43 protein-coding genes and 1 tRNA gene are annotated in these 47,248 nt (G+C 55.8%); 25 read left to right on the top strand and 19 right to left on the bottom strand.

Features of this window, described 5'->3' with window-relative positions; translation table 11 throughout:
• Window positions 1–153: 153 nt before the first annotated feature.
• Window positions 154–1,155: an NADP-dependent oxidoreductase gene (locus tag EJ361_RS24945; RefSeq protein ID WP_126249300.1), complete on the bottom strand. Its 1,002-nt coding sequence runs from the start codon at window positions 1,153–1,155 to the stop codon at window positions 154–156.
• Window positions 1,156–1,260: 105 nt separating this feature from the next.
• On the opposite strand from EJ361_RS24945, the gene EJ361_RS24940 reads away from it, so the two are divergent.
• The 5 genes from EJ361_RS24940 to EJ361_RS24920 all read left to right on the top strand — a co-directional run bounded on the left by EJ361_RS24940 (window position 1,261) and on the right by EJ361_RS24920 (window position 9,562).
• Window positions 1,261–1,848: an RNA polymerase sigma factor gene (locus tag EJ361_RS24940; protein ID WP_126249299.1), complete on the top strand. Its 588-nt coding sequence runs from the start codon at window positions 1,261–1,263 to the stop codon at window positions 1,846–1,848.
• Between the two features lie 121 nt (window positions 1,849–1,969).
• On the top strand, window positions 1,970–3,007 hold the full coding sequence (locus EJ361_RS24935; RefSeq protein WP_126249298.1) for a FecR family protein: 1,038 nt from the start codon (window positions 1,970–1,972) through the stop codon (window positions 3,005–3,007).
• A gap of 66 nt (window positions 3,008–3,073) precedes the next feature.
• On the top strand, window positions 3,074–6,787 hold the full coding sequence (locus tag EJ361_RS24930; protein ID WP_205687111.1) for a SusC/RagA family TonB-linked outer membrane protein: 3,714 nt from the start codon (window positions 3,074–3,076) through the stop codon (window positions 6,785–6,787).
• Window positions 6,788–6,811: 24 nt separating this feature from the next.
• Window positions 6,812–8,491, top strand: coding sequence for a SusD/RagB family nutrient-binding outer membrane lipoprotein (locus EJ361_RS24925; protein ID WP_126249297.1), 1,680 nt, complete (start codon window positions 6,812–6,814; stop codon window positions 8,489–8,491).
• 108 nt (window positions 8,492–8,599) lie between these two features.
• Window positions 8,600–9,562, top strand: coding sequence for a YihY/virulence factor BrkB family protein (locus tag EJ361_RS24920; protein WP_126249296.1), 963 nt, complete (start codon window positions 8,600–8,602; stop codon window positions 9,560–9,562).
• Here EJ361_RS24920 and EJ361_RS24915 read toward each other — a convergent pair.
• Entirely contained in the window at window positions 9,549–10,295 is a 747-nt protein-coding gene (locus tag EJ361_RS24915) for a DeoR/GlpR family DNA-binding transcription regulator (RefSeq protein WP_126249295.1), read from the bottom strand. The two genes, EJ361_RS24920 and EJ361_RS24915, sit on opposite strands and share 14 nt — an antisense overlap.
• Before the next feature lie 95 nt (window positions 10,296–10,390).
• On the opposite strand from EJ361_RS24915, the gene EJ361_RS24910 reads away from it, so the two are divergent.
• The 4 genes from EJ361_RS24910 (at window position 10,391) to EJ361_RS24895 (ending at window position 14,286) form a co-directional block, all read left to right on the top strand.
• Complete coding sequence (locus EJ361_RS24910; protein ID WP_126249294.1) at window positions 10,391–10,948, top strand: 5' nucleotidase, NT5C type; 558 nt, start codon at window positions 10,391–10,393, stop codon at window positions 10,946–10,948.
• A 584-nt stretch (window positions 10,949–11,532) separates the two neighbouring features.
• Window positions 11,533–12,318 carry a COG1470 family protein gene (locus EJ361_RS24905; RefSeq protein ID WP_240646735.1) on the top strand — a complete coding sequence of 262 codons (786 nt, stop codon included), beginning with the start codon at window positions 11,533–11,535 and terminating at the stop codon, window positions 12,316–12,318.
• A gap of 5 nt (window positions 12,319–12,323) precedes the next feature.
• Window positions 12,324–13,280: an ABC transporter ATP-binding protein gene (locus EJ361_RS24900; RefSeq protein ID WP_126249292.1), complete on the top strand. Its 957-nt coding sequence runs from the start codon at window positions 12,324–12,326 to the stop codon at window positions 13,278–13,280.
• A 1-nt stretch (window position 13,281) separates the two neighbouring features.
• Window positions 13,282–14,286: an ABC transporter permease gene (locus EJ361_RS24895; protein ID WP_126249291.1), complete on the top strand. Its 1,005-nt coding sequence runs from the start codon at window positions 13,282–13,284 to the stop codon at window positions 14,284–14,286.
• Window positions 14,287–14,300: 14 nt separating this feature from the next.
• Here the strand turns inward: EJ361_RS24895 and EJ361_RS24890 are convergent, their stop codons facing one another.
• From EJ361_RS24890 to EJ361_RS24875, 4 genes are all read right to left on the bottom strand, one after another.
• Window positions 14,301–15,095 carry a 3-keto-disaccharide hydrolase gene (locus EJ361_RS24890; RefSeq protein ID WP_126249290.1) on the bottom strand — a complete coding sequence of 265 codons (795 nt, stop codon included), beginning with the start codon at window positions 15,093–15,095 and terminating at the stop codon, window positions 14,301–14,303.
• A 35-nt stretch (window positions 15,096–15,130) separates the two neighbouring features.
• Complete coding sequence (locus EJ361_RS24885) at window positions 15,131–16,375, bottom strand: DEAD/DEAH box helicase (RefSeq protein WP_126249303.1); 1,245 nt, start codon at window positions 16,373–16,375, stop codon at window positions 15,131–15,133.
• Between the two features lie 26 nt (window positions 16,376–16,401).
• Window positions 16,402–16,923 carry a class I SAM-dependent methyltransferase gene (locus EJ361_RS24880; RefSeq protein WP_126249289.1) on the bottom strand — a complete coding sequence of 174 codons (522 nt, stop codon included), beginning with the start codon at window positions 16,921–16,923 and terminating at the stop codon, window positions 16,402–16,404.
• Between the two features lie 206 nt (window positions 16,924–17,129).
• Window positions 17,130–18,716: an FMN-binding glutamate synthase family protein gene (locus tag EJ361_RS24875; protein ID WP_126249288.1), complete on the bottom strand. Its 1,587-nt coding sequence runs from the start codon at window positions 18,714–18,716 to the stop codon at window positions 17,130–17,132.
• A 344-nt stretch (window positions 18,717–19,060) separates the two neighbouring features.
• Between EJ361_RS24875 and EJ361_RS24870 the strand changes: the two genes are divergently transcribed.
• Together EJ361_RS24870 and EJ361_RS24865 are read left to right on the top strand one after the other, a co-directional pair.
• Window positions 19,061–19,594, top strand: a complete 534-nt coding sequence (locus tag EJ361_RS24870) for a hypothetical protein (protein WP_126249287.1) — start codon at window positions 19,061–19,063, stop codon at window positions 19,592–19,594.
• 12 nt (window positions 19,595–19,606) lie between these two features.
• Window positions 19,607–20,761, top strand: a complete 1,155-nt coding sequence (locus EJ361_RS24865) for an AGE family epimerase/isomerase (protein ID WP_164714418.1) — start codon at window positions 19,607–19,609, stop codon at window positions 20,759–20,761.
• Here EJ361_RS24865 and EJ361_RS24860 read toward each other — a convergent pair.
• From EJ361_RS24860 to EJ361_RS24850, 3 genes are read right to left on the bottom strand one after another with little or no spacing between them, the layout of a single operon-like run.
• The gene (locus EJ361_RS24860) at window positions 20,753–21,388 is read right to left on the bottom strand and encodes a response regulator (protein WP_205687110.1); all 636 of its coding nucleotides are present in this window, start codon (window positions 21,386–21,388) and stop codon (window positions 20,753–20,755) included. The genes EJ361_RS24865 and EJ361_RS24860 overlap by 9 nt on opposite strands.
• A 4-nt stretch (window positions 21,389–21,392) precedes the next feature.
• Window positions 21,393–23,246 carry a sensor histidine kinase gene (locus EJ361_RS24855; RefSeq protein ID WP_126249285.1) on the bottom strand — a complete coding sequence of 618 codons (1,854 nt, stop codon included), beginning with the start codon at window positions 23,244–23,246 and terminating at the stop codon, window positions 21,393–21,395.
• A 19-nt stretch (window positions 23,247–23,265) separates the two neighbouring features.
• On the bottom strand, window positions 23,266–23,898 hold the full coding sequence (locus EJ361_RS24850) for a MarR family winged helix-turn-helix transcriptional regulator (protein ID WP_126249284.1): 633 nt from the start codon (window positions 23,896–23,898) through the stop codon (window positions 23,266–23,268).
• A gap of 381 nt (window positions 23,899–24,279) precedes the next feature.
• Between EJ361_RS24850 and EJ361_RS24845 the strand changes: the two genes are divergently transcribed.
• Complete coding sequence (locus EJ361_RS24845; RefSeq protein WP_164714417.1) at window positions 24,280–26,631, top strand: ABC transporter permease; 2,352 nt, start codon at window positions 24,280–24,282, stop codon at window positions 26,629–26,631.
• A gap of 74 nt (window positions 26,632–26,705) precedes the next feature.
• On the opposite strand, the gene EJ361_RS24840 is transcribed toward EJ361_RS24845, so the two are convergent.
• Window positions 26,706–27,521, bottom strand: coding sequence for a universal stress protein (locus EJ361_RS24840; RefSeq protein WP_126249282.1), 816 nt, complete (start codon window positions 27,519–27,521; stop codon window positions 26,706–26,708).
• Window positions 27,522–27,799: 278 nt separating this feature from the next.
• On the opposite strand from EJ361_RS24840, the gene EJ361_RS24835 reads away from it, so the two are divergent.
• Window positions 27,800–28,855: a glycosyltransferase gene (locus EJ361_RS24835; protein WP_240646734.1), complete on the top strand. Its 1,056-nt coding sequence runs from the start codon at window positions 27,800–27,802 to the stop codon at window positions 28,853–28,855.
• Here EJ361_RS24835 and EJ361_RS24830 read toward each other — a convergent pair.
• The 5 genes from EJ361_RS24830 to EJ361_RS24810 all read right to left on the bottom strand — a co-directional run bounded on the left by EJ361_RS24830 (window position 28,840) and on the right by EJ361_RS24810 (window position 33,560).
• Window positions 28,840–29,640 carry a glycosyltransferase family 2 protein gene (locus tag EJ361_RS24830; protein ID WP_126249280.1) on the bottom strand — a complete coding sequence of 267 codons (801 nt, stop codon included), beginning with the start codon at window positions 29,638–29,640 and terminating at the stop codon, window positions 28,840–28,842. The genes EJ361_RS24835 and EJ361_RS24830 overlap by 16 nt on opposite strands.
• Before the next feature lie 179 nt (window positions 29,641–29,819).
• A complete protein-coding gene (locus EJ361_RS24825) occupies window positions 29,820–31,640 on the bottom strand; it encodes an ABC transporter ATP-binding protein (RefSeq protein ID WP_126249279.1) in 1,821 nt (606 codons plus the stop codon).
• Between the two features lie 74 nt (window positions 31,641–31,714).
• Window positions 31,715–32,089 carry a DUF3037 domain-containing protein gene (locus EJ361_RS24820; RefSeq protein WP_126249278.1) on the bottom strand — a complete coding sequence of 125 codons (375 nt, stop codon included), beginning with the start codon at window positions 32,087–32,089 and terminating at the stop codon, window positions 31,715–31,717.
• Window positions 32,067–32,861 carry a HipA family kinase gene (locus EJ361_RS24815; protein ID WP_240646733.1) on the bottom strand — a complete coding sequence of 265 codons (795 nt, stop codon included), beginning with the start codon at window positions 32,859–32,861 and terminating at the stop codon, window positions 32,067–32,069. The genes EJ361_RS24820 and EJ361_RS24815 overlap by 23 nt, the downstream gene beginning before the upstream one ends.
• A gap of 60 nt (window positions 32,862–32,921) precedes the next feature.
• Complete coding sequence (locus EJ361_RS24810; protein ID WP_126249277.1) at window positions 32,922–33,560, bottom strand: Type 1 glutamine amidotransferase-like domain-containing protein; 639 nt, start codon at window positions 33,558–33,560, stop codon at window positions 32,922–32,924.
• A 97-nt stretch (window positions 33,561–33,657) separates the two neighbouring features.
• Between EJ361_RS24810 and EJ361_RS24805 the strand changes: the two genes are divergently transcribed.
• The 7 genes from EJ361_RS24805 to EJ361_RS24780 all read left to right on the top strand — a co-directional run bounded on the left by EJ361_RS24805 (window position 33,658) and on the right by EJ361_RS24780 (window position 38,932).
• Window positions 33,658–34,455: a helix-turn-helix transcriptional regulator gene (locus EJ361_RS24805; protein WP_126249276.1), complete on the top strand. Its 798-nt coding sequence runs from the start codon at window positions 33,658–33,660 to the stop codon at window positions 34,453–34,455.
• Window positions 34,456–34,531: 76 nt separating this feature from the next.
• Window positions 34,532–35,170 carry an NAD(P)-dependent oxidoreductase gene (locus tag EJ361_RS24800; RefSeq protein WP_126249275.1) on the top strand — a complete coding sequence of 213 codons (639 nt, stop codon included), beginning with the start codon at window positions 34,532–34,534 and terminating at the stop codon, window positions 35,168–35,170.
• Window positions 35,133–35,660 carry an anthrone oxygenase family protein gene (locus EJ361_RS24795; RefSeq protein ID WP_126249274.1) on the top strand — a complete coding sequence of 176 codons (528 nt, stop codon included), beginning with the start codon at window positions 35,133–35,135 and terminating at the stop codon, window positions 35,658–35,660. The genes EJ361_RS24800 and EJ361_RS24795 overlap by 38 nt, the downstream gene beginning before the upstream one ends.
• A gap of 66 nt (window positions 35,661–35,726) precedes the next feature.
• The gene (locus tag EJ361_RS24790; protein WP_126249273.1) at window positions 35,727–37,061 is read left to right on the top strand and encodes a metal-dependent hydrolase family protein; all 1,335 of its coding nucleotides are present in this window, start codon (window positions 35,727–35,729) and stop codon (window positions 37,059–37,061) included.
• 99 nt (window positions 37,062–37,160) lie between these two features.
• Window positions 37,161–37,547 (top strand): DoxX family protein, encoded by a 387-nt coding sequence (locus EJ361_RS24785; protein ID WP_126249272.1) that lies wholly within the window; start codon window positions 37,161–37,163, stop codon window positions 37,545–37,547.
• Between the two features lie 74 nt (window positions 37,548–37,621).
• Entirely contained in the window at window positions 37,622–37,786 is a 165-nt protein-coding gene (locus tag EJ361_RS25710; RefSeq protein ID WP_164714416.1) for a hypothetical protein, read from the top strand.
• A gap of 108 nt (window positions 37,787–37,894) precedes the next feature.
• Window positions 37,895–38,932 (top strand): Gfo/Idh/MocA family protein, encoded by a 1,038-nt coding sequence (locus tag EJ361_RS24780; protein ID WP_126249271.1) that lies wholly within the window; start codon window positions 37,895–37,897, stop codon window positions 38,930–38,932.
• An 80-nt stretch (window positions 38,933–39,012) separates the two neighbouring features.
• Here EJ361_RS24780 and EJ361_RS24775 read toward each other — a convergent pair whose 3' ends face one another.
• Both EJ361_RS24775 and EJ361_RS24770 read right to left on the bottom strand, forming a co-directional pair.
• The gene (locus EJ361_RS24775; protein ID WP_126249270.1) at window positions 39,013–39,753 is read right to left on the bottom strand and encodes an SDR family oxidoreductase; all 741 of its coding nucleotides are present in this window, start codon (window positions 39,751–39,753) and stop codon (window positions 39,013–39,015) included.
• Window positions 39,754–39,881: 128 nt separating this feature from the next.
• The gene (locus EJ361_RS24770; RefSeq protein WP_126249269.1) at window positions 39,882–40,859 is read right to left on the bottom strand and encodes a 3-keto-disaccharide hydrolase; all 978 of its coding nucleotides are present in this window, start codon (window positions 40,857–40,859) and stop codon (window positions 39,882–39,884) included.
• A 258-nt stretch (window positions 40,860–41,117) separates the two neighbouring features.
• On the opposite strand from EJ361_RS24770, the gene EJ361_RS24765 reads away from it, so the two are divergent.
• The 3 genes from EJ361_RS24765 (at window position 41,118) to EJ361_RS24755 (ending at window position 44,790) form a co-directional block, all read left to right on the top strand.
• Window positions 41,118–42,086: a phosphatidylinositol-specific phospholipase C gene (locus EJ361_RS24765; protein ID WP_126249268.1), complete on the top strand. Its 969-nt coding sequence runs from the start codon at window positions 41,118–41,120 to the stop codon at window positions 42,084–42,086.
• 285 nt (window positions 42,087–42,371) lie between these two features.
• Window positions 42,372–43,043 (top strand): DUF4253 domain-containing protein, encoded by a 672-nt coding sequence (locus EJ361_RS24760; protein WP_126249267.1) that lies wholly within the window; start codon window positions 42,372–42,374, stop codon window positions 43,041–43,043.
• A gap of 160 nt (window positions 43,044–43,203) precedes the next feature.
• Window positions 43,204–44,790 (top strand): ABC-F family ATP-binding cassette domain-containing protein, encoded by a 1,587-nt coding sequence (locus EJ361_RS24755; protein WP_126249266.1) that lies wholly within the window; start codon window positions 43,204–43,206, stop codon window positions 44,788–44,790.
• Here the strand turns inward: EJ361_RS24755 and EJ361_RS24750 are convergent, their stop codons facing one another.
• Window positions 44,791–45,414: a hypothetical protein gene (locus EJ361_RS24750; protein WP_126249265.1), complete on the bottom strand. Its 624-nt coding sequence runs from the start codon at window positions 45,412–45,414 to the stop codon at window positions 44,791–44,793. It abuts the gene before it with no gap.
• Window positions 45,415–45,487: 73 nt separating this feature from the next.
• On the opposite strand from EJ361_RS24750, the gene EJ361_RS24745 reads away from it, so the two are divergent.
• Together EJ361_RS24745 and EJ361_RS24740 are read left to right on the top strand one after the other, a co-directional pair.
• The gene (locus tag EJ361_RS24745) at window positions 45,488–46,363 is read left to right on the top strand and encodes a DMT family transporter (RefSeq protein ID WP_262707089.1); all 876 of its coding nucleotides are present in this window, start codon (window positions 45,488–45,490) and stop codon (window positions 46,361–46,363) included.
• A gap of 87 nt (window positions 46,364–46,450) precedes the next feature.
• Window positions 46,451–46,524, top strand: a tRNA-Pro gene (locus tag EJ361_RS24740).
• 119 nt (window positions 46,525–46,643) lie between these two features.
• On the opposite strand, the gene EJ361_RS24735 is transcribed toward EJ361_RS24740, so the two are convergent.
• Window positions 46,644–47,248: ISAon1 family transposase (locus EJ361_RS24735; protein WP_126249263.1), on the bottom strand; the 605-nt coding region annotated here is incomplete at its 5' end.

Raw genomic sequence — 47,248 nt, 5'->3', positions numbered from 1 at the left:
GGACTCCTTCCCCTTTTCTATCGAAACAACTGTTAACTCTTTTTGACGAATACTGTATTTAATGCGTTTGTCCATAAAAATGCCCCCCTAAAGTGTCCAACTTTTGGGGGGCATTACACATACCGGGACGGCTTTTTTTTAATGCCCGGACCATCAGGCTTTTACGATCATTTTTCCTTTGTTTTTGCCGGAAAACAGGCCAAGCAGGGCTTCCGGGAGTTTCTCGAACCCTTCCGCCACGGTTTCCTCCGACTTGATTTTGCCTGCCTTCACGAGCGGCGCCAAAAACTCGATCCCTTCCCGGAATCGGGATGCGTAATTGCGGATGATGAACCCCTGCATGAGGATGCTCCGCGTCACCATGAGCCCCTGCCAGCGGGGGCCGGTCGGCGCTTCCGTGGCGTTATAGTAGGAGATCTGCCCGCAAAGCGGCACCCGCGCGAAGAAATTCAGCTGTCTCATCACCGCGTCAGACACTTCGCCGCCCACATTGTCGAAGTAAATATCCACGCCATTGGGGCAAAGGGTAGACAGGCGGTCGTCCAGCCCCGGCTCGTTGTAATTAATGGCGGCATCGAATCCGAAGTAATCCGTCAGCAGTTTCACTTTTTCTTCCGACCCGGCGATCCCCACCGCCCTGCAACCCAAATGCTTCGCGATTTGCCCCACTACGGAACCGACCGCCCCGGCAGCACCGGATACCACAACGGTTTCGCCGGCTTTGGGCTTGCCGATGTCCATCAGTCCGATGTAAGCCGTTAGGCCCGTCATCCCCAGCACACCGAGGTAATAACTGGGCGGCGCGATGTTGGCGTCGACTTTTTGAACGGCGGATGCGGGAACGGTCATTTCCGTGCGCCAGGGGAGATAAGGGCCGAGCACCACGTCTCCCGGCTGGAACCGGGGATCGCGGGAAACGGTCACTTCCGCCACCACGCCGCCTTCCAGCGCGTTGTTCACCTGGAACGGGGGTACGTAGGATTCCGCATCGTTCATCCGTCCGCGCATGTAAGGGTCCACGGAATAGAACATGCCTTTCAGCTGGAGCTCGCCTTCCTTCGCGTCGGGCAAAGGCACCTCGTCTATCCGGAAAATGGAAGCGTCGGGCAGCCCGGTGGGCCGTGCGGCGAACGTGATCTGTTTTACCTGTTTCATGTTGTAATAACCCTTGCGCGCGGGGTTTGGTTGCCGGTTGACGGGCGAAATCGGATTTTTTACGAATAATGCATACCTTGTCTGCACGAAAGCCGCCGTATCAGCATGTCGCTACAAGATAACACGCCTCCCGCACCGGACCCGGGCTGGGAGGCTTTCCGGAAAGGGGACAGGGATGCGTTTGCGCAGTTGTATGATGAACACGCCCCGCCATTGATCGTTTACGGGATCAGGGTGAGCGGCGACGAGGGGTTGGTGCGCGATGTGATCCAGGACCTTTTCGTTGAAATTTGGCGCTCCCGCGCGAACCTGCAGTCGCCCGGTTCGGTGAGGGGCTACCTGTTGAAAGCCCTCCGCTACAAACTCATGCGGAAAGCGGCCGTGCGCCTGCTGTACGCCGATTCGCTCCCCGAACAGGCAGACACTACCAACCCGGAATCCATCATCCTCGAGCACGAAAGCGAAATCATCCGCCGCCAGCTCATCCGCCGGGCTATCGATCGCTTGCCGAAGCGCCAGCAGGAAATGATCAACCTGCGGTTTTACCAGGGGCTGAGTACCGAAGAAGCCGCCAGCGTCATGTCCGTCAATTATCAATCCGCCGCCAACCTTCTCCACAGGGCCGTGTCGCAGCTCCGCGAAATGCTCGGGCCCGGTGCGCTGGCGCTCATCGTCATTTATCGCGCAGGCTGATAATTACGGCCGCAGCCCTGCAATTTTCCTCCCACCGAAAAAAAAATCAAAAAAAAACGCCTCCAGGTGAGTATCGCGGAGCGGGTTGGGTCACCTATTTAGGAACGAGCACACTCAGCATATGTCTAACCACCCATCCGACCTGGAAATTTTACTGCGAAACGACGACTTCGTGCAATGGACTTTACGCCCTTCGGCGGAAGGGGACGCGCGTTGGGAAGCCTGGATAGGGGTGGATGCGGAGCGCCGCGTCCTGGTAGATCGCTGCCGAAGCGCCGTATTGGCCGTTCATGCCGCGGAATCCGACATACCGGCCGATATGCTGGCCGGGGAAATATGGGAAAAGATGCAGGGCGCCCTCCGCCCGAAATTCCGCTGGATGCCTTACGCTGCGGCCGCTGCGGTAGTTTTGCTGCTGGCCGGCGCGGGATGGTGGTGGATGAACGGGCGGCCCGGAGGAGACGGGAATATGGCCATGGAAGCGCCCGCCGTTGTAAAGGGAGGAAATGGGGAAATTTCGGCGGCCAATAACGGGGCGGGACTGAAAACCGTATTAATGGTAGACGGTTCGCGGATTACGCTGAGCCCCGGCGCGAAGGTGCATTTCCAAAGCCTGCCGGGCCCGGATGCCCGGAACGTGCGGCTGGAAGGATCGGCTTTCTTCGAAGTATCCCCCGACCCGAAGCGGCCCTTCACCGTGTTCGCCGGCAAAGTGGTGACCCGCGTACTGGGTACCAGCTTCCGGATCAGCGGGGGACGCAGCATCACGGTGGCCGTGCGCTCGGGAAAAGTGTCCGTTTCACATGCGGGAGACAATAGCGCCTGGATTTTGCTGCCCAACGAACAGGCGGTTTATGACGCCGGACGCAACACGATGGCCAAGTCGGTTGTTATCAATAAAACCATCCTCGAAAATCCCGTTCCGCCAACGCCACGGTTCCGATTCGACGAAACTCCGGCCCCGGTGGTGATAGACGAGCTGTCCGGAACTTATGCCGTCAATATCCGTTACGACAGGCGGCTGTTCGAAAAATGCAGGATTACCGTGTCTCTCGAAGAAGGCACTTTTTACGATAAACTGGACGTGCTCTGCAAAGTGCTGGGCGCTACATACGAAATAGTGAACAATGAAGTACGGATTACTGGTCCTGGCTGCTGATCGCTCCCGCTCCACCGTACCCTGATCAAACGATTCCACATTTACTGTCAACCAAAAATCAAGCGTATGAACACCATCCGTTTCATGATGCGGGTAGCGCTGTTGAAGACCTTGCTGTGCATTTTCGTGACTTCCGCCATGGCAGCGGTCGCCGGCGCACAAGGCGTACTCGACAAAAAAATTTCCCTTACCGTAGCCAACAAGGAACTGAAAAATGTGCTCGGCAAGATCGAAGAGGCGGCTTCCGTCAAGTTCGCCTATGCTACCCGGACCATTCCGCTCACCAGCATCGTGAGCCTCTCCGTGAGCGACACGCGCCTCGGCGACGTGCTGCAATCGCTCCTGCAGCCCTATAACGTCAGTTACGAAGTTGTAGGCAACCAGATCATTATCCAGAAAGACGGGGTGAAAGTGGTCATCTCCCGCGACGCGCTTTTCAAGAAAGTGACGGGCCGCGTGAAGGCGGCCGACGGCACCAGCGTTCCCGGCGTAACGGTTACCGTGAAAGGTACTTCCAAAGGCGCGGTAACGAATGCCGACGGGTTTTTCGAGATCGACGCCGAAGAAGGCGCCGTGCTCGTGTTTACCGCCATCGGATTCGCCGCACAGGAAATTGTCGTAGGACCGGCGGGGAATTACGACGTAGTGCTCCAGGAATCCAAACGCGAACTGTCGGAAGTAGTCGTAACGGCCCTCGGCCAGCGGAAAGAGAAACGCGCGCTGGGGTATTCCGTTTCCGAAGTGAAAGGCGCAGACCTGGCGCAAACCAACGAAGTGAACCCCATCAACGCCCTGCAGGGCAAAGCCCCCGGCATCAATATCGACCAGGGCTCGGGCGGCCTTTTCGGCAACTCGCGCATCCTGCTGCGCGGCAACTCCACCCTGAGCCTCAATAACCAGCCCATTTTCGTGGTAGACGGCGTGATCGTGGAAAACGACGCGTTCGACGGGAAAGGGCGCGATTTCGGGAACGATCTCAAGAACCTCAACATGGAAGAGTTCGAAAGCGTTTCCGTGCTGAAAGGCTCCGCTGCCGCAGCGCTCTACGGCACCCGCGCCATCAACGGCGTGGTGCTCATCACCACCAAGAAAGGGCGGACGAAGAAAGGATGGGGCGTGTCCGTCAGCCAATCCCTCAACATCCAGGACCCTTACCGCGGACCGGACTTCCAGAATGAATACGGCGGCGGCACCGTGGGCGCTTTCTTCACCGATACCCGCGACCCCGGCTATCCCAACGGCACCAACTGGCAAACGAAAGTGTTCCCCACCAACAATGCGAACGAACCTTACATCGACCCGCAGAAAAACCGGGAACTGGAGAACTGGGGGCCAAAATTCGCCAACCAGCGCGTCCGTAACTACGACGGTACCTGGACGGAATACAAAGCCGTTCCCAATAATTACCTCGACGCATTCCAGACCGGTGTGGGCTACCTCACCAACGTGGCGCTCGACGGGGCTACCGACAAATCCTCGTTCCGGGTTTCCTATTCCCGCAACCAGGCCGAAGGCATCAACTTCCGCAACAAGATGAATAAAAACGCCTTCACCCTGCGCGCCACCCATAACCTGACCAGCTTCATCAGCCTCGACGCCGGTGCCGATTACACCAACATCCAGGCCGAGAACCCGCCGCAGCTGGGGCTCAATAACTTCATCTGGATCTTCCCCCGCAACTACGACACCAAATACTGGATGCAGCGCAGCAAATACACCAGTGCGCTCGGCGGGGTGCCTAAAGTATACGATCCCAACGAAACGAATTTCGTGCCCGGCGCCGATTACTGGTTCCGGATTTTCGAGAACAATTACCTGCAGGACGAACAGATGTTCCGCGGCCGCCTCGCGATCAACGCCACCATAACAAACTGGTTGAGATTGCAGCTGGAAGGGAACTTCAGCAATATCAGCATCAAGAACGAATCGAAAGAACTGGGGCAGGGATTCGATTTCAAGGGAGAAGACAATACCAGCGGCGGCAAATACGGCCTCGGCCTTACACAGAAACGCGCCTGGTTCATGAAATGGATGGGCGTTGTCACCAAACAGCTCACCAAAGACCTTTCCCTGAACGGTTACGTGGGCGGCGAAACACAACGCTACAACAACGTGTACTCCCTCAGCGAAACAGACGGGGGCCTCATCTTCCCCGGCAACTATTTCCTCGCCAACTCGAAGAAACCGCAGATTTCGACGGGCGGCGTGCGCACGCGTAAAACCATCAATTCCATCTATGCCAGCGCCGACCTCGCCTGGAAGGAACAACTGTACCTGCAGACCACCTGGCGCGGCGACTGGTCGTCGGCCCTCACGTATAGCGACGGTACCGGCTTCAACTTTTACAACTATCCGGCGGTGAGCCTTTCGTGGATTTTCTCCGAAACGTTCAAACTGCCCGAATTCATATCGTTCGGGAAACTGCGGGGCAACGTGGCATGGCTCGGCGGCGATATGGACCCCTTCGTCCTCAACCCCGGCTTCCAGCTGAGAGGTTTCTCACAGGCGAACGGCAACAACATCCCCATGCTCGCGTACATCCTCAATTCGCAGGGGCAATCGTATATGGTCGACAAAAGCCTCAAGCCCCGCCGCAAGCGCGCGCTGGAGGCAGGGGTCGATGTACGGTTCATGAAAGACAGGCTGGGCGTGGATTTGACAGTCTACAAAGACAATACCTTCAACCAGGGTATCCTCATCCCCGCAGCGGCCGAATCCGGCGTGAACAGCCAGCTCATCAATGCCGGCAACATTCAGAACAAAGGGATCGAAATCTCCTTGAATGCTACGCCCGTGCAAACGAAAAACTTCAACTGGAATACGACGCTCACCTTCACCCGGAACCGCAACAAGATCATCGAACTGTATGGCGACCGCGAATATTATGCGCTCGATGAAGAAGGGCTCGGTTCCAACGACCAGATCCCTTACGCGAAAGTGGGGGGCGCCTACGGTGTGATCCGTACCCGGATCCATTCCAAAAGCTACCAGGCCTACGACGCCAACGGCAAGCCCATCGCGCACCCGAATAACGGGAAAACGGTGCTGGCATGGCGCTCAGACGCCCGCGCGGCATTCCCGCAACGGAGCAATGAATGGATGGACGTGGGAGACATCAACCCCGATTTCCGTTCCAGCTTCGACAATACGTTCCGTTACAGGAATTTCTCCCTGAACGTGCTGTTCGACGCCAAGATCGGCGGCGATATGGTGATGCACTCCATGCGCTACGGCACCCACACCGGTATCTTCAAATCCTCACTGCAGGGCCGCGACGCGGAACATGGCGGTATTTCCTGGACGAGCAAATATCCCAACGACCTGGGCACGTACGACGACGGCATCATCCCCGACGGGGTGTTCGACAATGGCCAGACGATCGAGCAGCCCAACGGCACACAGGTGGATGTTTCCGGGATGACGTTCCGCGAAGCGTATGAAAAAGGGTACGTAGAACCCACGCACCTTCCGCAATACAGCTACCGTTACGGTTCGTTCTCCACCGCGGTGGGCGATTACTGGGTCGTGGAAAACTCCTGGATCGCGCTGCGGCAGATCGCGCTGAATTACACGCTGCCCGCAAGCTTCGCCGAACGGCTGCGCCTGAACAACCTGCAGGTGAGCATCATCGGCCGCGATCTCGGTTACCTGTACAATACGCTTCCGAACAATTTCAACCCGGCGGCCAACAACTCCAACAGAACGAGCGTGAACAAGGAAGAAGGCTTTGTGCCGCCCATGACCAGGAATTTCGTGTTCACCATCCGCGCCGGATTCTAGTTGTTCACCCTTCAAACGAAACACATGAAAAAGTTAACGATCCTTTCCATCATATCGGCCGCCGCGCTTTTTTCCGCTTCCTGCAAGAAGGATTTCGCGGATATCAACACCGATCCCAGCGTTGTGACCACGCCCGACATGGCCGCGCTCTTCGCCTATTCCTGCGAGAGCGTGGAAAATTACCAGGGCGCGGAATGGGTGTGGGAAAACCTGGAGCAGCTGCTGCGCTTCACCCAGCACCTTACCACAGACCCATATGAACTGTCCAACAACGTCAACAGCCGCTATCGCGTGCTGTATAACAACGTGCTGCCCAACCTCGTGGAAATCCGCCGGTACAGCAGCGGCCTGCCCGACCGGGACCGCTACCGCAACATCCGCGCGGCCACTTACGTGCTGGGCATCCTCCAGGCGCTGAAAACGACGGACATGAACGGCTCCCTGCCGTATACCCAGGCCATGCAGGCCCGCTATACCGGTGAGCTTCGCCCGGAATATGATAATCAGAAAGCGTTGTACGACACCTGGCTCCGGGAGCTTTCCCTCGCCATCGACTCCCTCGGCCAGCCCGGCGGCAACCAGATCGGGTTCGGGCAGTCTGACCTGTACTACGCCAACAACTGGCTGCACTGGGCCAAGCTTGCCAACACGCTGAAGCTCCGTATCGCCGTGCGGTACGAAAAGGCCGACGTCAACGTCACCAAACGCGTGTTCCGCGAAGTGATGACCAGCGCCGCAGGGCCCATCGATACGGACGAGTCGCAGTTCAAATACGACCGCCCCACCTGGAACCCCATCGGCAACGATATCGATTACCGCAGCCCGCGCTTCGGCACCTCGTCTATCATCAACTTCCTCAAATCTACCAACGATCCGCGTTTGCCCATTTATTTCACGCCGAACGACCTGGTAGGGGATTTCAAAGACACGCTGACCAAATACGGCAAAACATTGCCCGCATTTATTAACGTGAACGACCCGATGGTGCGCTGGCAGGGCGGTCCCGCAGACTGGACCACCGATCCCGTGAAAGCCACCTGGTACAAATCCACGTTCGATGCCGGCGGCAATAACAAGTGGCGGCTCATCGGTTTCATCAACAAGAAGTTCTTCGCGCCGCGATACGGGAGCAATACCACAGGCCGTATGCTCGATTATATGGTGACCCGCGCCGAAACCTGTTTCTATATCGCCGAACTCATCCAGAAAGGCCATGGAACAGGATTTGATACGAAAGGTTCTGCTGAAGACTGGTACAAGCGCGGCGTGGAATCGTCGCTCCGCACCATGAACGCCATTGCGGCAGCCGCAGAAAGCACTACGGGGCTTTCGGGCGACGGGAACGCGCAGGTGGCCGCGTATCTCAATCATCCCAACGTGAAATTCAACGGGGTGAACGATCTCGAACGGATTTACATCCAGGAGTACCTCAATTTCTACCGCCTCGCCAACGAAGCGTTCACGTTCTGCCGCCGCACGGGGTACCCGAAAAACAACTCGGCCTTTTACCCCCGCAATGCCTGGAACGAGCCTATTCCGCGCCGCTATGCGCTGGATGAGCCCGCCCTCGGCACGAATAACGAAAATTGGCTGAAAGCGCAGCAGGAACAGGGCTTTACGCCCAACGACAGAACCGCTACCACCCTGGCGGCTCAACGCCTATGGTTCGATAAGAACAGTCCTGCCTTCGGACAGGGGAATTAATACCGCCTTGTTTATTGTTGATATATACTCAATTCCAGAGACAGCCGTCCCTCTTCCGGGGGACGGCCTTTTTTTAACCCGTGGCCTTCTTTTTGTGTTATGGGCAGTATGGAAAAACCCTTCATCATCCGCTACGGCTGGGAGCTGCTCAAATGTTCGGGTAGCGATTTTATGGAAGACAAGGTATTGAAACTGAGCGCCTCGCTCGCGTATTCCACCGTCTTTTCCATTGCCCCGATGTTGATCATCATCCTGTTTTTCAGTGATATTTTCCTGGGACGGGAGGCGCTGGAAGGCAATCTCTACGGGCAGTTGCGCGACCTGGTGGGCGCCTCGGCGGCTTCGCAGATACAGGACGTGGTGGCCAATTCCTATCTTTCGCCCGACGTCGGCTGGTCTACCATCATCGGTTTTGCTACGCTGATCATAGGCGCCACGGGTGTTTTCACGGAAATCCAGGACTCGATCAACCTCATCTGGCGGTTAAAGACCAAGCCGCGGAAGGGCCGGGGACTGTTGAAAATCCTCCTCACACGGTTGCTTTCCTTCTCGCTTGTGGCCAGCCTGGGATTTGTACTGGTGGTATCGCTCGTGCTGCATGGCCTCATCGAGGTGCTGATGGACCGGCTCACCACGCTTTTCCCCGACGTAACGGTTGTGGCCGTGTACATTGTCAACCTACTATTCACTTTCATCGTAATTTCCGCGCTTTTTGCGGTTATTTTCAAGGTTTTGCCGGATGCGAAGGTGAAATGGCGGCATGTTTGGGTCGGCGCGATGGTGACCGCACTGTTGTTTATGATCGGGAAAAGCGGGATCGGGCTGTACCTGGGCTCGAGCAAGATCGGGACTACCTATGGGGCCGCGGGTTCGCTGGTGATCCTGTTGATTTGGGTGTACTATTCCTCCGCGATCCTGTATTTCGGCGCGGAATTCACCCGGCAATACGTGCAAAAGAAAGGCGAACGGATCTACCCGAACGATTATGCGGTGTGGGTGGAACAGGTGGAAATGGAAACCAAAGGCCAGATGATCGAAAAGAAAGGTACGGAAACCATCACACCACCTTGATGCCCTGCTCCCGGTAAGCTTCCAGGAATTCCAGTTCGGGATTATCGGTAATAATGGTATCCAGGTCGGTGATATTGCAAACTTTATAGGGTTCCGCCGTGCCCATTTTATCGCCGGTAGCCAGTGCTACCACGTGGCTGGCGCACTCTACCATCGTGGTTTTTACTTCGGCCTCTTCCATGTTCATGCCTGTTACGCCGAGGATGGGGTGGAGGCTGCAAACGCCGAGGAAACAAAGGTCGGCCCGGACACGGCGCAGCATGCGCATGGTTTCCTGTCCGCCGGCGGTTTGTGCATTTTTATTGACCCGCCCTCCGGTTAAAATGACCTGCGTTTTAGGATGCTCGATCAGTTGCGCCGCGATGGGGACGCTGTTGGTGATGACCGTCAATTGCAGTTCCGGCGGGAAGATCTTGACGAGCGAAAGGGTAGACGTGCCGCCGTCGAGGATCACCGTTTGCCCGTTGTGCAGGAGGTTCAGGGCTTTTTGGGCCATGAGCAGCTTATCGTCTGTATGAAAAAGCGTACGTTCCTTGAAAGAATAAGGGTTGGGGGAATGGGGAATAGCGCCGCCACGTACCTTGATGAGCAGCCCGCTTTGCGCCAGGGACTCCAGGTCGCGGCGGACCGTATCTTCCGACACCTGTAAATCCGTGCTCAGCTCCGTTTGCAGCACTTTCCGGTCGGCATTGAGCTTTTTCAGGATGTAATCCAGCCTTTCTTCTTTCAACATATTCCTGCGGTTTTATGCGAATTTATGCGATATATAGCAATAATTGGATTTTTAATTTGATTAAAGTTGCATAATTTTGCATCAAATAGCAGAATATGGCAAAGAAACGTATCGCAATCGACATGGATGGAGTAATGGCTGACCTGAACCAGCATTATTGCGACTGGTACTTCGAGCGCACGGGCGAGCGGGTGACCAAGGAGCAACTGCACGGGGTGCCGGAAACGACGGGCTTCCCGCAAGAAGGGATTGTGCATCATTTTCTCCATACCCCCGGTTTTTTCCGCACGGCGCCCGTGATGGAAGGCAGCCAGCGCGTGATCCTGGAACTGATGGATCATTTTGAAGTGTTCATCGTTTCGGCGGCGGTGGAATTCCCGCAGTCGCTCGTGGAGAAGATCGACTGGCTGAAGGAACATTTCCCCTTCATCAGCTGGAAAAACGTCGTGTTCTGCGGTCTTAAAACCATCGTACAAGCCGATTACATGATCGACGATTACGATAAAAACCTCCGCTACTTCGATGGCGAGCGCCTCCTGTTCACCGCTCCCCACAACGTCAATTACCAGGACTACAAGCGCTACGATACCTGGGACGAAGTGGCGAAGTTCTTCGCTGCGGAACGTGCGCCCAAAGCCCAACAACTCGCTTAAATAGAATGGACATATACCCGAAAAGGGTAAGGAAGTGGAGCCGGCAAATCATTGCCGGCTATTTTTTTGCGGGCGGCCGGTTGAAAAAAAAGCGTTTTAACTTTCTTATAACATTTCAATTTTTAATTTTCTGCATTGTCAAAATTTTTTAATCCTGGAAGCCGGGCGTGGTAAGGCACCTCCTTCCAGGTAAGACAGATTTCTACTTGAACTTGTTTCTGATCCATTCAATTTCATTTAGTATGACAAAAGAATTAAAGACCAGCGATTTCCGACAACACGAACTACACGACGCACCTGCAACCGCCATTTCACAAAAGGCCAGCCTGTTATTTTACCTATCTCCGCCACTCCGGGCTTGCACGCCTTTTTTTACCAACAGTTTTTCTCCGCCGGCAGGTAAGCTGACCTGACGCCGGCCCCGCCTGCAGACCGGCATGCCGGTACCGTTCCTGCTTCCAGGGCAGCGGGCGGCTGTATTATTGTCTCATCACAACCATCATTTTAATAGTCTTTTATCTATGTCAGTGCAACTTCGTTTTCTGCGGGCCCGTTGCATGGCCCTGCTTGGTTTTTCATTTTTAATGGCCTCGTTTTCGACAACTGCTTATGGACAGGCTGGCAAACCGAAAGGGAAATCCACGTTCACCGTCCGCCTGATGAACCTGGAATCCTCCACGAAAGAGCCGTTCCGGTATAGCGCATCGCTGAAAAATGGCAGCGGCAGAACGGAAATCTATGCGCTCGGTGCAATGGCGCCAGCCGGCTGGACGAGCATATTCCGTGTAGACGGCAGCCAGGTGGCGGGCCTGCGGCTTGATTCGGGACTGACGCAGGAAATTTCAGTGGAGCTGACGGCCGCTCCAGCCACCCAACCCGGTAAATACAAGGTGCCTGTCATGGCAGTTGGTGAAAACGATACGCTCCGGCTCGAACTGGAAGCCGTGGTGAAAGGGAACTATGGCCTGGAACTATCGACCCCGACAGGCCGCCTGAGCGACGATATCACCGAAGGGTCGAAAAAACGGATCGAAATGACGGTGAAAAATACCGGTTCGCTGCCGCTGGAAGGGGTGGAGCTTTCCGCCCAGGCGCCCGTAAACTGGAGCGCCACGTTCGAGCCGTCGAAGATCGAAAGGCTGGAACCGGGGCAGACCAAAACCCTGACCGCCATACTCAATGTGCCGGACAAAACCATTGCCGGCGATTACGTGACCAATTTCACAGCGAGGAACGATGCCGCCAACTCCACCGCCACTTTCCGTATGACGGTCAAAACCTCGCTGCTGTCTGGCTGGCTGGGAATCCTCGTGATCCTGCTATCGCTGGGAATCGTGTATTACCTCATTCGTAAATATGGAAGAAGATAAACAGTATGGAACATCCTGTTATTGAACTGGAAGGATTGACGAAACGGTACGGCCGGGTGAAGGCGGTAGACGACCTTTCGCTTTCGATCGGCAAGGGGGAGATATTCGGGCTGATCGGCCCGAACGGTGCGGGTAAAACCACCACGATCCTGATGATGCTGGGATTGTCCGAGCCTACGGGCGGCCGGGCAATGGTTTGCGGCATCGATGCCACGCGCAACCCTATCGCCGTGAAGCGCAAAGTGGGATATATGCCCGACAGCGTAGGTTTTTACGATAACATGACCGCGCTGGAAAACCTGCAGTTCATCGGCCGGCTGAACGGAATACCGGAGCAGGAGATCATCGAAAGGGCGCACCGTACGATGCAGCTGGTCGGGCTGTCTGACGCGATGCACAAAAAAACGGGTGCGTATTCCCGCGGGATGAAGCAGCGTTTGGGACTGGCAGACATTCTCATCCGCGAGCCCGAAGTCATGATCCTCGATGAGCCCACGCTCGGCATCGATCCCAGCGGCATCCAGGAATTCCTCGGCCTGGTACGCCGGCTTAGCCGGCAGCAGGGGCTAACGGTACTGTTATCGTCCCACCACCTGCACCACATGCAACAGATTTGCGACCGCGTCGGCATTTTTGTAGAAGGGAAATTGTTGATGGAGGGCGACATTTCGTCCATTTCGGGCAAATTGTTCGGACAGGAGCCGCTGCTGGTTACCGTAACCGTCCAGGAGCCGCTTTCCGGCTGGCCTTCCGTAGAAACGGCGCTGCGGGAGCTGACCGGAGTCCGGGATGTAACGATCGGGGAAAATTCGATCGGCGTCACCTGCGGTTCCGAAATAACTCCGGCGATCGTACGGTTGATGGTGGAAATGGGGATCGGCATCACCGGCGTTCACAGGAAAGCGTATGGATTGGATGATATCTACGCGCGGTTTTTCGAAAATCATAAAAAACAGGTATAAAATGGGAAATGTTTTCGCCTGGCCACTTTTTTCAACGCCAGGGCGGCTGAAAGAGCATGCTTCGCCTTTCCAGGTGATCGTAAGAAAGGAAGTCGGGGATTTCGTCCGCAGCTGGCGGTTTTACATCATGTTGGCGCTGATCCTGCTCACTTTTGTGGGGGCATTGTACATTTCGCTGGAGAATATCCGGCAGGCGGTAACCAACGTCAACGACCCGGACCATGCTTTCGTGTATCTCAAACTGCTGACGGCTACAGACAATACTTTACCGGCATTTCATGTGCTCATGAGCTTCCTGGGCCCGTTGCTGGGAATTTCGCTGGGGTTCGACGCCGTGAACGCCGAGCGCAACAACGGTACGCTCGCCCGGCTGATCGCGCAGCCGGTGTTCCGGGACAACCTGTTGCTGGCGAAGTTTTACGCGGCACTGCTCGTGGTTGGCGTCCTCTTTCTGACCCTCGTGTTGCTGATTACCGGCGGCGGGATGTTACTGACCGGAGTACGGCCGGAAGGGACGGAGTTGCTCCGCATGCTGGCTTTCGTTATCCTTAATATCGTGTACGTCGGTTTTTGGCTTTGCCTGTCGATCTGCCTTTCGGTGATCTTCCGGCATGCGGCCACATCCGCGCTCACGGCGATCGGTATCTGGCTGTTTTTTACCGTTTTTTACCAGATTGTCGTGAACATGGTCATGGGCGCGCTCGTGCCTGATCCGCGAGGGCTCTCGGAAGCGGGCGTCATTTCTTTCAATAATCTGTTTCTTTCGCTGTTGCGCGTGGCGCCCAGCCAGATGTACAGCGATGCGGCTACCACTTTGCTGATGCCTTCGATAAGAAGCCTCGGGCCGCTGACGATGGAGCAAATGGCCGGTGCCATTCCGGCGCCGCTTTCGTTCCGGGAAAGCCTGATGATCGTCTGGCCGCAGGTGACTGGCCTGATCGCCGCCACCACGGCATGTTTTGCCCTGTCCTATTATCTGTTCATGAGAAAGGAGATCAGGAGCTGATCCCGGCGGCCCCGCTATTTGTTCCCCGGTAGTTTTTTGATCCGGATATTCCGGAAATCGATCGGCTGGCCTTCGCTTTGGAGGGCAACGAACCCTGAAGTGAGGGCCTTCCCGTCGATCTTCTGTTTGGGATCGTACCGGTTGGCCACGCCGCCGCCGATGGAGGGCTTGCTGTATTGTAACACCGTATCGCCGTTGATGACGTGCTGGATGAGGGAATCGCCGTACACGATCAGTTCCGCCTTCACCCATTCATCTTTCCCGTAAGTTTTGGATTTGGAATCGATGCAATGCCGCGTGTCGAATTTGCCTTCATACACGATGTTGGTGCCCGGCGAGCACATATTGCCCGTAGGCCGCGGCTGCCCGTCTCCCAATCCCGCCAGGAACTGCATTTCCACCGAAATGGGCCAGTCCTGCTCCACGGGCATGGTACGCGGGTCCTGCGAATGGAACATCAATCCGCTGTTAAGGATGGTGTAGGAAGGCGCCGTTTTTTCCCAGGGATCGCGGAAGCGGTATTCCAGCTGCAGGTGGTAATGGGAAAACGGCGTTTTATAATACAGGTGGCCGTATTGCTCGTTGAAATTCCCGCCGTACTGGTCGTACCGCACCTGGATGATGCCGTCTTTCACCCGGAAAGTATTCCCGTAATTCTTGCCGACAGGGTGGTGGTGGATTTTGACGATCCAGTTTTTCAGGTTCTTGCCGTTGAACAGCGATATCCATTCGCCGTCGCCGGGCGCGGTCGCGGGGGAGGAAGCGGTAAGCGTGATGCAGGCCAGGAGGCCGATCCAGAGTTTTTTCATAATGTAAAGAGTAGATCGGCTTCCAAAATAAGCAATTACTTCTTTTTCTTTTTCCTTTTTGCGGCTTTCATCTCGGCTTCGTGTTGCTGGATCAACAATTCCACGTTTTCGTTGGGTACTTCTTCGGAAAATTTGATGGTAGCGTCGTAGTCCGATTTGGAAATGGTCATTTCCCTGACCGGTTTGCCGATATATTCCTGGATGGCGTCGAGCAGGGGTTTTTCTTCCTTGCTGCAGAAGCTGATGGCCTGGCCTTTCTGGACGCCGCGGCCCGTACGGCCGATGCGGTGCACGTAGCTTTCGGGGTCTTCCGGCAGGTCGTAATTCACGACGTAATCTACGTTGGGAATATCGATCCCGCGGGCGTTCACGTCGGTAGTAATAAGCAGTTTGACGTCGCCTTTCCGGAATTCGGCCATGACAGACAGGCGGTCGTCCTGCTCCTTGCCGCCGTGCATGGCGAGACTTTTGATGCCGACGCGCTCCATGGCTGCCACAACGCGTTCGGCGCGCACTTTGGTGCGTACGAACACGAGGATTTTGTTTTCGGGGAACTCGCGCACGAGGCGTTCGAGGAAAAAGCGTTTATCGTCCATATCCACCCAGGCTACGGCATGGCTCACGTTTTTGGACACGGGATCTTCGGGCGAGATCTGGATACGGATGGGATTGCGGACCACGGAGTAGGCGAGGTCCTTGATATGCTCGTCGATCGTAGCGGAAAAGAACAACGTCTGGTGATTGCGGGGGATGTGTTTGATAACGTCGCGGATATCGCGGATGAAACCGAGGTCGAGCATATGGTCGGCCTCGTCGAGGATCAGCATCTGGACGTGCGAAAGATCGAGGTGCCCCTGCGCGCGGAGGTCGAACATCCGGCCCGGCGTAGCGATGAGGATGTCCACACCCTTTTTCAGTTTTTTGACCTGCGCTTCCATGTCTACCCCGCCAACAACGCCGAGGATGTCCACCGGCGTATATTTCCCGAGTTGCTTGAATACGTCTGCGATCTGGATGGCGAGTTCGCGGGTGGGCACCATCACGAGGCACTTCACTTCGCCGCGGGTACGCTCCGAGCGGTGGCGCTGCTGCATGAGCTGGATCACGGGAATGGCGAATGCCGCCGTTTTACCCGTGCCGGTCTGGGCGATGGCCAGCACATCGTCTCCCTTCAGGATAGACGGGATGGCTTTATATTGAATATCAGTCGGCTTTTTGAAGCCCAGGTCTTCCAGGCTGCGCTTCAGCTCTTCGGAGATGCGGTATTGTTCGAATTTCATGCGGCCACAAAGGTAGGCAAATTCCCTCAGGGTGTTGGCGAAGGCTGTGAGATGACGCATACGCAGGGAGAGGGGGCCAGTTTCTTGAACAGCACGTCGCGCACCATGTACCCGCCCCTTTCCAGTTGGTCCGTGATCCGGTCCGCAAAACCCTGCACCACTTCCATCCCCGAAGCCGGTGGCGGCTGGTGGAAAACGTACAGCGCGCCCAAAGGCGCCAGGTACCGGCGGATCAGCGATAATTCCTTCTCCGCGTCGTGCAGGAAAATGTTCACGTTAAAGGCGAAAATCTTGTCGTACCGCTGGCCGCCCAACGCCGTTTCACCGAAAGATTGATGGATAAAATCGGCGTCCAGCCCTTCGTTTTTCCGCTGGGCCCTGTCGATCATGGCGCGGGAACTGTCTACCGCCGTAATGGAACCGGTTTTCAGCCGGGGAGCGATCAAAGACACGGCGATGCCATGACCGCAGCCGATTTCCAGGATATGGTCATCTGGGTCGATATGGAGCATTTCAACTGCCCAAATAAATCGGTCGTTCACTTTCATGCTGGTATGCGAATGTTGGAATATAAATATATTAAAATATTACATAATGTGCGCTGCAGTGTGATTGGGTTGATACTCAATGAATATACGAAAAATCCACCGGGCGGGTTGCTGAGTATGGATGCGGGAATGGTGGGAAGGGGTGAAAATCAAAAGGCCGACCCGGGGAGTTGGAGCGGCCTTTTAGAGGGGTGTAAACGGACTGTTTACGCCCATCGGTCTGCGAACGCCTGTTCGTAGTCCTGTTTATATTTTTCCGGGATGCGGTTTTCGCGCATGCAGTTGGGTTCCAGGCTGGGGAAGATATCTTCGAAGGTGCGCACTTCGTTCATGAACACGCGGCGGTAGATATGGGAGCGGGTGAGTTTTTTATAATCGTCGATCCCGGCGGCGCCGATCAGCTCCACAAATGTCTTGAGGGTATCTTCATGGTAATTGGCGACGCGTTGCTTTTTGTCGGACACCACGAGCCCTACAGACAGGGCGGGATCTTGTGTGGCCACGCCGGTCGGGCATTTGTTGGAATTGCATTGCAGCGCCTGGATGCAACCGAGGGCCATCATCATGGCGCGGGCGCTGTTGCAGGCATCTGCCCCGAGGGCTACGGCGCGTACGAGGTGCCAGCCGGAAAGTATCTTGCCGGAAGCGATGACCTTGATATGCTGGCGGATATTGAACCCGTTGAGCATGTTGTGTACGAACGCGAGCCCGTCGAGCAGGGGCGCGCCCACGTGGTTGCTGAATTCCTGGGGAGCCGCGCCGGTACCGCCTTCGCCGCCGTCTACGGTAATGAAGTCGGGGTAAATGTCCAGCTCGATCATGGCTTTACAGATGCCGATGAATTCACTTTTCCGGCCGATGCACAATTTGAAGCCGGTGGGTTTGCCGCCGGAGAGCTCGCGCATGCGGTGAATGAACAGCACGAGTTCTTTCGGGCTATTGAACGCCGTGTGGAAGGGGGGAGAATAAATGGTGGTGCCGGGTTTCACGTGGCGGATGGCCGCGATCTCCGGGGTGTTCTTTTTCGCCGGGAGGATGCCGCCGTGGCCGGGCTTGGCGCCCTGGCTCAGCTTCAGTTCGATCATTTTGATCTGGGGCTTCAGGGCGTTTTGCCGGAACACTTCGTCGGAGAATTTCCCTTCATCGTCGCGGCAGCCGAAATAACCCGTACCGATCTGCCAGATGATATCGCCTTCGTGTTTGAGGTGATATGGGCTGATGCCGCCCTCGCCCGTGTTGTGGGCGAAGCCGCCGATCTTCGCACCTGCATTGAGCGCCTCGATGGCGTTGCTGCTCAGCGAACCGAAGCTCATGGCCGACACGTTGAAGATGCTGGCGTTGTAAGGCTGTTTGCAGTCTTTGTTCCCGATCGTCACACGCGGGTTATGGGTCAGTTTATGAAAATCTTTCGGGGCGATGGAGTGGCTCATCCATTCATAACCTTCTTCATACACATCGAGCTGCGTACCGAAAGGCATGGTGTCCATTTCCTGTTTGGCGCGCTGGTAAATGGTGGAACGGTCGATCCGGTTGATGGGCCGGCCATCGATGTCGGACTCCACGAAATACTGGTACATTTTGGGGCGGAGTGTTTCCATCCAGTAACGCATCCGACCGAAGACAGGGTAGGTGCGCATAATGGAGTGCCTCGTCTGGATCATGTCGTTGATTCCCATCACTGTCAAACCGGCCAGGGCCGCCGTGGCCACGTACCACCAGGGGCTGGCGAACCAGCCCAGGAGGAAGGTGCCGGCGAGTGCGATGACCGCGCTGATAATAAATCCTTTCCGCATATTTTGGTGCTTTTTAAAACAACTGCAAAAATAGTGAAATTTAGTATTGGCGCATGTTTTGGAGGAATTCTCCTTTATTGCAAGCTTTTCGAAACACAATTCATTCTTTCTTCCTTTTCCTTGACTTTTGTCCAAAAAAGCACGGTAAAGTTAGAAGTTATCTTTTCCTTCGTTCCACACCGGTTTACAACAACACAGCCCTTTCCGTTGTTGTATTGATGTAGCCCGCCGTTGTCTTCAACATTTTGCGTATGGATGAATTTTTACCTCTCCATCATCGCCCCTGTCAGGAATCCCCATTTGGTAAAATGGCGCCGGCCGTTCCGGTGCTTAAAAACTGTGGTATGAGCAATTTGATGTTGACGACACTTTTGGGCGCACTCCTCAGCAGTGCTTCCCTTTTCGGGCAGGACACGGCCTCGGCCAACGTTCCGCTCACCGAAGACGTGGTACTCCGCCTCTTCGGCCGCACCCGCGAAGCGGTATTTACCGAAATGCTACGCGTGGGCCGCGGCGAACAGCCCGCTTTCCTCGAAACCTTCTACGCCTATGCGGAAGAAAAAATGCCCATCGCGCAGATGCGCGGCGTTTTGTTGCGTGACTACAATGAAAAGTATGAGCTGCTCGACGAGCCCCTGTTACACAATCTCACTAAAAACATCCTTAAAAACGACCGCGAATTCGTGGACCTGCAAACCCGCTACTATCGCCGCATGATCAAGGTGCTGGGCGCCAACCGCGCGGCGATGTTCTTTCAGCTCGACAACTATCTGGACCAAAGCGAGCGGCTCTACCTGCAAAACGGGCTGCCCTTCATCCGCGAGCTGGAAACGGGGCGCAGGCTCGCCGCCACCAGGCTGCAACCGCCCGGTCATTAATCAGCTATGGAAATGATGCAAACAACCCTCAGGCAATCACTCGAACGGGAAAGAGACAACATCCTTGGATTTTGGGACCGGGAAATGACGGACCACCGCTTCGGTGGATTTTATGGGAAGATGTCGGCCGACGGTAAGCCAGACCCCTTCGCCATCAAAGGCTCCGTGCCCATGGCGCGCATCCTGCAAAGCTTTTCCGCAGGCGCCCTGCAAACCGGGCGGGCAGAATGGCTCACCGCGGCGGAGCGCGCCCACAGCTGGTTCCGGCAGTATTGCATAGACCCTGAATTCGGCGGCGTAGTGTGGGACACCGATTACGCCGGCCGCTGCCAGGACCCCAAAAAGGAACCCCACGCCATGGGAGTGGCCCTGTACGCGCTTGCCACCTGGCAACAACTGCGCCCGTCCACCGAAAACCTCAACCTCGCCAAAGGCATTTACAGCCTGCTGCAACTGTATGCGCACGACCCCGTCCGCGGCGGCTACACCGGCGCCTGCACGCGCGACTGGCAGCCGGAAAAACCGGATATCAAGTCGGTATACGACCAACTGCACATCCTCGAAGGCTTCACGGCGCTCTTCGCAGTTTGGCAGGACGATACCCTCCGCCACCACCTGAACGATCTTCTCCAGCTTTTCCTCGACAAGATCATCGACCCCGTCACGCATCACCTTCACCTGTATTTCGACGCGGAATGGAAGTCCGAAGGCAACCTCGTTTCCTACGGGAAAGACATCCAGGCTGCCTGGCAACTCCAGCGCGCAGCCGAATCCCTGGGCGATGAATCCCTCATCCGGCGCACCCGCGAGGCCGCCCTGCAACTCACGGACGCCGCGCTCGAAGGCATGGATACCGACGGTGGCATGTGGTACAAGGCCGATCTGGAAACGAAACACATCGTGGAAGAGAAACGCTGGTGGCCGCAGGCCGAAGCAATGGTAGGGCTCGTAAACGCCTGGCAGGTAAGCGGGAACGAAAAATATCTCACACAGGCCGGAGACACCTGGCAGTTCATCGAAAATTACATCCTCGACCGCGAGCTCGGCGAATGGCGTTGGGGCGTTAACCGCGACAACACGCCCATCCCGGAAGAAAAGGCCGGCTTTTCGAAAGGGCCCTGTCATAACAGTCGCGCCTGTATGGAAATCGTGCGGATGTTACAATAAGCCGTGCGTTCTGGCGAAATTGAGGATGCCCGCGATGTTGCGGACTTCCAGCTTGCGCATGATATTCTTGCGGTGGGTGTTCACGGTGAATTCGCTGATAGACAGCCGGGAACCGATTTCCTTGCTCGTTAACTCGCTGCCCACCATCCGGATGATTTCAACTTCCCTTTTGGTCAGATGGTATTTTTTCATGAACTCGTCCAGGAAGTAGGATGGGAGCGGTTCTTCTTCCGCATCGACCTCCGCGAACCACTCGCCGCCGTCGGCGATGTGCCGGATCACCTGCTGCAATTCGCTGGCAGATGCGCTTTTGAGCAGGTATCCGTTGGCGCCCAGCCTGCGCACTTCGGCCACGAGCTGCGGCTGGTTATAGTTGGTCAGCACGAGGATGCGCACCCTGGGATAGAGCCGCCTGATTTTTTCGAGGGCGCGGATGCCGTCGAGGTGCGGCATGTTGAGGTCGAGGAGGATGACGTCTACCGGCATCGCCGCTAGTTTTTCGAGCAGTGCGCGCCCATCGTTAACGGGCTCCAGCAGGGTGTAACCGCCCGCTTCGCGGAGCAGCGACAGCATCCCGTCGATGAGGAGCTGATGGTCGTCGGCTATAAGAAGTCTCAGTTCGGACATACGTTCAATTCAATTTCGGCAGCGGCAACTCGATGTTGATCAGCGCGCCCGTCTGGTTTTGGTTTTCTATATGAATGACACCTTCGAGGTAGCTCACTTTGGAACGGATGCTGCGCAGCAGGCGCGGGTCCGACAAGTCGCCGGAAATGCCCTTGCCGTCGTCTTCCACCAGCAGGGCGCAATGATCGTCGTGCTCGATGAGCTGGATAAGCACATGCCCCGCTTCGGCGTGGCGCAGTACGTTTTGCAGGAGCTCCTGGATGATGCGGTATAGTATGTTTTTAAAATTCCGGGAATATTGCGCATCGTCCCCGAACCCGATGATCACCAGCTCGATGCGGATGCGGCCGGATGCGTTGGCGATGGCCGTTAAATCTGTCACGGCTTTCACCAGTCCGTATTTTTCCATGGCCACCGGTGTGAGCTGATGGCTGATGTTGCGCACGGTTTCACTGATTTCGCGGATGATGCCGCTGGCACGGTCTACCGGTTCGGCGCCGGAAATCGGGTTGCCCTTTGCCGCGTCCAGCTGGAGGGAGGCGAGCGCCAGGAGCGACCCGATTTCGTCGTGCAGCCTGTCCGCCAGTTCTTTCCTTTCATTTTCTTCCACCGTCACGATCGTATCGGTCAATTGCTTCTGCTGTTCGTGCATCGCCGCCAGCAAGGTTTCCTTTTCTTTCCGGTAGCGGGAAAACCGCGCGGCGAGGCCGAAGGTGATGATGATCATTTCCAGCACGATCCCTGCAAACAATCCGTAATGCGCGAAGAAAACGGGGAGTTTCACCTTGCCCAGGTGAAACAGGTCTTCCATCACCGCAAAAAACAGCAAAACCGACACGGCGGCGAGGTAGATCATCGATGGACGGTTCCCCCTTACCACTTTATAGATCAAACCCGCTACCATGAGCCCCATCGCCGCGAGCGAGAAGAACGGCAAAGCGCGCAATATCACCATGGTGGCCTGGGCATACCGCTGGTAATCGATGGGCCAAAGTGCAGCCACGAGCATGGCCAGCCAAACGCCCTGGGCAAACAGCAATGGCTGCCGCAAAAGGCTTCCGCGCTGCCCCAGGCCGGTAAATACTTTCAAAAACTGAACGGTGAAGATGAAATTGAACAGCACGAACACTACTCTGGAGCGACTGGGAAAATACGCCGAATCCGGCCACAGGTGCTGGAAGCCCAGTCCATTGTTCGACCAGATCCATCCCAGCGTGCTCAGTACATAGAGCGCATACCAGCCGTATACCGCGTCTTTCGTGTTCACATAGAGGAATGCACCGAAAAGTACGATGAGCAGCACAATTCCCGTTAAAATACCGTTTACCAGGGCGATACTTTCCTGTTCTGCGAGGAAAGGTGCACTGTCGGCCAGCCGCAGCGGCGCCTGCAAAGATTCGTGGTGCTTGTCGATTTTAAGGAAATACAATCCGGGCCCGTTGTTGAATTTGAACACGAACGAAGGATGGATGAGGGGCCGCTGTCGGAAAGGGAAATAATCGCCGGTGAGGGCCATGAGCCGCATGGACTGGTGGCCGGAGCCATACCACTCAAGCCGGTTGATGTGAGGATTGTCGAGCACGAGGAGCTTGTTGTCTGCAAAAGCCACGTCGGGCGCGGAAACCGCGATCCAGAAATGAGATGTGGTGTAGCCGGGGTTGAGGTACGCGGGCTCCAGGGGGCGGAAGCGCCCTTCGTTCCAGGCGTTCAGCACGGCTGCGGGCGAAAGCTGGCGGGAACTGTCTTCCAGCACCCGGAAAACGGACTGGCCGGCGGTGGACAGCCAGCAACAGAGTATACATACGATCGAGAGGAACGCCCCTTTGCTCATCCGGTACAGGAATGGTTGAGGCGACAAGATAACAATTGATCAGGGATCATGACGACTTTTTGTCGAGCAGATCGTCGAGCGTCTGGAGATCGTCCTGGAAAATCGGTTTGTGGAAGCAGTGGAGCCGTTCGAGCATTTCGAGGAGGTGGTATTGTTCGCTGGGGAGGAGATCGCCGAGGATAAGCCGCGAAATCTTGTCCATATCGCCGAAAAGCTCGCCCATCATTCGCTGACCGGCGCCGCTAACCTGGATGAGTTTGCTGCGTTTGTCTCCCGGGTCGGGCGTTTCTTCGATGAAGCCAAGTTTCACGAGCCGGTTGATGATTTCCATGCCCGTGGGTTTTTCCTGGATATTCTGCTGGATGAGGGCCGTTTTGTTCATGGGGCCGTATTGCAGGAGGGAGACCATGTAGCCGAACTCGTCCATCGACTGTATGGGCCTGTTTTCCAGGGCGCGCTTGAAATACAGTTTGGCGTACCGGTGCATATACACCAGCAACTTGCTGATCAGACCGGGTACGTGGTCGTCGCTGTAATGGTCCGTGGTCCTGACCGATTCTGGCGATTCGCCTTCCCGCAACCATCGCACGAAATCCTTGATGTCACCTTTCCCGTTGCCGCCCGATTGCTCATACGCCTCCGTCAGATCGATCAGTTGTTTGAGTAAACTGTAATTCAATTTGTAATGTTTCCAGCGTCAATTTAACAGATAAATTGCAATCGATTAGTAGATAAACATTTTATTATATCCAAAATTAGACTATTTTTAGACTAATGGATGCAAGCATTCATTATTTTGGCTGATTGCCGGACCTTTCCCGGAAACGGGTTTGGGGCGGTGAAAGGTCAATTCAGATGGAGTGTAGAGACCGCTTCACTCCTGGAGCGGTTAATTTTCCACTTTCCTGAAATTGAGGGGGAGCCGGTATGATGCGCAGTGTCCGAAAGCGGACGCCCCCTGTTCGCCATCGAACGTCCCTGAATTTCGGAATCCGCCATGGTGGCCGGTTTGATTGCCGGCACGGGTATTGTTCCCTTCGGTTCGATCAATATTTCGCTTATGTTCAGGCATTCCCTGTTGCTGATCTTCCGGAACTTCCGGAAATTCAGGACCACGTTCCTCATCAATCTCATCGGCCTTTCCAGCGGCCTGGCCTGCGCCATGCTGATCTGTTTATGGGTGACGGACGAGTGGCGGATGGATAAAAATTTCCCGCACGACGCGCGCATCCTGCATGTGCTCGGCAACCACCACCAGGAGGGCGGTATCAAAACCGCCCTGCATACGCCCGGTGTGCTGGCGGAAGGCCTGAAACAGGATTTCCCGGAAGTCCGGTACGCGGTTTCCACCCGGCCGCCGGGATCGATGCCCAAATTTACCATCGGCACGGGCAACGAAAGCTTTAAAGCACGCCATATGTTCGCCAGCGCGGATTATTTCAAGATATTCCCGTTCCCGCTGGCGGATGGTAATCCGGACAAGGTGCTGGCCGCAACGGATGCCATCCTTCTGTCTGAATCCATGGCCAGGAAAATGTTCCATACTACGGAAGGGCTCATCGGGAAGGCGGTCACCTGGCAACAGAAGCGGCAATTCACCATCACGGGAATTTTCAAAGATCTGCCGTCCAACGTTTCCGAACCGTTCGACTACATGCTTTCCTACGATATTTTCCTGAAAGAATTCAACGTGCATTGGGACAACCATAACGCGATGACGTTCGTAATGCTCCATCCCGGAACGGACGTTGCCGGGTTCAATAAAAAGATTGAAAATTATCTCAAAACGAAGGTCGAAACGTCTGCGGTGACGCTCAGTACGCAACAGCACTCGGAAAATTATCTTTATGGGAATTTCACGAACGGCGTGCAGGATGGAGGAAGGATCGAATATGTCCGGCTGTTTTCACTCATCGCGATATTTATTTTGCTGATCGCCAGCATCAATTTCATGAACCTTTCCACCGCCCGCGCCTCGCGCCGGATGAAGGAAGTGGGGGTGAAAAAAGCGATCGGCGCGGGACAGGGCTCCCTCATCTTCCAATACCTCGGCGAATCGGTGATGCTGTCGTTCATTTCATTGCTCGTGGCGATGGGGGCGGTATATCTGTTGCTGCCTTTTTTCAATACCGTAACGGCGAAGCAGCTGGTGCTTTTCGCAGACATGCGGCTGCTCGGGTTTTTTGTGTTGCTGACACTGGTGACGGGCTTGCTGGCAGGGAGTTACCCGGCGCTGTACCTTTCCGGGTTCCGGCCGGTGGCGATTTTGAAGGGCCATTTTACGTCGTCGCTGCGCGAATTATGGGTGCGCAAGGGATTGGTGGTTTTCCAGTTCTCGATTTCGATCGTATTGATCCTGGCGGTGATCGTCGTATTCATGCAATTGCGGTATGTACAAAATAAGAACATGGGGTACGACCGCGAAAACGTAATATATTTTTTCAAGGAAGGGCCGATGCGGCAAGAAAGCCGGCTTTTCATGCAGCGGTTACGCGAATTGCCCGGCGTGGTCAACGCCAGCAACGCCACCGGAAATGTGACGTCGCATTGGGGCACCACCACCGGAGTGGAATGGCCGGGGAAGGATAAAACAACGAATGTGGAATTCGGTTGCCAGTCGATCGACGTAGGTTTCATCGAAACGATGGGGTTGCAAATGGCGCAGGGCCGTTCTTTTTCCGCCAGTTTCCCGACAGACAGTTCCGGCGTGATCATCAACGAAGTGGCCGCGGCGCAGATGGGGCTTGCCGATCCCGTTGGAAAGGAAATTACTTTCTGGGGCGAGCAGGTAAGGATCATCGGTGTGGTGAAGAATTTCAATTTCAAGACGGTGCACAAAGCCGTAACGCCGTGGTTGTATTACTTCCGGCCAGAACAGGCCTCCGCTGTGGTGGCGCGCCTGGCGCCGGGCGACACAAAAGCCACGGTAGCGCGCATCGAAGCGTTGATCCGGGAAATGAACCCCGGCAGCGTGCCAGAAGTGACGTTCATGGACGCCGACTTCCAGAAGGTTTACGAATCGGAATTACGGGTCGGTGTGTTATCGAAATATTTCGCAGGCATCGCCATTATCATTTCCTGCCTCGGTTTATTCGGGCTGGCAGCGTTCACGGCGGAGCGCCGGATGAAAGAGATCAGTATCCGGAAAGTGCTGGGCGGGAGTGGCGCGCATATCATTTACCTGCTATCCGCGGATTTCACGAAACTGGTGCTGGTTGCGGTTTGTGTGGCGTTACCTATCGGCTACTGGATCGCCAGGAGCTGGCTGAATACCTTCGCCTACCGCATCGAACTGCAGTGGTGGTACTTTGTGCTGGCGGGTATTTTCGCGCTGGTGATCGCCTGGCTGACGGTCGGGAGCCAGGCGGTGAAAGCCGCGCGTACCAACCCGGTGCGGCATTTGAAAGATTGATTTTCCCCCTGATAGGAAAACGGCCCGCAAGCGATCATCGTTTGCGGGCCGTTCCATTTCGAAAAATGATCTCGTCAGCGGATCACGAGCACGGGAATCCCCGCGTTATATGCCAGCTGTTTGGTGGCGCTGCGGTGGAACAGTTCCGCGAAAAAGCCATATTCTCCCGGGATGGCGAGCAGCAGGTCTGCATTCGTTTCCCCGGCATATTGCTGGATGGCGGCCACCAGGTCGGTATGCTGGAGCTCGCGGTACTGCGCGGCCTCGATATGTAAAGCTTCGGTGAGCGCAGGCGGCGGTGTGTTGTCGGGCTCGTCTTTCGGGACATGCACCACTTCGATGTGCGCGTCGAGGGAACGGAGCAGGGATCGGATAGCTTCCGCCTGTTGGGCCTGCAGCACCTGTTTGCGGTCGTACGCGAAGAGGATGCGTTTCACTTTGCGCGGTTCCGCAGCGGTGGGGACGATGATGAGGGGAACGTGCGTGCTATGGGCCACATCGAGCGCATTGCTGCCGATGAAACGTTGGCCCAGGGGGCTTTTTCCGGTAATGCCCATCACGATGAAGGTGTACTGCGCGGCTTTCGTGGCGGCCTGCACGGCTTCCATGAACGGGAGGCCATCGATGTGGGCGTCCAGATGTACATATTCTACCAGTTCGGATTGTAGCGCCTGTTTCCATTGGGCCATTTCCTTTTCAACGCCGAGGATGTATTCCGGCGAATCGCCCGGGAGCACGGCCATGACGGTGGTGTTGGCGGCCGGAGGGAGCCCGTAGGCATGGAACAGGGTGATCGACGCCGGCTGTATCTGTCGGGCGAGGGAAATGGCGTACCGTGCTGCATGGAAGGCTGTGTCTGAAAAGTCTACCGGAACGAGGATTCTTTGCATGCTGATTCGTTTTCCAGAAATAACAAACTTATGTTCGGATTGTTATGGCGGAATGGCAACGCACGGGCATCCAGAACGTTACGTTTCAACCGAAAATAAATCTGCCGGCGAATTGTCTTTCTTCGGATAACATAGCGCGAAAAAAATCTATTTTTGCGACCCCCGGGGTGCAAATTTTTCCCGGTCTGTCATTCACTTTTTAAAAATCCTGTATGGGGGTCAGCATAGACGTTGTAATTCCATCTTTCCGGCTAATCGAACATTACCTGGTGCCAATAATGCAGCTCAAGAGGCCTGCAGGGGCGAGGGTGCGGTTCTATCTGCTGTCCGACAACCCGGAAGTGGCGGTTTCTCCGGCTATTGCTGATATGGTGAACGGGACGGACGTGTTCCTGGAAGTGAACCCGCAGAATATGGGTGCCGCTTATACGCGCAACCGCGGGATCGAATCGGGGGATGGCGACTGGGTATTGTTCCTTGACGACGATATTACCGTTCCCGCCGATCTCCTGGAAACATACGCCCGTGCTGCGGAGCAGGAGCCCCGGGCCACGGGGTTCATCGGCCTTGTCCGCCTCCCGGCGCCCGGAAAACCGTTCTCCGACGCCATCCTCGCCAGCGGTAGCATGGATATTTTTACCATCGCGGAACACCGGAAAGATTTTGCCTGGGGGGCCACGGCTAACATCATGGTGCGCCGTTCCGCTATCGGGAACATCCGGTTTTCGGAGGTGTACCCGAAATCGGGCGGGGGAGAAGACGTGGATTTTTTCCTGAAAGTGCGCGCCGCCAATCAATACGAAAATTACAAGACCCTCCCGGAAGCAGAAGTAAACCACCCCTGGTGGAAAAACGAAGCGCCCGATTTCAAGCGGCCGTTCCGCTATGGTACGGGCAATGCGCTGTTGCCGGAACAATTGCCGCAGCACGCGTCGCGGGAGTTGCCGAATACGGTGGAAACGGTGTTCCTGGCATTGGTGGCAGCTATCGTTGCGGCTGTGGCGGAACCCGGGCTGCTGGGGCCTATCGGGATTTTTATCGGGGGCGTGTTGGTAATAGAATGTATCGCCACAACGGTACAGTCCATCAAGCGGAAAGCAAAACCCGGGCTCATGGTATACTGGTATGTGGTGGTATTGCGCCTGAGCCACGATCTGGGACTGTTGTGGGGGAATCTGCGGAGAGGGAAAATCGAGGGGATCACCCGTCGTTTCAACGATAATGGCGGATTCCGGAAAAGCAACCATTTCCGGACCAATACCTACAAAATTGTGAAATGGATTTTATATCCGCTGCTGATCTGGCTGGCGGGGTCGGTCTATACTTCGGCATAGCCGTTCAGGCATGAAATGATGTTATACCGGATGGTTTCCATGTAGCGGTATTCATTGGCTTCCACTTCCGATTTGCTGTTGCATTTATGATGGAGGTGGTAGCAATTCGCGGCCAGTTTCAACCTGACCTTTTTGATACCTGCATTGATCAGCCTGGCGGCGAACTCATTGTCTTCCGAGCCCCAGCCGCTGAAAGTATTGTTATAGCCATTTACGGCGATAAAATCGTTTTTCCAGAATGCGAGGTTGCAACCCCGGGTTTTCGTGGCGTCCTGTTTTGACAGTTGGAAGAGCCAGGAGAGAAGGGGGATGCGGAGGGAATTGAAGCGGTTGCTGATGCCGGGGGAAAAGAAATAGATAGGATCGAAAGCGCCGTTGCCGAGAATATTGCCGGTGCGGTGTTCTTCTACCATGGTGCGGGCACCCTGGATGAAAATACCGCGGCGGGCGTGGCGGATATGGTCTTCCACGAACTTCGGGTGCAGCACGATATCGCCATCGATTTCGATGATATATTCGGATTCTGACAGTTTAACTGCCTTATTGAGGATGATGCTTTTACGGAAACCATCGTCTTCATGCCACGCATGACGGAATGGGATGCCCATCAACGCCGCATATTTGCGGATGATCAGCTCTGTTGCTGCGCCGGAGCCATCATCGGCAATGATGATCTCGTCGGGCAACCGGGTTTGGCGCATCACACTTTTCAATACGGCCTCCAGCGCCTTGGGCCAGTTGTAGGTAGATATCAGTAATCCTACTGTGAATGATTTATTTTCCATCCCAGGTCGATTAAATCGGGTTTTTAACAAAGACAGGCCTTCTGCTGACCTTTCTTTCGCTTATAGTCAGGTACTGTTCGCAATACAGGTATAACGGATAGCTTGGCAAAGATGTTACAATCGATTTTGCAAAAAACTTATATAAGTTACAAAAAAAGCGAATATATATAAAAATATTTTTAATTGCCTCCAAATGTTTGCATCTCGATCAGCTTCCTGTATAGCCCATTCTTCTCCAGTAGCTCAAAATGAGTGCCGGTTTCTACGATGCGGCCACCTTCGAGCACGATGATCATGTCTGCGCTCTGGATGGTGCTCAGCCTGTGGGCGATCACGAGGGAGGTGCGGTTCTTCATGAGGTTGTTGAGGGCATCCTGGACGAGGCGTTCCGATTCGGTGTCGAGGGCGGAAGTGGCTTCGTCGAGCAGCATGATGGGCGGGTTACGCAAAACAGCCCTGGCGATGCAGATACGCTGACGCTGGCCGCCGCTGAGCTTCACCCCGCGGTCGCCGATGCGGGTCTGGTACCCTTCTTCGGAAGCCATGATGAATTCGTGCGCATTGGCGATGCGGGCGGCCGCTTCCACCTGCTCCTGGGTTGCTTCAGGGTATGCAAACGCGATATTGTTGAAAATCGTATCGTTGAAGAGGATGGTTTCCTGGTTCACCGTGCCCATGAGCGAACGGAGGGAATCCATGGTATAATCCTGGATATTGTGCCCGTCGATCCGGATTTCCCCGCTCCAGGGCTGGGTAAACCGGGGGATGAGGTCCATCAGCGTGGATTTTCCCCCGCCCGAAGGCCCTACCAGGGCTACGGACATACCTCTTTTAATGGTAAAGTTCACATGATCGAGCACTTTCTTTTCCTGGTAACCGAACGTCACGTCGCGGAATTCGAGGGCTTCCCGGAAATCGCGGATCTGGATGGCATCGGGCTTGTCGACGATATTGGGTTTTTCGTCGATGAGCGACAGAACGCGCTCCCCGGCTGCGATGCCGGAGTGGATGCTGGAGAATGCCTGTCCGATCGCTTTTGCCGGCCGCATGATCTGGGAGAAAATGGCGATGTAGGCGATGAAATCGCCGGGGCTCAGTTCGTTGGACCCTTCTGCGATCAGTTTGCCGCCATACAGCAGGATGCCTGCCACCATGATCACGCCGAGGGATTCGGAGGTAGGGCTGGCCAGTTGCTGGCGCCGCGCCATGGAGCGCATGATACCGCTGTAACGCTGGTTTTCGTTGTCGAAGCGTTTACGGATAAAGGGAACGGCGTTGAACGCCTTGATTATTTTGATGCCGGAAAGCGCCTCGTCAAGATAACTGATCATCATGCCGTAGGAGGAATGGGATTCGGCAGCCTGCGCTTTCAGCCGCTTCACGATCCTGGAGATCAGCCAGCCGCCGATGGGGATCACGAGCATGGAAAACAACGTTAGTTTCACGGAGATCATGAACAGCATAACGAGGTAAGCGATGAGTTGCAGCGGTTCCTTGAACACCACCTGGAGGGTGCTGGTCACGGAAAACTGCACTACCTGCACGTCTGACGCAACTTTGGAGATGATGTCGCCCTTTCTTTCATTGTTGAAAAAAGCGATATCGAGGTTCATGACGTTGTTGAAAACGGTTTTGCGCAGGTTGAGGAGGGTGTGGATGCGGAGGTTTTCCATCGTCCTTTCCCCGAAATATTTGAACAGGTTGCTGATGATAACGGAAACAACGATAATGCCGCAGACATATTGAAGGGTGGTAATGAGACCCAGTTCGTTATTGAGGCGTACCGCGTGGTAATTCATGATCTTGAACAGGTCGAGACTACCTTCTGCGGGGGGAACGGGCGGTTTTGCGTCCTTGTCGAACAGCGCAGTGAGCAACGGTGCCACCAATGCAAGGTTCATGGTGCCAAAAATGACAGCCACGAGGGTGAAAAGAATATAAGGAATGGCGTACTTCTCAATCGGTTTGGCAAACGACAATAGCCGGAAATATGTCTTCATGTACTTTTGCTACTATAATAATAAAACGTGCAAAGCTACTCATTATTTGGCAATTAGGCCGCCCGGATATCGGGTTAGCACACCAGCTCGCGGTGCAGGCGTTCCAGCGTGTCTTCCGGCCCCGCGCAGAGGCCGGGGTGCACCCGGGAAGTTTGCAGGATGGTGCTTCGCTGGGCGGTGAGCCATCTGAACCTGCTGGCGGGGTCGAGCTGGCCGATGGGCCCTTCGCCCCGGCAGGTTTTTTCGAACCCATCCGCAAAAGCTTTCAGTTCGTCGAAATCAAGCTCCGGGCTAAGGGCTTTCAGCCTTTCTTCGTTGAGGGTGATGATGCAGCCCAGGAAACGTTTTTGCCGGCAATAGAGGATAACGCCCACATTCATGAACTCCTCCCGTTCCACTTTCGGCACCACGCGCACCACGGCATATTCATATAAGGGCAGTTCTGGCATGCAGTGCGGCATTTAAAAAGTTATCGGCATGTGCCATCCGGTTTTGCAGGAAGCGGAAATACACTTCGCGCACCGCCTCCGGCGATTCTCCGTGCGTCGTCAGCCAGCTGTCGGGCAACAGGTGCGTAATGGCCCGGAGGCGGTCGTCGGTCAGCAGCGGCCGCAGTAAGGCATCCGCCTCGTTGAGCTGCGAAGCGTAGGGCAGCAGTACATGATCTTTCACCTGTACGAACGGTTTGAGGGATTGTTCCTCCCAATTGTCCCACGAATGATGGAAATACAGGGACGCGCCATGATCGATGAGCCACAGCTCGCGGTTCCACCAAAGCATATTCGTATTCCGCGCAGTGCGGTCAACATTCGTCAACAGGCAATCCATCCATACGATCTTCGACGCCAGCATCGCATCCACTTCAGCGGCATTGGGGTCGAAGGTAACGGAGCCCGAGAGGTAATGTAGCCCGAGATTCAGTCCTACGCTGGCTTTCAGCAGGTCCTGGATTTCTTCGTCGCCCTCGGTCCGGCCGAAAGCCTCGTCGAGATGGGCGAAAACGAGTTCGGGCACCCGCAGGCCCAGGACCCTCGCAATTTCCCCGCCGATCAACTCGGCGATGAGCGATTTCACTCCTTGCCCGGCGCCCCGGAATTTCAGGACGTACAGAAACCCGTCGTCCGCCTCCGCGATGGCCGGCAGTGAGCCGCCTTCGCGCAGTGGCGTCACGTAACGGGTCACGTTAACGGTCCGCAGATCTATTGCATGAGTCATGATCATATCCTCCCACATGTAAACTGCGGAAAATTAACACTTTTAGGCGAAAACTTACGGGAAATCCTAGTCGATGATCCGCTGGCTGCAGCCGTCGATCACCAGGGCTTCGGTGTCGCCCAGCGGAAGGGTGCTGTATCCCGCGGCCTGGAGTTGCATATTGGCCAGGTGGGCGCCTTCGATGAAATCGGCATTGTCGATATGGGGAATAATGATGATCTGGGTGAGGTTCAGGCCTTCGAGTACGAGTTCCGGCGCGTCTTCGGCATTGTCCATCAGTTCAAAATGCTCGATGGTAGGCCCGGCCACGATGGCGCCGGCGCTCCATCCGCAGAACACCTTGCCGTCGCGCACCAGGCGGCGGATGATATGGTCTGCCCCGCTGGCTTTCAGGATCCAACGTAAATAATAGGTATTGCCGCCGCCCAGCCAGATAACGTCTTTGGAAGCCAGCCGGCGCGCCAGTTGTTCGGGGCGGCGCTGCCAGACGCGGAGATCGATGGGTTCCACCTGGTAGCCCCGGCGTTTGAAAGCATTACGGATGGAGCGCACCCAGGGTTCCGAATCCGGGATCACGTCGGCCGCGTTTTCGATGAAAGCGATCCGGATGTCGGCAGTATCCTTGCCTACCAGCTGGTTGAGCGCCATATATTGCCGCTCGTTGATAGACAGGGAATAAAGCAATAGTTTGGGCAGTTCGGGCATGATGTAAAACTACCGCCATTCCTGTTGTAAAACGGGTTGTATTATCGACAAATTAGCGGGGTATTTACGACATCATAAATTCGCTACATTTGTTCCGATGATTTACCGTCAGCTACCTCCGCCGCCGGGCCTCCGCCAGTTCGTCAGCTATTGCTGGACGCTGGAAAGCCATGCCGGGGAGGAATCGCAGGCTTTCCGCACGCTGGCCGACGCCAGTCCAGGCCTGATTTTCCAGCATCCGGAAAAGGGCGTGCTGTACCAGGAAAACAAACTGTTGCCGCCGGTGTTCCTCTACGGCCAATCCACCCGCCATGCCGCGCTCCGTCTGGAAGGGGTTTTCGGGATCAGCGGGATGGTGCTGCGGCCCGGCGCGCTCCGTTCGGTGTTCGGTTTGAATGCCGGTGAATTGACGGACGGATGCATCGACGCCCGCGAGCTGCAACCCGCGCTGGCAGGCTGGCTGGAAGATGCCCCCGGGGAGGCGCAGCTGCAGGGGCTTTCGGCCTTCGTGGCCGGACAGCTCGAGCGCAACCGCCGGCAGGAAGATGCCGCGATCGAAGCGGCGCTGCAGCGGATCCAGGGCGCACAGGGTACGTTATCCATAAAAGACCTTCGCGATGAACTGCGCATGACGGAACGGAGTTTCGAGCGCAGGTTCAAACAATACACCGGCATTTCGCCGAAACTGTTTACCCGCATTTCCCAATTCCAGGCTTCGCTGCAGCAAATGCGGGAGGGGCAGTTCGGGAAATTGTCCGATCTCGCTTACGGGAACGATTATGCCGACCAGTCGCATTTTATCCGCGCGTTCCAGGAGTTCGCGGGGTGCAGCCCGTTGCGATTCCAGGAGGCGGGGCCGGTCATCGATAACCTGTCTGCTCATTTCCCCCGTTAACCCGTTCCCGTATTTTGTCGGTTTTGTTCTATTTCTCCCTTCGCGGGCGGAGTAGCTTTGTTGAAAATTATCACCCATGCAACTCATCATTTTCGGGGCCAACGGCAAAACAGGCCGCCAACTTACTGAACAGGCCCTCGCAGCGGGGCATCGCGTTACCGCCTTCGTCCGCAACCCCGCCAGTCTCGATATCGAACATCCCCTGCTTACCAAACTCGCCGGCGATGCGCTCAACGAAGCGGCCGTCCGCGAAGCGGTGAAAGGGCACGATGCGGTGCTGTCCACGCTGGGCTCACCGGCTAACAAGATCGGGACCATCCGTTCCCAGGGCACGCTCAATATTGTGAAAGCCATGCAGGCAGCAGGTGTCCGCCGGTTCGTTTGCCAGACGTCGCTGGGATATGGAGACAGCGTGGCCACGCTTCGCCGTACGCCTTTCGTGTTCCGGTTCATCATTGTTCCGTTCATCCTGAAGAAAGGTTTTGCGGACCATGCGCTGCAGGAATCGCATGTGCGCAACAGCGGGCTGGATTGGGTCATCGTAAGGCCGGGGAACCTGACAGACGGGCCTTTGACGGAAAAGTACCGGCACGGTTTTGCGGCGAACGATCCGGGAATTCAGGTAAAAGTGTCGCGGGCAGACTTGGCGCATTTTATGTTACAGCAAATCAAATCTCATGCATATCTCAGACAAACACCCGGCATCTCTTACTGAAGGTTTTCCCGGACTGGTGCTGCTGGCGGCCACGATCACGACCTGCCTGTCGGCCGGTGTCTTTTACGCCTACGCGGTGTCCGTAGTTCCGGGGATCGGGCGGATCAAGGACGGGGCATATCTTTCCGCGATCCAGTCCATCAACCGCGCCATCCTGAACCCCTGGTTCCTGATCGTTTTCATGGCGCCGGTGTTGTTGCTGCCTTTCGGTTCGTGGCAACAGTTCTCGAAGCCCCCGGACGCGGCGTGGTGGGCGCTGGCGGCGGCTGCGGCGATTTATATCGTGGGCGTGTTCGGGGTAACGGTGGTATGCAACGTGCCGCTGAACGAGTGGCTCGACAAGCAGGACCTGGCCTCCGCGGGGGAGAGCGTGCTGAAAGCGTGGCGCCTCCGCTTCGAGGGGCCCTGGAACCGCTGGAACCTCGTGCGCACGGTAGCTTCGGTCATCTCCGCCATCCTTTCCGTCTGGGCTACGCTCAGGCTGAAATAATGAACCTTTCGGCGAAGTATCCGTTTTCTATCGGAACACGGCCCCGCGGCCTAAAAAACTATCGATATGAAATGGATACTCCTCGCCTGGGCAATCATCGCGCCGGGCATCACGCCAGGACAGGATCGCCCCCAACCCGTTACGCTCATCAGCAACGTCCGGATCTTCACCGGTAACGATGCCGCTCCCTTTAACGGGAATGTACTGGTGACGGGCAACGTCATCACCAAAATCTCGACCGGCCCCATTGCTACCGATCGCAGCATGAACACGACGATCATCGACGGAAACGGCCAATTCCTCATGCCCGGGCTCATCGACGCGCATTACCATTGCATGTTCGCCAACGTGACCCAATTGGCGGCGCTGGCGAAAGACTATGGTTTCGTGGTGCTCATGGCCGCTTCGAACGCACGCGACGCGCTCATGCGCGGATTCACAAGCGTGCGTGACATGGGCGGTCCCATTTTCGGATTAAAAGACGCCATCGACGCAGGTGTTACGCCCGGGCCGCGCATTTGGCCTTCCGGTGCATTTATCAGCCAAACCGGCGGCCATGGCGATTTTCGTATGCCCAATGAAGTGCCCAAGGCCGCTAACGAGCCTTTGAGTTATACCGAGCGCATCCACGCCGCGGCGATCGCTGACGGAGCAGACGCCGTGCTGCTGCGTTCGCGCGAGCAACTCATGGCAGGCGCCAGCCAGCTGAAGCTTATGGCCGGTGGCGGCGTCAGCTCGATGTACGACCCCCTCGATGTGGCGCAATATACGGAAGCGGAATTCCATGCGGCGGTGGAAGCAGCGGAGAACTGGGGAACGTATGTTACCGTTCACGCCTACACGCCGAAAGCTATTCAGGTGGCCATTAAAGCCGGTGTGAGATGCATCGAGCACGGTCAGCTGGCAGACGAGGCCACGGCGAAGCTGATCGCGGAAAAGGGGATATGGTGGTCTTTGCAGCCTTTCATCGATGATGAGGACAGCAATCCGCAAACGGGCGAGAACCGCGAAAAGCAGTTGGAAATGTATGGCGGGACAGACAACGCCTACGCATTGGCAAAGAAATATAAAGTGAAACTCGCCTGGGGGACCGATGCGCTTTTCAACGCCAAGAACGCGAAACGGCAGGGCGCGCGGTTGGTAGCGATGACGCGCTGGTTCAAGCCGTTGGAGATTTTGCAGATGGCCACGAAGAACAACGGCGAGCTGCTGGCGCTTTCCGGTAAGCGGAGCCCGTACAAAGGGAAGCTGGGCGTGCTGGAAGAGGGGGCTTTGGCCGATATGATCCTCGTGAACGGCGATCCCGTTCAGGATATCAAACTGCTGGCAGACCCGGACAGGAACCTCACGCTTATCATGAAAGACGGTGTCATCTATAAAAACCTGCTGGCGCAAAAGTAATCTGTCGCATTTTACCCCTTTTTTGGCTGAAACGTACGCGGTTCAACCGGCGGAAGCGTGTTAGTTTTGTGTCAGACAATCACGCAAAAAATCTGACCAATGAAACCTAACACGATCAAAATTACTTACTGGATCTCGACCGTAATATTCGCGCTGCTGATGCTGATGGACGGCTACGGCGGCATTTCCCGCCAGCAGGCCGGAGTGGAGATCATGCAGCACCTGGGATATCCCGTTTACTTCCTGAGCATAGTGGGGGTAGCGAAGATCCTTGGCGCGGTGGCCATTCTGCAAACCCGCTTCAAAGCCATCAAGGAATGGGCGTATGCCGGCTTCGCGTTCAATTTCCTCGGCGCCTTCGCCTCCCGCGCTTTCGTTGGCGATCCTACGTTTGAAGTAGTATTCCCCTTCGTAGCACTGGCCATTATGGCGGTACCCTATTATTTCTGGAAAAAGTACGAACAGATAAGATACGCTATTGCCTGAGCCGCAATGCGATCGCAATTGACACCTCCGCTGGCCTGCCGTGTGAAACGGGCCAGCGTTTTTTTATTCAGGATATGCAAAAGTTCCCCCTATCCCTCCCCAAATTATGGGCCACGGCGTTTACCGTTTTTATCGCGGCCTGCCAGTCGCCTACCCGTCCCCAAAACACCGCTGATCCGGTGGTGCAAAACGAAAACGAATATCCGCAGGAGATGGCGCGCGTCGTTCCCGCGAAATAAGATTTTCCTTACCGTTTGTAAAAAATATTAAAAAGTTAGCAGGATAAATATATTTTTATGGCTAATTGATCAACACGTTAGTAAAATCGTAAAAATATCTTTCCCTGTATGCAACATGGACATCCTCGCAGGACTTTCCTCAAAACGGCCGCCCTTTCCGGCCTTGGCCTCGCCTTTTCCGGTAAACTTTCCGCGCTCGAAACCCTTTCCCTCGCCGGAAAGCGCATCGGTGTGATCGGGCTGGACACCGAACACGGTCCCCATTTCGCCCGGATCCTCAACGCCCCCGACGCGGGCGACAAATTCGGCGGTATGCGCGTAACCGTAGCCTATCCCCACGGCAGCCGGAAAATCAAGTCCAGCATGGACATGATCCCCCGGAATACGACCAACATCGAAGCGCAGGGCGTGAAAGTGGTGGATTCCATCGCCACGCTCCTCAAGGAATGCGACATCGTCATGCTCGAAACCAACGACGGTACCGAGCACCTGGCGCAGGCGCTGGAAGTTTTCCCGTCTGGCAAGCCTGTATTCATCGACAAGCCCATCGCCGCTTCGCTCACGGAAGTGCTCACCATTTACCGCGCCGCCCGTCATTACAAGGTGCCCATCTTTTCCTCCAGCACCCTCCGCTATATCGAAAGCGTGCAGGAAGTGCGCAACGGGAAAATCGGCAAGGTGAAAGGGGCCGATATTTTTACGCCCACGCCCACCGAGCCGTCGCATCCGGACCTGTACTGGTACGGCATTCATGGTGTTGAAATGCTGTTTACGATGCTGGGGCCCGACTGTCTCCGCGTTACCCACCACCAGGCGGGCGATTCAGATGTTGTGGTCGGAGAATGGGAGGGAGGCCGCATGGGCACGCTGCGCGGTTTCAAGAACGACATGTGGAATTTCGGCGGACACGCATTCGGCGACAAAGGCCACATGGCCCTGGGCGATTTCACGGGCTACGCGCCCCTCATGCCCCCGATCATCGAATTCTTCCAGAAAGGGGTTGCGCCCGCTCCCGAAGCGGAAACCATCGGCATCTACGCCTTCATGGACGCTGCGCAGGAAAGCCGCCTGAAAAAAGGTGCGCCCGTCAGCATCGCTTCCATCATGAAAAAAGCGACAGAGCGCAGCCTGAAAATCAAGATATAAGCTTTTCGTAATAACCACCATATCCTGTGCGGGGCGACGTAGCTGTTTCTAACGTAAACAGGTATACGTTGCCCCGGTTTTTACGCCATACCCCCATTGGCACCGATGTTCTGGGCCGAGATCCATTTGGCATCGTCGCTGGCAAGGAAACAGGCCACGCGCGAAATATCTTCCGGACCGGCGATGCGGTTGAAGGCGGAAAGGCCCGCCAGTCTTGCGATCGTTTCATCCGACTTGCCGTTCGTGAACAGTTCGGTGTTGGTCGGCCCCGGCGAAAGGGTATTGACGTTGATGCCCCGGGCGCCCACTTCCTTCGCAAATACCCGCGTGTATTGCTCTACAGCCGCTTTGGTAGCCACATAGGTCGCAAAGCCGGGGATCATGATGCGGTTGACCGACGTCGAGAAGTTGATGATCGACCCGTTGTCTGCCAATCGTGTTGCCGCTTCGCGGAGCGTATTGAAAGCGCCTTTCACGTTGATGTCGAACATCCGGGAGAAATCCTCGTCTGTCGTGTCTTTCACCAGTTTAGTGATCATGATCCCCGCGTTGTTGATGAGCACATCGATCCGCTCGAAATGTGCGATGGCGGTATCGAACAGCCGGCGTACCTGGTCTGCCCGGCTCACGTCAGCCTGCACGGCGATGGCCTCGCCGCCGGCGGACCGGATATCTTCCACTACCAATTCGGCGCCGGCTTTGCTGCCGGCATAATTGACGATCACTTTGGCGCCCGCTGCGGCCAGGTCGCGGGCGATGGTGGCGCCGATACCCCTGGAGGCGCCGGTCACCAGGACCACTTTTCCGGATAAGTTTTGCATACCCCAAAAGTCGGAAATCGGGGGTGTTGGCAATTGCACGGCGGAAAGGGGAAGTTGCGAAATTCAAATGGAAACGAAAAAGCCCGTCCAGGCGATACCGGGACGGGCTTCGGAGATAACCGGGAAATTTATTTCGCGGGAGTGATGATGACTTTGCGGAATTCGATCGGTCCATGGTCGCCCTGGAAATAGATCGGCCCGGCTTCGCCTTCGTTGCTGTCGAGCGCGCCGCCGGTAATGCCGGGGATTTCCTGGTTGGTAACCACGGTTTTGCCGTTAACGACGATGGTTACGTGGCGGCCAACGAGGGTGATGTCGTAGGTCTGCCATTGATCGGGGCCGAGCGCGTTGATCACGCTGGGAGCGATGAAGCCGTACACGCCGCTGAAGTATACGGGAGACGGGTGGGCGCCCTGCGGGCTGTCTTCGATCTGCACTTCGTAACGGCCTCTGAGGTACACGCCGCTGTTGCTGCCTTTTTTGTAGCGGAATTCGACGTGCAGTTTGAAGTCGTTGAATTTTTGTTCGGAGATGAGGTTTGCGCCGGATTTCGGGCTGGTGAGCACGCCGTTGCGCACTTCCCACTGGTTCTCGGCACCTACGGCTTTCCAGCCGGTGAGGTCTTTACCGTTGAACAGCTGGATGGGCTTGCCCCAGGAGGGAGCGGCTTTGCGTACCAGTTCGGGGGCTTTTACGCCCGTGAAGGGGAAGGAATTGCCATCGGGGTAGGTGATGGTGCCTTTGATGCCGGTGGAAGTGATCTCGCCGTTCACGGTGAGGTCGCCCTTACCGCTTTCCCATTGCGGGGGAATGGTGAAGGTGAATTTGCCGTTCCCGAACTTTACTTGGGCAACAGGGCGCGAGCTGCCGGAGGCGGCCACGAAATAGCCTACGAGGGTGCGAAAGCCCGAGAGTTTCACTTCGAGCCAGGAAGGCGCCTGCTGGCCGTTCTGATCGATGGTGATATCCCACCGGCCGATAAGGGCCTTCTGTGCTTCTTCCGGTTTGGCGGACACCGCGTTGACATGGTCCTGGGCGGCCACCGTGCCGGCGGTACCCATGATCGTTGCCAGGCCAATGCCCAGAGCAAGGAATTTTTTATGCATACTGTGTTGGATTTTACCGCTTGAATGATGGTTTCCTGCCGCCTATTTAACGGCCGGGAAGACGCAGCCCGCCAAGTTAGATAATATTTGTTTTTCGCGCAAGCCGCATTTTGCTCCCGGCAATGTGAACCCTGTCTTAATTTCTTTAGCTAAAACGATATAGTTGCACTTTAGCTGGGAAATACGGCTTATTTTCAGGATACAGCACCAGGCCCGACAGCAGCGATAGGATAATCCTTCTCAAAACCCAAATACGTTATGAGCATCAAAACCCTTTTGCACGCCGCCGTTACCGCGGCCTTCGTCATTTTCATCGCCGCCTGCGGCAAGGACCCCCAGCCTGCCGGGCCCCTTCTCCGGCCCGAAACCCGCGCCAATTCTGTCGGCATCCTCGCCGTCATGAACAGCTGGATGACCGGTATGGCAGACAACACCAATATCGCCCGCATCTCCATCCCCGGTACCCACGATTCCGGCGCCAGGTTCGAGCCCATCGGCGGGACCGCCAAATGCCAGCACCTCACCATCGGCGAACAACTGGAGGCCGGCGTCCGCTTCCTCGACATCCGCTGCCGCCACATCGGCGACGCATTCGCCATCCATCACGGTAGTATTTACCAGAACCTCAACTTCAACGATGTGCTGACGGCCTGCCTTTCGTTCCTCGACAATCACCCCGGCGAAACGATCGTCATGTGCGTGAAAGAGGAATACGACCCCAGCAACAACACGCGCAGCTTCGAGCAAACGTTCGACAGCTATGTGGCCGCCAATCCTTCGCGCTGGTACCTCGGCGCTTCCGTCCCCAATCTCGGCACGGTGCGCAATAAGATCGTGCTGCTGCGCCGCTTCGGCGCTTCATCGCCCCCCAAGGGCATCGACGCCACCAACTGGGCCGATAACACCACCTTCACGAGCACTACGCCCGATGCCACCCTGCGTGTGCAAGACCAGTACGTGGTGCCCGACAACAATGCCAAATGGACCGGTATCACCAACTTGTTCAACGAAGCGAATGCCAGCACCGGCAACACGCTGTACATCAATTTCACAAGCGGCTACAAATCCCTCATATTCGGCATTCCCAGCATCACAACGGTTTCCAATAACATCAACCCGCGCATCAATACGTATTTCACCACGAATACGTATGGGCGTTACGGTATCATCCCCATGGATTTCGTGGATGCAACGAGAGCGCAGCTGATCGTGGAATCCAACTTCTGATACCGGCGTCGGGCGCTGGCAAATAGCTGAAAGAAGGCTCCCGGGCATCGTGCCGGGAGCCTTTTTCGTGGGATGTCGCCGGAAAGGCGTAATTTGTCCCTGAATCCGATTAGCTGAAGCATCCCTGACCGATTAAACGTGCCCTGCGAGGACCCGCCTGCGAACCGCGGAAACCAGTCAACAGAAAGATTTAAAAGTATATGATCAGGGCCGTGCTGCCCGGACCCGGCAGCGTCAGTAATGCAAAGAAGTGATCAAATGGGTAGGCGATGATAGCCACCTGCAATGCGTAACCGTAAAATGGGTATCAACGATTTTTTTCGTCGGCTTTTCGGCGCTCCATCCGCCATGTCTGTACTGCCGGCCAATGATCTCGAACTGGCGAACGCCGTCCGGTTCGGGCCGTCCGTCATGCAAACCATCCGCAGGTTCACCCGTGCGGAGCTTTACCGGCTGGAGACAATGCGTACCGTTTCCGGCCCGGGGAACACCGTCATGACCGAGCAGTACCGGCCCGATGCGTTGCTGTTCAAAGCGGAACAACAGGACGCCGGGCCGATTATTCAGTCGTTGCGGGCCGCGCTCGCAGGACAAGGTTACCTCGTCTTCCTTTCCGAACAGAATTTCGGGCATTTGCCCGACGAGATCGGTATCCTGAAATCGGGAGATACTTTCGATATCCTGCGATGTAAAGGCACGGATGCAATCAACTACGGGATCGATAACGAATCGCTGGTAGCCGCCATGAAAAAGTGGCATGCAGACACGCCGGTCGAAATCGTGGGCGCGGGGCACGACTGGCTGGAGGCGCGATTCCTCTCGCGGCCGGATTGGGATGCGATGGCGGAAAAGATATATGAATTCTGTCCGGATGCGGTAGACCAGGGGACCGGTAGCGTTGCCGCGCTGGCAGCGGAAATGCGGGAAACGGGCAGGTTGTATTTGTGGTGGGATTGACGATGGGGGATTGCATATTCCGGGATTTTCGTATTTTTGCGGCACATTAAACTTCATTTTATACCAACATGTGAGATTCACTTTCTTTTAGCCATTAACCCGTAACTGCGTGGCCAATTCCATCGGCCGCCGTTATCCTTCACCGTTAAAGAAAGAAATCATGTTGGCGTTTCAAGACGTTACCTACGCGCATCCCAATAAAGACGTTTTGTTTTCCGGGCTTCATTGTACCGTGAACCGTGGAGATAAAATCGCATTGATCGGCCCTAACGGCGCCGGGAAGTCCACTTTGCTCCGCCTGATGGCCGGAGAATGGCTGCCCCTGTCGGGCTCCATCCGGCGGGAGGGACCTCCGTATTACATTCCACAGCACTTCGGCCAGTTCGACCATCTCACGGTGGGAGCCGCGCTCCGCGCGGGCGACCGCCTGCATGCCCTGCACGAAATCCTGGCAGGGACAGTAACCGACGAATTAATGGCGGCGCTGAACGACGACTGGTCCATCGAGGAACGGTGCCGGGAAGCCCTCGCGCATTGGGGCCTCGGGAACATCGGGCTGGATGTGAAACTGGAGGGGCTTAGCGGTGGACAAAAAACACGCGTTTTCCTCGCCGGGATCGCCGTCAACCAACCCTCTTTTTTGTTGCTCGACGAGCCCGGCAACCACCTGGACGCTGCGGGCCGCGCGCTGCTGCGCGATCTGATCGGCGGATGGCGGCAAACCCTCGTGCTCGTGAGTCACGATGCTTCCCTGCTGCGCCTGCTGCCGGTCGTTTACGAACTGGGGAAAAAAGGGATAACCGTGTATGGCGGCGATTTCGATTTCTACAAAGCGCAGAAAGCACTGGAACAGGATGCGCTGCACCAGGACCTCCGCAGCCGTGAAAAAGCCCTGCGCAAAGCGAAGGAAACCGAGCGCGAGGCCATGGAGCGCAAACAGAAGCTGGATGCGCGCGGCCGGAAAAAGCAGGAGAAATCCAACGTTCCCACCATCACCCTCAACACCCTTCGCAACAACGCCGAAAAAAGTACGGCCAGCCTGAAAAAGGCGCATGCCGAAAAAATGGGAAGCATTTCGGAGGAAGTGAACCGCCTGCGCAGGGAGCTGCCGGATATCGATAAAATGAAACTGAACGTAGACGATTCCGCCCTGCACAAAGGGAAAATTCTCGTCAACGCGCAACACCTGAACGTACGGTTCGGGGAAAAACGCCTCTGGGCTGAAGGGTACGGTTTCCAGGTGAGGAGCGGCGACAGGCTGGCCATCCGCGGTGGCAACGGCTCCGGGAAAACCACGATGATCCGGTTGCTGCTGGGGCAGTTATCGCCTTCGGAAGGAGAGATGGTGCGCGCCGGTTTCCGGGCGGTGTACATCGATCAGGATTATTCGTACCTCGACGGGAGCCTGACCGTTTACGAACAGGCGCAAAAGCACAATCCCGGCGCGCTGGAAGAGCATGAAGTGAAAACCCGGCTGAACCGGTTCCTTTTCGGGCCGGAAGACTGGAACAAACCATCGGCCGCGCTCAGCGGCGGGGAAAGGATGCGGCTGCTGCTGTGCGTGCTCAATATCGGCACCAAAGCGCCGGACATGATCGTGCTGGACGAGCCTACCAATAATCTCGACATGCAGAACGTGGAGATCCTCACCGCGGCGATGAACGGGTACGATGGTACGCTGATCGTTGTGTCTCACGACGATGCATTCCTGGAAGCATTGGGTATAGCTGGAGAAATCGCGTTGTGATCAGGAACGGAAGTTCCAGTTGACGATCGGCATTTTCCGTTTTTCGTTCACGTTCCACAGTCCGAACTGCAACCCGCGGGTGTTTTTGCTCGACGTCATAAACCCGATCTGGATGCCGCGGACCTGCTCCGAAACGGCATTGAGCGACAGTTGTATCCCGCTCATGTTTTTGCTGATGGAAACTATGCCGAGCAGCATGCCATTATGTTTTTCAACGACGTTGACCGCTGAAAAGGAAAGTCCGTTCACACGGGTATTGACCTGGCCGATAAGGCCCAAAGAAATGCCGTTCACCCGGTAAGTCACCGAGCCGAGGGCGGAGAGATTGATGCCATTGACTTTTTCGGGCAGGCTGTCGCGGGGGATGGGTTTGGAACTGGCATAGGCCGTGTCCCAGGGTGCGTGGGGGATGAAGGCGATGAAGAGCCCGGGGCCGGGTGCTTCCAGCCGGAGGCCGTTGGTGGTCGTATTGACGGTTTCGTAAATCGGGAACCAGCCCAGCCCTACGCCGTAGATGTTTACGTTGGATTGATGGAAGGTCCACAGCGGGAGCCGGAGCTTTTTGTGCTGGGCCTGCGATGGTAGAAAGCGCAGGATGAACAGGGATAAAAGAAGGGTGCGCATAAGGTTTGGAGATCGTAATCCTTCCTAAAATACCGGTTTTTTTTCTCATTCCGTTTTCTAGTTTTACCCCGTTGTGCAAAACCGTCGTATTCAACTCATTTTCGCGGGCGTCATGTTCGCATTTCTCTGGGCATCCGCTGCTGCGGCCACCAAACTGGGGTTAGGGGCGGTGCAGCCATTCGTGCTGTTTGTGCCGCGTTTTTTCCTGGCCGCTTTTATCATGTTGTTCGTTTCGCACGTGCTCCTGAAGAAACGGCTGCCCCGCGGGCGGGAATGGAAGCAGGTGGCGATTTACGGATTGTTCAACGTTTCGCTGTACCTGGGCATTTATGTGCTGGGGATGACGGAGGTGTCTGCCGGACTGGGCGCGCTGGCAACGGCCACCAATCCCGTATTCATCAGTCTGATGAGCACGTTCTGGCTGCGCAAGCCCCTGCAACCGGTGACGGTGCTGAGCCTGGTGCTTTGCCTGGGAGGGATCGGGGTGGCGGCCTGGCCCTTGCTGGCGGATAGCTACGCAACACCCCTGGGGCTGGGGCTGGTGATGGGGAGTATGGTTACCTATTCAATTGGGTCGCTTTATTTTTCCGCGTCGAAGTGGGGCGATCTTCACTTATTTACCATCAATGGCTGGCAGACGCTTTTCGGCGGTATTTTCCTGTTGCCGGCTATGATCGGCTGGTACGATCCGGTGGGGAATGATTTCAGTGTGGTCTGGCTGCTGTCCACGCTTTGGCTGGTAGGCCCGGTATCGATTGCGGCGGTGCTGTTGTGGCTGTTTTTGCTGAAAGATAATCCCGTGAATGCTTCGTTCTGGCTGTTTCTCTGCCCGGTTTTCGGATTTGCCATATCGGCGGCGCTCATGCATGAGCCGCTGAGTGTGTATACCTTCGCCGGTGTAATGCTCGTGGTGGCGGGGCTGTATCTGGTACAGCGGAAGCGGAGATAGGCAGAAGCGCTGCCTGCGCGCGATCCGGAGGAATTGTAAAATTCATTTTGAAATTAAATTTCCATAACGTAGTTTTGCGACCCCGTACGGGATGTAGCGCAGCCCGGTAGCGCGCGTCGTTCGGGACGACGAGGCCGCAGGTTCGAATCCTGTCATCCCGACTTTTTTACTCGTAAATAAGAAAACCCGCTCCAAGAGCGGGTTTTCTTATTCGAACAATATTGCATTGTTTTACCCTCTCCAACCCCGGATCAAGTCAAATTCCTGGGGGATTTTAGATTTAAGCATACAATTTAGCCAGTCTGAAAAGGAAGAATTGAATATCTCTTACCCCTCTCATACTGTTTCTAAACGCTTTAACCTTCGCATTGAATGATTCTGCAGCAGCATTGGTAGCCCTGTTATTGAAGAAGTTCAGTATGCCCAAATAATGGTTCTGTATCGTCCTGGCAAGGGTTCTGAAGGAATCAAGCCCTGCTTCTTCCACATCATTATACCACAACGCCAGCTTCTTGAATGCCTGCTCCTTGCAGGTGGACAACCGATAAACTTCTCCCAGCCGCAAAGACAGTTGATACGCTTTTTGAATAACAGGATAGCGGCTAAACAGGAGTTCGCCTCTTTGCTGTTGTTCCCTTGTCCAGAGCCGGTGGTGTTTGAACAGCAGATACCTGCTGCGGGCCAGCAACTGCTTAAGCGTATCTCCATTAGGTAAAACCTCGGGATGATAGGCCTGTTGGTGCTTGCGGGCCTGTTCATAGGCCGTATTTTCCTGCTCGAGCGCTTCCCACCGGTAATGGATCCGGGTCTCCTGTACAGCATCAAAAGCTAATTGTTGCACATGAAAACGATCGGTTACCCGGTGGGCATTGGGGAAACATCTTT

The sequence above is a fragment of the Chitinophaga rhizosphaerae genome, assembly GCF_003958645.1.
Classification (GTDB): Bacteria; Bacteroidota; Bacteroidia; order Chitinophagales; family Chitinophagaceae; genus Chitinophaga; species Chitinophaga rhizosphaerae.
Note: the sequence above shows the minus strand (reverse complement) of the source record. Positions and strands in the feature narration are given on the sequence as shown.

Bases quoted from the DNA above. Each gene is read 5' to 3' on its own strand.
- EJ361_RS24760 (WP_126249267.1), top strand. From the start codon at position 42,372: ATGCGTAACCGTAAAATGGGTATCAACGATTTTTTTCGTCGGCTTTTC.
- EJ361_RS24775 (WP_126249270.1), bottom strand. From the start codon at position 39,753: ATGCAAAACTTATCCGGAAAAGTGGTCCTGGTGACCGGCGCCTCCAGG.
- EJ361_RS24790 (WP_126249273.1), top strand. From the start codon at position 35,727: ATGAAATGGATACTCCTCGCCTGGGCAATCATCGCGCCGGGCATCACG.
- EJ361_RS24800 (WP_126249275.1), top strand. From the start codon at position 34,532: ATGCAACTCATCATTTTCGGGGCCAACGGCAAAACAGGCCGCCAACTT.
- EJ361_RS24865 (WP_164714418.1), top strand. From the start codon at position 19,607: ATGATGCAAACAACCCTCAGGCAATCACTCGAACGGGAAAGAGACAAC.
- EJ361_RS24910 (WP_126249294.1), top strand. From the start codon at position 10,391: ATGGCAAAGAAACGTATCGCAATCGACATGGATGGAGTAATGGCTGAC.
- EJ361_RS24770 (WP_126249269.1), bottom strand. From the start codon at position 40,859: ATGCATAAAAAATTCCTTGCTCTGGGCATTGGCCTGGCAACGATCATG.
- EJ361_RS24930 (WP_205687111.1), top strand. From the start codon at position 3,074: ATGAACACCATCCGTTTCATGATGCGGGTAGCGCTGTTGAAGACCTTG.
- EJ361_RS24780 (WP_126249271.1), top strand. From the start codon at position 37,895: ATGCAACATGGACATCCTCGCAGGACTTTCCTCAAAACGGCCGCCCTT.
- EJ361_RS24915 (WP_126249295.1), bottom strand. From the start codon at position 10,295: ATGTTGAAAGAAGAAAGGCTGGATTACATCCTGAAAAAGCTCAATGCC.
- EJ361_RS24885 (WP_126249303.1), bottom strand. From the start codon at position 16,375: ATGAAATTCGAACAATACCGCATCTCCGAAGAGCTGAAGCGCAGCCTG.
- EJ361_RS24765 (WP_126249268.1), top strand. From the start codon at position 41,118: ATGAGCATCAAAACCCTTTTGCACGCCGCCGTTACCGCGGCCTTCGTC.
- EJ361_RS24755 (WP_126249266.1), top strand. From the start codon at position 43,204: ATGTTGGCGTTTCAAGACGTTACCTACGCGCATCCCAATAAAGACGTT.
- EJ361_RS24835 (WP_240646734.1), top strand. From the start codon at position 27,800: ATGCAGCTCAAGAGGCCTGCAGGGGCGAGGGTGCGGTTCTATCTGCTG.
- EJ361_RS24825 (WP_126249279.1), bottom strand. From the start codon at position 31,640: ATGAAGACATATTTCCGGCTATTGTCGTTTGCCAAACCGATTGAGAAG.
- EJ361_RS24920 (WP_126249296.1), top strand. From the start codon at position 8,600: ATGGAAAAACCCTTCATCATCCGCTACGGCTGGGAGCTGCTCAAATGT.
- EJ361_RS24940 (WP_126249299.1), top strand. From the start codon at position 1,261: ATGTCGCTACAAGATAACACGCCTCCCGCACCGGACCCGGGCTGGGAG.
- EJ361_RS24860 (WP_205687110.1), bottom strand. From the start codon at position 21,388: ATGTCCGAACTGAGACTTCTTATAGCCGACGACCATCAGCTCCTCATC.
- EJ361_RS24880 (WP_126249289.1), bottom strand. From the start codon at position 16,923: ATGAAAGTGAACGACCGATTTATTTGGGCAGTTGAAATGCTCCATATC.
- EJ361_RS24870 (WP_126249287.1), top strand. From the start codon at position 19,061: ATGAGCAATTTGATGTTGACGACACTTTTGGGCGCACTCCTCAGCAGT.
- EJ361_RS24895 (WP_126249291.1), top strand. From the start codon at position 13,282: ATGGGAAATGTTTTCGCCTGGCCACTTTTTTCAACGCCAGGGCGGCTG.
- EJ361_RS24945 (WP_126249300.1), bottom strand. From the start codon at position 1,155: ATGAAACAGGTAAAACAGATCACGTTCGCCGCACGGCCCACCGGGCTG.
- EJ361_RS24815 (WP_240646733.1), bottom strand. From the start codon at position 32,861: ATGATCATGACTCATGCAATAGATCTGCGGACCGTTAACGTGACCCGT.
- EJ361_RS24795 (WP_126249274.1), top strand. From the start codon at position 35,133: ATGCATATCTCAGACAAACACCCGGCATCTCTTACTGAAGGTTTTCCC.
- EJ361_RS24785 (WP_126249272.1), top strand. From the start codon at position 37,161: ATGAAACCTAACACGATCAAAATTACTTACTGGATCTCGACCGTAATA.
- EJ361_RS24830 (WP_126249280.1), bottom strand. From the start codon at position 29,640: ATGGAAAATAAATCATTCACAGTAGGATTACTGATATCTACCTACAAC.
- EJ361_RS24875 (WP_126249288.1), bottom strand. From the start codon at position 18,716: ATGCGGAAAGGATTTATTATCAGCGCGGTCATCGCACTCGCCGGCACC.
- EJ361_RS25710 (WP_164714416.1), top strand. From the start codon at position 37,622: ATGCAAAAGTTCCCCCTATCCCTCCCCAAATTATGGGCCACGGCGTTT.
- EJ361_RS24820 (WP_126249278.1), bottom strand. From the start codon at position 32,089: ATGCCAGAACTGCCCTTATATGAATATGCCGTGGTGCGCGTGGTGCCG.
- EJ361_RS24845 (WP_164714417.1), top strand. From the start codon at position 24,280: ATGTTCAGGCATTCCCTGTTGCTGATCTTCCGGAACTTCCGGAAATTC.
- EJ361_RS24905 (WP_240646735.1), top strand. From the start codon at position 11,533: ATGGCCTCGTTTTCGACAACTGCTTATGGACAGGCTGGCAAACCGAAA.
- EJ361_RS24935 (WP_126249298.1), top strand. From the start codon at position 1,970: ATGTCTAACCACCCATCCGACCTGGAAATTTTACTGCGAAACGACGAC.
- EJ361_RS24890 (WP_126249290.1), bottom strand. From the start codon at position 15,095: ATGAAAAAACTCTGGATCGGCCTCCTGGCCTGCATCACGCTTACCGCT.
- EJ361_RS24805 (WP_126249276.1), top strand. From the start codon at position 33,658: ATGATTTACCGTCAGCTACCTCCGCCGCCGGGCCTCCGCCAGTTCGTC.
- EJ361_RS24840 (WP_126249282.1), bottom strand. From the start codon at position 27,521: ATGCAAAGAATCCTCGTTCCGGTAGACTTTTCAGACACAGCCTTCCAT.
- EJ361_RS24750 (WP_126249265.1), bottom strand. From the start codon at position 45,414: ATGCGCACCCTTCTTTTATCCCTGTTCATCCTGCGCTTTCTACCATCG.
- EJ361_RS24900 (WP_126249292.1), top strand. From the start codon at position 12,324: ATGGAACATCCTGTTATTGAACTGGAAGGATTGACGAAACGGTACGGC.
- EJ361_RS24810 (WP_126249277.1), bottom strand. From the start codon at position 33,560: ATGCCCGAACTGCCCAAACTATTGCTTTATTCCCTGTCTATCAACGAG.
- EJ361_RS24925 (WP_126249297.1), top strand. From the start codon at position 6,812: ATGAAAAAGTTAACGATCCTTTCCATCATATCGGCCGCCGCGCTTTTT.